Origin of the sequence: Bacteroides sp. AM32-11AC (genome assembly GCF_003603515.1) — a bacterium.
Taxonomy (GTDB): domain Bacteria; phylum Bacteroidota; class Bacteroidia; order Bacteroidales; family Bacteroidaceae; genus Bacteroides; species Bacteroides uniformis.
This window is the reverse complement of the sequence record NZ_QTNH01000001.1, coordinates 56,924-110,124: the sequence shown is the minus strand read 5'-3', so window position 1 is coordinate 110,124 and position 53,201 is coordinate 56,924. Positions and strand designations below refer to the sequence as shown.

Sequence of the window (53,201 nt, the reverse complement as noted above, 5' to 3'; positions counted from 1 at the left end):
AAAATCTACGATTACAGTATTTTTCCTCACATTTTTATATGTGTTTTTTCCGTTACTTCGCAGGTAACGGAGGAATTTTCCGTGCAAACATAATTGTTTTTCTATAAATGAGCAAATAATAATGCTGTTTTTTTATAATTAATCGAAAAATCTGCATTTAAGCGCACTTTTTTGTTAATGGGATTGTTGTTCGCCCCAATTATTAGTGTATTTGCACGTATGTTCTGCATTATAAAGGGATTGTACTTATACATATTATTAATAAGAGAATGTATAATTTAAATTGAAGATGAAAGAGATTACCTTACAAGAAATGCTGTCAACTATTATTGGAGAGCTTCGAGAAAATGGAAGATGGGGAACAGCCCATATTTACCAATCCACATTGAATGTGTTTTCCGCATTCAATAACTATCGGGATTTGCATCTGCGCAAATTGAATCCAGTGGTTTTGAAACGTTTTGAAATGCACCTGCGTCAACGAGATTGCAGTTGGAACACCGTTTCTACCTATATGAAAGTCATTCGCTCGGCTTACAATCGAGCTGTAGATTTACGATGTGTCCGTTATACTCCTAGATTATTCGAACATGTATATACAGGAACTAAAGCAGACAAGAAAAGAGCTTTGGAAGCTTCGGATATAGGAACTTTAGTTCGCGGGACAGAAATGGATTTGTCCAAAAGGATTCCTTCCTCAAGCCTTCAAAAAGCCAAAATGCTATTTGTTTTTATGTTTATGATGCGTGGTCTCCCATTTGTCGATTTAGCTTTCTTGCACAAGAAAGACCTGCAAGGGAATGTATTGTCCTATCGTAGAAGAAAGACTGGTCGCACCTTACGGGTACTTCTATCCCCTGAAGCCTTACAGCTGGTACACATGGTATCCAATAAGGACGAGAACTCACCTTATTTATTCCCAATATTACGTAGCAAGGATGGTACAGAAGCGGCTTATAAAGAGTATCAATCAGCTTTGAGGCGTTTTAACTATCAGCTGTCAGCTTTAAAAACACATTTGAATATGAGTTCACATCTTAGTTCGTATTCGGCAAGACACACGTGGGCCACAATGGCATATTATTGTGAGATTCACCCTGGCATTATTTCCGAAGCGATGGGACATTCATCGATAAATGTTACTGAAACCTATCTCAAACCTTTCAACGACAAGAAGATTGATGAAGCAAATGAGAAGGTAATTTCTTTTGTAAAAAGCAATGGAATCTCGGCATAGATTTTTTTATTTTTATTGATAAAGCGGCCTAGATGTGTCCATATTTATTCCTCCCGCAAGAAGCATCTCTTGAAGGGAAGAGTCCTCTCGCTCATTTCTCAACAACTTCCCCTTAAGCCAAAACTCTACAAAATAACACTTTAAGTCTTTCTTTCCCTATAAATATTTTGATTTCCCTTTATCGTAACTTTACCTCTCGGTCATATTATCAGAATTCCACCTATAAGTCACTTTTCATCTTTCATCACTTAAAATGTTATAAACAATTATAGGGACATTACAACTATATTAAACTTCTTTTCACATAATTGATTCAAGATGGTTCCCGTTACCTGCGAAGTAACGGAAAAAATCATATAATCAACAACTATGTGAAAGGGAATGAAAATGAGAGATTATTCACTTTTTTATTTTTTAAATTTATAAATTTAAAGTTTTCAATTATGAACAAGAAGTTTCTAAGTGTAATCCTGTTTAGTGCCTTAATGGTTGGTACTGCAGGAACTTTCACGTCTTGTAAGGACTATGATGATGACATTGATCAGATCAACAATGAGTTGACTGGTATCAAGGCTTCAATCAGCGACTTGCAGGCAAAAGTGGGCGATGGTAAGTTTGTTACCAACGTTGTGAAAAATGGTGATGGTATTACAATCACTTGGAGTGATAATACTACTAGCACCATTGGAACCATTAAAGGTGATAAAGGGGATAAGGGTGATGCTGCTACAATCACCATCGATCCAGTTACTAAAAATTTCATCATCAACAACGAAGATACCGGTATTTGCTCTGAAGGTAAGAATGGAGTAAATGGCATCAATGCTAAAGCTCCTTCTATCAGTAAGGAAACCGGTAATTGGGTGACTTACGAATGGGATGCTGAAAAGAATGACTATGTCGGCACTGATACTGGCATTTCTGCCATGGGAGCAAGTACTTATGTCGTAGATAAGACCAGCTACTGGGAACTGCACGTTGCAACGAGTGAAAATGGTGAAGGCGAACCTGCTGTCATCAAATTACCCAAAGCCGCATCTATTACAAGCTTGAAAGCGGTTTCTATTGATGACGGTCAGATTAAAGCTGCTAATGTTACAATGAGCTATGGTAAGGCATTGGGTGCTGATGTGAAATTTAATAATGTAACATATAAGAAAGACGCTATTTTGCTTTCACAGACTAGTACATTAAGTGCCATTGTAAATCCTCAGGATGCCGATGCCACTAAATATGCTTATGTTTTGTCCGATTCAAAAGGTAATATGCCTTTCAAGGTGACTAATCCGGTAGCTAACATGACTGAAGATGCATTGACTCGTGCAGCTTCAGTGAACAAGGGTGTATTCGATATGACTGTAGAGTATCTTTCTACAGCAAATTGTGGTAAATCTGCAGGAACTTATGCTTTAACGACTGAAACTGCCGACGGTTTGGTCGCTTCCGCATATGATGTAAAAGTGACAGAAAAGGCTGTTAATACAATTGCTGTAACTAACCTGAAAGCTCTTTCTGTTGACATCAATAAGGAACTTGATTTAATCGGATGTTTCAAAAATGCTAATGTTGCTACTGTTAATGGTGTTGCTGTTGCCGATTTGACTCCTTATATCGTTGATTACTATTTTGAAATTGCCGATAAGACTGCTGCAGCAAATCTTGGTGCAACTATATCAGGAAATACGATTAAGGCTGAAAAGGCTGGTCTTCTTGATATTAAAGTAAATTATCTGTTAGTGAATGGAACTGTCGCAGAAGCTACAACTGCCAAGACTATTGCAGTAACCTTTAAATATGTTGCTCCTTCAACAACTTTAGGTGATGTAGAATGGACAGTAAATAAAACTAATGCTGATTTCTTCTTGCCATTGGGTGATATTCAAGCAGCTTTGGCTGGTTCAACTGACACTGACCTGCCTTCTGTTGTAAAGGTTGGAAGCATTACTTGGGCAGACGGCAAGGCTCTTACTGAAAAGACAATCACAGTAAACGGTGTGAAATATGGTAAGGATGGAACTGCATTCGATGAAAGCTGGATTACAACAATTGATGCAAGCACTCTTTATGTTAAAAACAGTGCAGGTCAATATGTTTCAGCGGCTGGCTCTAAGATTCAGACCCCGTTGTACATCAAGTTCAGTTTCGATTACACTAAAGCATTCCCAGCAGAAGAAAGCTATCAAATTGTATTGGGCTTGAAGAAGAAGGGAGCCACAGTAAACGCCTTTGAAATTCCTGTTAAGGTTACTATCAAGTCTCCGGCTGAGTCAGCTGTAACTCCGTTCAGCAGACTGTCTGCTTACTTCGTTGGTGACAACGCTGTAGCTTACGGTTCAGCAGATGGTACAGATGTTACTTATAACTTGTTCAAGCTGTACAAAGACATGGGTGCTGAAAAGACCAATGTAGCGTTTACTGAAACGCTTCACGAAATTGATGGACACACTTGTACACCATGGATTACAACAACCGGTGTTGCGGGTGATATCAGCGTTAAGGTATACGACAATGCTCAGAATGCAGACAACAGAGACAATGTTTACTCAACTCGTGAAATCCAGGCTGCTTACACTGTATTCGGCAACGTTCACATCGCTAAGATTGTAGATAAATTCAACTTGACAGTTAAGTCTGAAATCAAGGAAGGTGCCTTGGAAGCTACTGCAGCTGCAAATGCTTCTGGCAATGGTGTTAGTCCTATCAAGGTTAGCTTGAAGAACATCACTGCTAAGGATGTTTACGGAGAGGCTTATAACTTGACTCAGATGTATAAGAAATCAGGTGCTAATTATGTAGCGGATACAACTGAGCCTATGGATAGTAGAATCCAAAGCGTGAGAGTTGTTTTGGCTGATGACAATGCCAAAGAATATCTGGCTATTGAAGACCATAGTGGAAGTCAGTTTGCTCCGACTGAGACTGATGCTTACTCTTACTTCTCAGTAGTGAAGAAGAGCGCAGAAACTGCATTGCAGAACGATGTTCCATGTAAGGTTTCTCTCGTTGTACTTGATAAGTGGGGTGCTACCACAACCACTACTGTAACAATTACTTTGAAGAAGTAAGATATATAGTACATAGATAGACTTGAGGGTATTCCGATAAAACGGAATGCCCTCTTTTTTTCTCCAGAAATTTATTTTCCATCACTTTGCTTCCACACTTCCACCCACCTCCTGCATCCCCCTATCCATCGGCATTTGAGCTGCTGTGGAAGCAACAAAAAAAGGTGGAAGCAAATTTTGCTTCCACCTACTCAAAACGCTATAGTTTTACCGTAACCTACTCGTCTCTACCATAATACCCCGTGCAAGGTACATAAATCGGTTGGTTGAGTTTTCCTGCATTCTCGAGTTTGCCTTCGCTGCGAAGCAGGCGAATATGAAGCTGTGCAGTAGAGCGCATCATTCCGCAGAGGCTCTGAAAATCACTGCGTGTAAGGAACTGATGCGTAGAGAAGTAGCTCGTCAGCCGCCTGTCAATCTCCTTGTCACTCAGCTTTTGGGAATGCTCATTCAGCCCCAGCGGTTTAGCTTTGATAGCGCCTATCTCATTCTTCAGCACCTGGTCGGCACGAAACTTGATGCCCTTCAGCTTAATCTTGGTGGTTTTACGTTTGGTCGCGGCAGTCACCGGCTCCGTGCTCGTCAGTACGGGATAAAAATAGCCGATACCGTCCAGATGTACCTGCCGCCCCTCGGCGAGGTCTTCCCCCATGACGTGCGACAAGGCATCCAGTACCGCCGAGACATCAGTCTCCGTCAACGAGCTGCGTTCCTGAATTCTGCGACGCAGTTCGTCGGTAGTGGTAGAGCCGTTCAAGCGGATGCGCGGATGAAGTATCTTTTCTTCCCGCTGTTTGTCTTTAGGTTCTGGGAGCTCATACCAATCGAATAAAATTGCCATAGTTCAATGTCTTTTAAGTTGTTGTACAATACGTTCGCGCCCTATGCGGAATAGGTGCGGGTTACGTACTTCATCCGTAAAAGCTTTGGGAAGAGAAACGCCTAACGGCCATGAACAGCTCTGCTTACAGTCGTCAAGCGATTGCTTCATGACCGTAAGCAGAGCTGTTCATGGTCGTTAGGCGTCATCTATTCCCTATACAAAAGTAGACAAACAAAGGGAGAAAAGCAAAGGAATGCCTATGTTTTAAAAAAGAAATCCAAAGGTTTCCGACACCACGCTGTATAGTTTGTGGAAGCAGGCATTTATTTAATAATTATTCTGCTGAATACTTGTTTTCCGCCTTCTGATGTCGTATCTTTACGAGAATTATATTTACCCAAACAAGCTGACAAACAGAATGAAAATTACCTTGATTAGAGCAGAAAAAGAGAGCGGAAAGGAAGCCCTCAGCACCCTGGAAGCGGACGCACTGATTAAAAAACTGAAAACCGAAACCAAAGCCGGACATGTATCGACCCTCCGGGCCATCCTTCCTCAACTGGAGGGTACTTGCGCCCAATACGAACATATAGACAAACTGCCACGCATCTACCCTGCCGTGGAATATAGCCGTACACAAGAGGGAGAACGGCGGATGAAGAACTATAACGGACTCGTACAACTGGAAGTAAACCGTCTGTCGGGCATTGCCGAAGCGGAATATGTAAAGCAACAAGCCGCCCTGCTGCCACAGACCTTTGCCGCTTTCTGCGGTTCCAGCGGACGGAGTGCCAAGATATGGGTATTGTTTGCCCTGCCCGACGGCACAACGCCGAAGCGGGAGAGCGATGCCACCTTGTTTCATGCCCACGCCTACCGTATGGCGGTGAAGTGCTACCAGCCCTTACTGCCGTTTGCCATTACATTGAAAGAACCTTCCCTTACCCAGAGTTGCCGCATGACTCTGGACGGATATCCATACTACAATCCTGCCGCTGTACCTTTCTGCCTGGAACAGCCCCTCGGCATGCCCGAGGAAGAGAACTTCCGGCAACGAAAACTCGCAGAAAAGAATCCGCTGTTGCGGCTGCATCCGGACAGTAAAGCCTCGGACACCTTCGCCATACTCTTCGAATCAGCCCTTGACCGTGCATTCCGCGAATTGGACGGCTGGAAACGGGAGGGGGATTTACGGATACTGCTGGTGCCTCTGGCCGAACATTGTTTCAAGGCAGGCATCCCCGAAGAGGAAGTAGTCCGCCAGACATTGATGCACTATTACCGGGAAGCGGATGAATTCATTGTTCGTCAAACGATTCATAACCTATATCAAGAGCTTAAAGGCTTCGGGAAAAAGAGCAGTCTGACGCAAGAGCAGGAGAGCGTTTTCCGGCTGGAAGAGTTTATGGGCCGCCGGTATGAGTTCCGCTACAACACCGTTCTGGATGATTTGGAATACCGTCAGCGCGACTCCGTCCATTTCTATTTCAAGCCTGCTGACCAGCGTGCCCGCAGTACGGTCTCCATGAATGCCCTGAAGGAGGGTATCCGCGTATGGGACCGCGACATCAACCGTTTCCTTACTTCAGACTACGTGCCACTCTATAATCCCGTCGAAGAGTACCTTTACGACACCGGCCGCTGGGACGGGAAAGACCGCATCCGGGCGTTGGCCGACCTCGTTCCGTGCCACAATCCTCATTGGCAGGAGCTGTTCTACCGCTGGTTCCTGGGCATGGTGGCACACTGGCGTGGAATGGACCGGCAACACGGAAACAATACTTCTCCTCTGCTTGTCGGTTCTCAAGGGTTCCGGAAATCCACCTTTTGCCGCATTTTGCTGCCACCGGAGCTGCGTTTCGGCTATACGGACAGCATCGACTTCAAGAGCAGGCAGGAAGCGGAGCGCAGCCTGGGACGCTTTCTGCTCGTCAACATCGACGAGTTCGACCAAATCAGCATCAACCAGCAGGGTTTCTTGAAGCATCTGCTGCAGAAACCGGTTGCCAACCTGCGCAAACCCTACGGCAGCACCATCCGTGAGATGCGGCGGTATGCCTCCTTCATCGGTACCAGCAATCAGAAGGACTTGCTGTCCGATCCCAGTGGCAGCCGCCGTTTCATCTGCATTGAGGTCACCGGTCCCATCGATACGAATGTCACCATCAACTACCGCCAGCTCTATGCGCAGGCTCTGAATGCCGTAGCCAAAGGTGAGCGTTACTGGCTGGATGATGCCGATGAAGCCATCTTGAAGCGGACGAACCGGGAATTTGAACAGCTCACCCCACTGGAACAACTCTTCCACAGCCATTTCCGCGCGGCAGAAGAGGATGAAGAGGGGCAATGGGTGATGCCCATGCAGATTCTTTCCGCTTTACAGACAAAGACGCGTGACCGTCTGGCAATCAACAAGGTTGCCGTATTCGGGCGGACGCTCAAGAAGCTTGAAATACCGAACAAGAAGTCAAGGCAGGGGACACTGTATCATGTAATGCCGCTGGATTAAATGCTATGCAGTAACCCCGCACAAGCATCTTCCAGAATGTCTAGCACATACTCAAAACCTTCGGAACCGCCGTAATAGGGGTCCGGTACATGGTCGGCATGGGTAAACTTTGTACAGTATTCCGTCATGCGGTGTATCTTGCTCCATTCGGCGGTTGAAGGGGCACGATCTTTCAGGTCGTCGATGTTGCGGTCGTCCATACCGATAATCAGGTCAAAGTTGTAAAAATCCTCGGTACGTACGGGTCGCGAAAGATGCGTCAGATTGTATCCACGGCGGGCAGCATGGGCACGCATCCGGCTGTCCGGCAGTTCGCCCTGGTGATAGGACAGAATGCCTGCAGAATCGATTAAAAACTCATCCGCACGTCCGGCTTCTTCTATCAGATGTTTCATGACTCCCTCTGCCGAGGAGGAACGGCAAATGTTGCCGAGGCAAACGAAAAGTATCTTCTTCATATTTCTTTAGTTACGAGTTATTTACATCGGGTCTACATCATAATACACTATCAGCGACTTGAAGCGGTCTTCCGCCACCATCTCCTTTTGCACCTGGACGAGCAGCTCGCGGGCACGTGCCATTGGGGCATTGGTTTCTATCTTCAAGATAATCTTTCGGATGAACAGGGTCTGTACGCGTGCTACGGGCGGCTTGTCCGGTCCCAGCACACGGTTGCCAAAGACGGTGCGGAGCTTGGCGGCCATAGTCTGTGCCATGAGGTCGAGCAGGGTCTCGTTCCGGTTCTTCAGGTAGACATACACCAGGCGGTAGTAGGGCGGGTAGTGGAACATCTGGCGTTCGGCAAGCTGCCCGCCTACCATGGCTTCGTAGTCGTTGGCAATGACTTGCGGGATGATGGGATGGTCGATGCTTTTGGTTTGTAGCACCACCCTGCCGCGCTTGTTCTTCCGTCCGGCGCGTCCGGCAACCTGCGCCATCAGCTGGAAGGCGCGCTCGTAGGCGCGGAAGTCGGGATAGTTCAGCATGGTGTCGGCATTGAGTATGCCCACAATGCTGACGTGGTCGAAGTCCAGACCCTTGGACACCATTTGCGTGCCTATCAGGATGTCCGTCTTGCCTTGCTGGAAATCGGAGATGATGCGCTCGTAGGCGGTACGGGTGCGGGTGGTGTCCAAGTCCATACGGGCTACGCGGGCGTCGGGGAAGAGGGCTTTGATGTCATCTTCTATTTTTTCCGTGCCGAAGCCGCGGTTGCGCAGGTCAGTGCCCTCGCAGGCGGGGCAGATGCGGGGCAGTTGGTAGGTGTAGCCACAGTAGTGGCAGGTCAGTTGGTTCAGCCCCTTGTGGTAGGTGAGGCTGACGTCGCAGTTCTTGCACTTGGGTACCCAGCCGCAGGTGTTGCATTCTATCATGGGGGCGAAGCCGCGGCGGTTCTGGAAGAGGATGACTTGTTCTTTCTGTTCCAGCGCTTCGCGGATGTATTGCAGGAGCAGTGGAGAGAACGGACCGTTCATCATCTTCTTGCGGTGCAGCTCCTTGATGTCTACGGGGATAATCTCCGGCAGTTGTATCTCTTTATAGCGTTCTTTCAGTTCCACGAGGCCATACTTACCGGATGTGGCATTGTGCCAAGTCTCTACAGAAGGGGTTGCCGTACCCAACAGAGTTTTGGCGCCGTACATGGAGGCGAGTACAATGGCTGCATTGCGAGCATGATAGCGAGGGGCAGGGTCTTGCTGCTTGTAGGTGTTTTCGTGCTCCTCGTCCACAATCACAAGACCGAGGTTGCGGAAAGGAAGAAAGACGGAGGAGCGGACACCGAGGATAATGTCATAGTCTGCTTCCGACAGCTGCTTCTGCCAGATTTCTACCCGTTCCGCATCGGGGAATTTGGAGTGGTAGATGCCCAGACGGGAACCGAAAACACGTTGCAGGCGCTCTGTGATTTGCGCAGTGAGGGCTATTTCGGGCAGGAGATAGAGCACTTGCTTTCCTTCCCGGATGGTTTCTTCTATCAGATGAATATAGACTTCTGTCTTGCCGCTTGCCGTGATGCCGTGCAGCAGGCAGACGTTCTTGCTTTGGAAATTCTCCAAGATGGCGTGATAGGCGCGTTGCTGGTGTTCGTTCAGCGGATTGACGGGGACGACTTCTTTGAGAAGCGCTTTATCTATGCGGCCTATTTCCTGCTGATAAACTTCGAATACACCACGGTCTATAAGACCGTTGAATACGGCAGGGGTGGTGGAGGTGCGTTGCAGCAGTTCGGCTTTGGAGACTTCTTTTATATCTCGTCCGCTGAGGTAGCCGGAGAGTTCCAGGTACTTCATCAGCAGGTCCAATTGCTTGGGGGCACGGCGCTGCAATTCGTCGAAGAAGATATGCAGGCGGTGTTCGTTGCGCGCAACGGCGGTGAGGCGTACGCGGGTTTCGGTCTTGGGCTTATAGGTACGGCGCAGTTCTTCCTTTACGAAGATGGCCTCTTTGTCGAGCAGTGACTTGATGACAGAAAGTATGTTCTTGATGCCGGTCTCCTTCTCCAGTTTGGTCACGCATTGCTCCGGGTCGGTAGAGAGCGCGTCCAGTATCTTCTGTTCCTTCTCCGGCAGGCGGACATCGGATTCGAAATCGGGGTTGTACTCTACGATTGTTTCGCTTTCCAGCTTCAAGCCAGAGGGTAAGGCGGCTTTGTAGACGTCTCCTTGCGTGCAGAGATAGTAATCGGAGAGCCATTCCCAGAACTTGAACTGCCGCGGAAGCAGTATCGGGCAGGCATCCAGCAAAGCAGACACTTCCTTTACTTCGTATCCGGTGGGGGCACAATAGTGCACGTTACGCACGATGGCCGTATAGTATTTCTTCCGCCCGAATGGTACTACCACCCGGCAACCGGTTTGCACTTCATCCGCCCACTCGTCGGGCAGGGAGTAGGTGAAGCAGCTGTGCAAGGGCAAAGGCAATATGACGTCGGCGAACTTTTTCATCGTGGGGACAAAGATAGTGGAAAGTGGAGGGAGAATGAAATGAACGGGGCATTTTTTATGCTGAGGAGAGGAGGAGGCTGTTGTGGATTTGGATGAAGATAAGGGAGAGGTATTGCAGATTTTATGGGTAGGATGGGTGTAGAAGTATGGGGAAACTGGCGTCAGTGTTTTATAAAATTTGTTCGATGTATTAAAATAAAAATGAGTGAGTTGCAGTAAAACCATGGCGTTTTGAGTAGGTGGAAGCAAAATTTGCTTCCACCTTTGGAGGGTGCTTCCACAGAGGGGCAAATGCCGATGGATAGAGAGATGCAGGAAGTGGGTGGAAGTGTGGAAGCAAAGTAATAGGAAAGAATATTCTGGAGAAGATTTGAAATAAAAAAGTAGGGAAAGAAATAACTTCTTTCCCTACTTGAGGATTATCCGTACTAAGGAGAGAGTTTAGAATGCTCTTTGTCTCTCCTTAGGTTAGCTTTGGATATTAGATAGCTTTTACTGTTACAAGAACATTAGCTTCGGTCTCTCCTGTTTTACCACTATCATAAGTAAATTTAATTTTAGCCTTGAATGCAGTATCTTTAGCAATTTGTATATCCTTAGGAGTAATTATAATAGATTCGCCATCTGTTGTTCCTGCTGATACATAGTTGTTTGCTGCAGTCTCAAGATCCACTGCTGTAACCACAATGTCCTTCATCGGGTTACCTGCAGCATCCGCAATAGTCAAGTCAGTACCAACCTTGAGAGTAACTGCGCTACCACCACGAACAACGCTAACAGCCTTCTTCAATGAGAATGTGTAAGTTGCTTCTGTTGCAGCCTTCTTGAAGATTACATTGAATGCAGGAACTGCAAACTTATGGTTGGCATATTTTACATAAACACCAGTTACAGAGTAGGCTGTACCATACTTATCGATATTACTCAATGTTACCTTACCATTTGCTACCTTGTAATCTTCTGTTGTTACACCTGCAGGTTTTGCTGCCTCGTTAGTGGCTATGCTTACACCGTTTTCAAAGCCTTTGGCACTTACTTTAATCAAATCACTCAAAGTTGCCTCTGTTCCAAATACAGTAAATGCGTTAGTTGCTGCATCGTAAGCAATGGCATCGAATGCATATTGTTTAGCAATTTCAGCAGCGGCAGGTTGCTCTACGGTGAACGGTACATTTACATAATCAACGGCACCAGTTGCAGTGTTCTGTACTAGAACTTGCAATGTATATGTAACATCGTAGTTCAGCAAATCAATGCCATTTCCATCGAATGCTTTAGTATAATCCAAAGAAATTTTCAAATTCTTGAACTTAGCTAAACCTTCTTCAGTATTAAGTGTTGCGCCTTCTTCATTTGCTTCAACAGCAGCAACAAAGCCAAACAGTTGACCTTCGTGAGTGCTATAATCCTCTGGATCTGTATATACATAGTTCACTACATATTGCTGTTGAGGATAATACTTAGGAACAAAGATTTCATGTTCAGAGTTCCAAACAATACGGTCATCTCCCTGAATATCCTTGAAGTATTCATCGAAGTTTGCAATAAGAGATGGGGATTCAGCGCTCTTAACAAATGCAATTGTATGTTCAGACGCTGTCAAGTCAATGGTCTCAGGCTCTACATATTCACCTTGGAATGTAACAGTAATTTCTTGTTTGTATACTTTTCCAATAACATCTACGTAATGAGCTATCAATACAATACTTTGACCTTGTGCATTTTCAGCACTCTTTACAGTCATTCCATCAACAGAAATACCATATTTAATGGCTTTGGCGTTATTTGTCTGGTCATCCTTGATGGTTAAATAAGAGTCATAAATCTTGGCAGCAACATCATCTTTAGGAGTCACTAAAAGATCCTCGGCAGCAACTGTAGTATACTTAGACATCCATTCTTCTTGTTGTGTAATGGGATTCCACTGCCATACCTGATAAGCTACATTTCCAACCGGTTGATTACTTTTTACCATTTGCAGTGTAGAAGTATAAGTAGAACGTACACTTTCATTTGCTACCAGCGAAATCTGTTTCTTCCCTTGATAGAAGTTAACTAACTCTTCGTTTTCCTTAATTGGATTTACGGTAACTGGAATCTCATAAACACCTGTTATTGAAGATTGTCTTGTAATGGTTGTCGGAGTAGCTTTACCTACAGTAACAGGAACTTCTTCTCCCTTGCCATTAACAAATTTCAAATCTAAAGTAGCCAAATCATAGTTGGCAGGAGTTACCTGAACAAGGATGGACTGTGTATTAGTTGCTACCATGTATTCACCAACAGCAGGCAGTTCTCTCTCACCATCCCATTCTGTACTAACTTTTCTCAAAGCATAATTTACCACGATATTAGCAGCACCTTGAGAGAAGTTTGCATCCAACACTGTCAATTGAGCCAAACCTTCATTCATCGGCAAACGGATCTCCTTCTTAGTCTGTCCATCTTGGCTATAAACTACCAAAATCGTGTAGTTGTTGTCATTCGGATCAGTGTAATAGTAAGGAATATTTCCAGAAGTTGTTGCACCCTTGAATTCTACAAATTCAGTGCCGTTCCACAAGAACCACTTACCGTTCTCAAACTTCACTTCTTGCTGGCCAGCCTCGCCTTTTTCTCCATCTTGACCAACAGCCTTAACGTCTGTTTTTTCGCCATTGCATACCCAGTAACCATCTTCAGAGATAGTCCATTCTGTTCCGGCAGCACCCGGAGTACCAGCAGCACCGTCCTTACCATTAGTAACGTCGTAAGTAGTACCGTCAGACAACGTGATTGTCAAACCGTTGGCAGTCTGAGCCACACTTGTGATCCACTTGCCATCTTTAATTTTGCCTTCCAAGGCTTCGATTTGAGATTTGATGCCAGACAACTCGTTGTTGATCTGTTCAATGTCATCATCGTAGTCCTTACAAGACGTAAACGTTCCTGCAGTACCTACCATTAAAGTACTGAACAGGATTACACTTAGAAACTTCTTGTTCATAATTGAAAACTTTAAATTTATAAATTTAAAAAATAAAAAAGTGAATAATCTCTCATTTTATATTCCTTTCCCATATCTGTTTTGTTATATGATTTTCCGTTACTTCGCAGGTAATGAAATCTTGTTAATTTCGTTAATAATCAGTGGATAAGTAGGAAACAGGCCGGTTTTGTACAGAATAGTAAAAAACAGCCCGTCAGGATATTGGAAAGCGGACAGTGACTCGTGAAAGATGACAGGGTGAAAGTGGCGAAATGAAGGTTTCAAGGAATAAAAATGCATGTTTTTCGGTTCAAAAGATTGTATGACAGCGTATTGGCATCACCGCTGTGAACTCCGTAAAGGCAACACCGCCCCGCCCCTCAAAACTCCCTTTGAAGATTCCGGAAAATGTGTGACAAACCTATTCTATCCCACCCGAAGAAGTAACGTCTTTTATATCGTGCACCCTCCGCTCCTTACAAAAGAAATTACCCTTTGGTTGGCCTCGTCAATCTTCCTGTTGCTGAAAGGCTTCAGGTAGGTTTCCGTCACCGTGATTGATGAGTGGCCCATGGCCTCCGATATGATTCCGGGGTGTATCTCGCAATGGTAAGCCATTGTGGCCCAGGTATGTCGTGCCGCATAGGTGCTGAGTGCCGACTGCATCCCCAGGCATTGCCTGAGTATACTCAGCCGCCGGTTGAATGCCCTGAGTGCCGACTGGTATTCCCGGTATGCCGCTTCCGTGCCCTCCTCGCTTTGCAAAATGGGAAACAGATAGGGCGAGTCGGGGTTCCTGTTCGCCACCATCCTTACCATCTGCATGGCCTCTGGTGTGAGCGACACGGTCAGCGCCCGCCCCGTCTTCCTGCGCCTGTAGGACAGGGTGTTCCCCTGCAAATCCCTCTTATGCAGATAGGCCAGGTCCACAAAAGGAATCCCCCTGAGCATGAACATCAGTACAAAGAAGATTCTTGTTTTCTGTTGCGTATTGGGCCGTGAACTCCCTTGCAGGCTCTTTTCCGTCTCCCTCACCAGGCTGCTGATATCCGCTGTTTCCAGCGCCTTCTTCCTGTCTGCCCGCGTCCCGGTGTACACATGCTCGAACAGCCTGGGCACGTACCTTGTATACTTCCTGTCCACCGCCCGGTGATAGACCGAGCGTATCGTCTTGACGTAGGTCGACACGGTGTTCCAGCTGCAATTCCTCTGCCTGAGGAAGTTCTCGAACCTTTTCAATACTGTCGGACTTAGCCTGCGCATCGGCATGGGTTGCCCCTTGTTGAATGCCGAGAATGCATTCACCGCCGACTGGTAGATGTGCGCCGTCCCCCACCTGCCGCTTTCCCGGAGTTCACCGATGGACTGGGAGAACATCTCCTGTAAGGTAATTTCATTTCTGTTCATTTCCATTTTTATTTATAAAGTGGTTACCTTACAAGTATATACAATAAAATGAAGAAAAACAGAAACTTATAATGTATTTCTTCATTTTGACCAGTCTTTCAGAATGAACTCAAATATATTTCTTATATTTGCGAAAAAAGTCGCATCGAAAAAAATCGCAATATGAATAATCCATTTAAATTCGGTACCATTGTAGACGGTGAATACTTTACGGATAGAGTAGCGGAACAGGAAAAAGTAAGAGAGATACTTGCAAGTGAGAATCACTTGATACTTATCAGCCCACGGCGTTTCGGCAAGACCAGCCTCGTCCAAAAAGTAACGAAAGGATTGTCACGTCCTGCTTTTCAGTTGAACCTGCAACTGGTAACAGATACTGCCGACTTTGCTGCACGATTATTGCGGATTGTGCTTCAGCAATGCCCTATGGAACGTTTGAAGCATCTCATTACCCACTTTCGTTTTATTCCCACCATTTCAACCAATCCTATGACAGACGGCATAGAAGTTTCATTTCAGCCGTCAATGGACGGGTTCATTCTGTTAGAGGATGTATTCACACTGATTGATAAATTGGGAATGAAGAATCCACACAAGAAACCGATTGTAGTACTGGATGAATTCCAAGAAATACGCACATTGGACAAGAATCTGGATAAGAAATTGCGGTCTATTCTACAGGCTTACAACCATGCCAACTACATTTTTTTAGGTAGCCAGGAATCAATGATGCAGGAAATCTTCGAAAAAAAGAAATCTCCTTTCTATCATTTTGGATATTTGATGAAGCTGGGTAAGATTCCTCAAGATGACTTCTATGAGTTTCTTAAGAATGGCTTTCTTCTCTTGGGTCAAGACATGGATGCTGAAACGATAAGCCGCAGTGTTCTGTCGTTCACTAATTGCCATCCCTATTACACCCAGCAACTGGCTTACCAGACATGGAATAACTGGAAACAAAACGGTTACAGTGATACCTTGGTGGAAACTGCCATTACAGAGTTGACCCATGTACACGATATGGATTATGAACGGTTATGGAGCACTTTCAATAAAACAGATAAAAAAGTTTTGATAGGCTTAACTATGCAGATGGGGACTCCGTCCAGTCTTCCTTTTCTACAGGGGGTCGGTATTGATTCTCCAAGTACCGCTTTCAGCAGTTTGAAGCGACTTGGGCAACAAGGATATGTGATACGTAACGAGGGATATGAACTGGATGATCCTTTCTTCAGAAGGTGGATTGAGGTAAAGAGAGAAGGATAATAAAAAGAGGAAATCCTTTTGGGGTTTCGTATCATTTTATCAACAGAAATATTTCGGTGACACATAACCGTTTGTAACGAATGGATTTTTCAGATGATTATTGAGTTTACACGCAAATATGAGGAAAATATCACGATAATCATAAAACGATTATTATTGGAAATGTGTGGTTGAGTGTCATATGAAGTGGCTATTCTTTTCCCCATCCAACAGAATAGAGGAATAGTAATAGCCATTTTCTGTTTTAATCTTGATATTTAATTTCTTCACCAAGAACTTGACGTTTCATGTTATGCTCATTGCGATAGAGTTTACCATTGCGCAGATAATAATAATTAAAGTAACCGGCAAACTCAATAGTGGCATACTTTAGTGTATCTCCTTGATTATAGACCTTCCATGTACCCTCGTAAGAACTGGAATCATCATATTGAATCAGGGTGGTGGAGTCTGCACGAAGGTCGAATCGTATACCGGTTTCCGTGACGAATTTTCCATGAAATGGATGTGCTGCTTTCGGATTTTTGCAGGAAGACAGGTAAGCAGTCCCAAGGGAGATGATTGAAATATATAGTATTCTTTTCATATCAAAACATATTATAGAATTGAAAAAAGGACGTCCGTCAAGGACGTCCTTTTAATTTAGGGTTATATCAAGAATTTCTTCTTAATCATTTAGTGCTTGGAGTACCTTCAGCCTTCTTGACGAGTACTTTCAGGTTTTCTTTATCCAAAGAGCCCCACTTGTAGTCAACGTTTACAGTTACAAACAAGTTGTAATCGACATTAACCGGGGTTCCGTGGTTGTTGAAGTATGCCAAGTGAGTCGGGTTAGACTCAGCAGGAGTTGCTGTAGATTTTGCTTGATTTTCATTCCAAGTCATCATCTTCAACGAAGCGTTAGTCGGCATCTTGCCATCGGTTGTACCTTCCTTGTGCTCATATGTCTGAGTTTCCTCATTCCAAGTCAAGCTGGTCTTGGTATCCTCAGTCAAGAATCTAACCTTGTCTACGCCATAGTAGTCATACAACGGATGTGCGTAAACGTCATTGCCTGTAGTACCGGAAATTGCAGCTACTTTATAGCCATTCCAGTCGGTGAATGTGAAGTTCTTGCCTACATTCAAGAAGCTACCGTCAATTTCTGCATCAACGAAGTTGTCGCTGATAGTACCGTCAATCTTCAACGGTTCAATGAAGAATACATCAAAGTCAAGAACTTGAATTTTGTTGTAGTCATTGTATTCAACAACCAAACTTACAGGAACTTCCGTATCTATCAACTCTTGAGCAGCTGCAGTACCATGGAACTTGTCTGTTTCGTGCAAACGGATGATACTTGAGCATTGGTCTTGAGTATTACCCAAGGTTTCATCGTAATTCCAAAGCAGGTTCGTTTTGTTTTCATTTGCACTAGCTCCCATCAAGTTGTTGATAGTAGCAGCCAAGTTGTTATCAGTTTGTATGTAATCATAGATACCCTTGTCTGACATACCAATGTTATGATTTACCTCAGTCGTAGTGGCATCCTTCTCAGCATCAGTCAACGCACCACCTACAGTTGTCTTCCACAATTGCTCACCATCATTGCTAACTTTAAATTTAGCCAAGTGCGGATATTTTTCTGCATTTTTCATACGTTCTGCATCGAAGATAAACTTAACTTCTGCACAACTACGGATGTATTTGATGAATTGAGCCAGGTTCTTCGGTTTTTCTTTAGTGCCAGCATAAACGAAACCGTTAACCAAGTCAGCTTCGATGTGGCTATAGTCTTTCAGTGAACAGCCGTTAGCAGTACCCGGATATACATGCGGGGCTTTCTGTGTTCCACCGTCATCTGTTGTGTTGTAAACAATCGGGTTCACATTGAAGACACCTGCACCGGTACCACCCTTCCAGAATGTACCTTGGTATGCAAATTTCTGTTCCGGAACCACAATCTTCTGCTTGAATGTCTGTTTAACATCACCATTCAAACCGGCTTCATCAAGATATCTAACTGTAATTTCGAATTCAGAAGCATAAGTTTTGGTAGCCGCATCGTAAGCCAAAGTACCTACAGTCTTCGGGTTCATCGCCCAAACCAGGTTGTAAGAAGTGTTGTCAAGAGCATCCGACAAGAATCCGAATACAAGGTCAGGTGTTATGTCTTTGTTCTCCACCTTAACTGTCTCAATCGCTTCTTTTCCATCCTTAACTTGAGGAGTGGTTCCTTCATTCCAATATGTTCCTGCATCAGTAGCAATTGTCAATTTAGTGAGGTCTACCACTTTTTTGTCTTTCTTCAGTTCTACGATTTCTATCTTTTTGTAGATAGCATGGAATTGAGTTTTGCTGATACTCTGTCCACCGTCAAACTTAACCATATGGTAAATCTTCTCGTTCATCTCCTTAGAGAACAATTGTTGGAACATATCCTTGCAAGTTACAGTATCGTTCGGGAATGTGATAGCAGCAATCGTTTGGTCCTTTTCACCGGTCCAACGCACCTTGATGTAACGAACCGCAATCATGTTACCCTTATTCTTATCCCACAACTCTGCACGAATGATAGGCTCACGACCGATAGAAGTCTTGGAGAATTCATCATCTTTCAAATCAACATCGTAGACTTCTGATTTCAGGGTATAACCGTCAGCCAAGATGCGACCGAACTCCTGTTCGTCAGTCTTGCGGTCACCTTGCAGATACTTGGCTTTTGCCAAAGCAAAACGGAATTCCAAACCGTAATCCGGATATTCTTCCAATTTCTTGTGAGAGGAATGATCCTTTTCATCGTAACTGTAGCATACGGTAACCAAGGTTCTCAAGTCAAGCGGCTTATCAAATGGCTGCTTAACGTCTACCAGTTCTTCATTACCTGATCTGTACAAGCACAGAGAGTCATGATAGTGAACGTAAAGATCGCCTTGCTTTTCTTCTGCAAAATCTGTGCTGATAGTTGTTCCATCAAACTTAACCTTCGCATTAGCCAGGTAAGGATATACATTGGATTCTTCAATACGACTGTATTCGGAACTTACATATACATCTTTGCCTGCTTCTTTTTCCGCATCTGTAAAATTTTTCTCAGCAATAGGGGTCTTCAAAGAAGCCATCCAGAAAGTTTCAGATTTGCTTGACCCGTGAGCGCTACCGGTTGTACCGATATTCTCATTTACATTTTTCTTGTATTTCACGGTCAGAATGCCTCCGTCTACTTCATAATCCACAACCTGAATAGGTTTATTCAGCGAAAGTTCAGGAGCAGCTTTTGTGATGTTCTGAGATTTGAAACATTCAAACATAGGAAGTTCGATATCCTCCTTCATCACACCGATACTCGGACTCATCTTGAAGCTTACTTCATTCTTTTCTGTAGAAATGCTGAGGTATTCAGCATTAGCCGCTGCCACGTGGTCCAAAACAGGATGTGTCTTGTGCTTTCCATCAGTTGTTGTTTCATGTACATTTGCCTTGAAAACCTGAGGCTTATACTTCAGTGTTAACAACTCGATAGAAGGAATACCATTGATATGTGTAGTCGGAATCAGCGTAAGGCTCGTCAAACGATGTCCGATAATTGCCATAACCTTAGTACTCAATGTTTCGACTTCCTTAGCAAGCTCTTTCAATTCTTTGTCAGAAATGAACTGGCTTTCCAAAGACTTTTTCAGATCAGCGATTTTTGTCTCTACCGCCTCCAAAGAAGCCAGCTTGTCGATTTGGTCTTGCAGTTCTTTCTTCAGAGCTTTCAAGTCGTCATCAGAAACACCACCTTCTGCCGAACCGGCCTTGTCCAAAGCTTCCTGAGCCTTGCCCTTAGCTTCGTTGGCAGCTGTTTTAGCATCGTTGATAGCCGTCTCCAAAGTCGAAACTTTTGCAGTCAGCTCTTCAAGTGAAGCTTTCTTGTCCAGTTGTTCCTGCAAGTTCTTGATGTCGTCATCATAGTCCTTACAAGACGTGAACGTTCCTGTCGCACCTATCATCAAGGCACTGAACAGGGTCACACTTAGAAACTTTTTGTTCATAATTGAAAAACTTTAAATTTATAAATTTAAAAAAATAAAAAGTGAATAATTTCTCATTTTGAATCCCTTTCGCATACTTCTTTTGTTACTAAGTATTCCGTTACTTCGCAGGTAATGAAATCTTGTTAATTTCGTTAATAATCAGGGAATAAGGAGAAAATAGACCGGTTTTGTTTGGAATAGTAAAAATCAGTCCGTTGGGATATTGGAAAGAGGATTGGAAGTCCAGAAAGATGACAGTGGGAAAGGGATGAAATGAGGCTTTTAAAGGATGAAAGTGTATATTTTTCGGTTCAAAGGCTTGAATGACAGTATATTGATAGCACCGATTAGAGCTCCGTAAAGACAACACCATTCCGTTCTTCAAAACTCATTTTGAAGATTCCGGAAAATGTGCGACAAATCTATTCTATCCTATCAAAAGAAGTAACGTCTTTTATACTGTACACGCTCCGCTTCTTACAAAAGAAATTACCCTTTGATTGGCCTCGTCAATCTTTCTGTTGCTAAAAGGCTTCAGATAGGTTTCCGTCACCGTGATGGAGGAGTGCCCCATGGCTTCCGATATGATTCCGGGGTGTATCTCGCAATGGTAGGCCATTGTGGCCCAGGTGTGTCTGGCTGCATAGGTACTGAGTGCCGACTGCATTCCCAGGCACTGCCTGAGTACTGCCAGCCGCTGGTTGAATCCCCTGAGTGCCGACTGGTATTCCCGGTATGCGGCTTCCGTGCCTTCCTCGCTCTGCAGGATGGGAAACAGATAGGGGGAGTCGGGGTTCCTGTTCGCCACCATCCTGACCATCTGCATGGCTTCGGGTGTGAGTGACACGGTCAGCGCCCGTCCCGTCTTCCGCCTTCTGTAAGACAGCACATTCCCCTGCAGGTCCCTTTTGTGCAGGTACGCCAGGTCCACGAAGGGTATGCCCCTGAGCATGAACATGAGTACGAAGAAAATCCTTGTTCTCTGCTGTGTGTTTGGGAGCGTCCCTCTTTGCAGGCTCCTTTCCGTCTCCCTTACCAGGCTGCTGATGTCGGATGCCTCGAGCGCCTTCTTCCTGTCCGCCCGTGTGCCGGTATATACATGCTCGAACAGTCTGGGTACATACCGTATGTACTTTCTGTCCACCGCCCGATGATACACCGAGCGTACCGTCTTGATGTAGGTGGATACGGTGTTCCAACTGCAGTTCCTCTGCCTGAGGTAGTTTTCGAATCTCTTCAGTACGGTCGGGCTCAGCCTGCGCATGGGCATCGGCTGCCATTTGGTGAATGCCGAGAATGCATTCACCGCTGACTGGTAGATGTGTGCCGTCCCCCACCTGCCGCCTTCCCGGAGTTCCCCGATGACTGAGGAGAACATCTCTTGTAAGGTAATTTCATTTCTATTCATTTCCAATTTATTTATAAAAGGTTTATTCTGCAATATAAATAAATTAGATGAATATAAGGGAGACGAATATATTTCTTATATTTGCGAGAAACTTCGCATTGAAAATTGCAATACGAATACACCATACTGACTATACTCATTGGTGGAATTAAATAATTGAACACTATATGTCACTGCCAATAAACATAGAAGACCTGCTGCATCGTAATAAAGTGGAAAGTAATCGGGATTTCTTGAAAGAATTGGACTTGACAGAAGGTCGCTGCACCGGAATTCCTACAATCCAAGATGGGCTGGCTAAAAACGGTTCACCACGTGCTTCTATCGAAACCGATGAGGAACGCAGTTACTTCCTCATGTTCATACCCGTACATGAAGGATGCGGTAATGTAGTCAGAATGAAGGACAATACCGGAACATCACTGAGTAATATGGGGCAGGATGAAACTAATGTTGCCCAAAGATTGCCCAAAGATTGCCCAAAGTACATTGGAAGCAATTATACAAGATCCATATATAACCATTGGACAGTTGAGTGAAGTGCTAAAACTTTCTGAGAGAACAATAAAAAATAGAATAGTGCTGCTTAAACGGGAGGGACTGATAACTCGGATTGGCAGTAGAACATCGGGGTACTGGGAAGTGTTTAACAACGTGTAATAGTCAAGACTTGTTCTGACAGTTGGTTTATTATTGGAGGCACTATAAAAGAAGAGTGGATATAATCTTTTGTAAGACTATATCCACTCTTTTATTTATTATCTTCTAATAACTTGTTTACTTTTAGTTATTAGTGATAGTAGAGCTTACAGGAACTGTAATGAAATCAGTCTTGATGGTACCCCAACCATATTCTACGGTAACTTTAACGTAGATATTGAATGCTGAAACTTTAGTACCATTGTTCTTGTAAGTGATGAAACCATACTGAGAAGTCTTAGCATCATCACCGCTACCCATTGTGGTATTTGTGTTAGCTTTCAACTCTACCGTTACAGGAACAGCCTGACGAACACCGTTCAAGTCACATTCTGCATTATCCACATCGGCAGTAATTGTGAATGGTCCGTAGAAGCCCCAGTAATTAGCATAGTCACTGAAGTAGCGATCACGCCAGTCGTAAGGAGCAATCAAGTCTTCCAAGCGGATGAATGAACCCTTTTCACCAAAGTCAACAGCGTCGATGAAGTTATCAGCAGCTTGTTCAGCAATGTTGACCGGACGGATGAAATTAGCCTGGAAGTGATCTTCATTATCAAATGTAATAGTAACTACCTTAGTCTCATCATCGCATACACGACCAGTAGCACCAATATAAGTGTACATAGCGCCAGTATTCAACAATTGCTTGGCAATAGCACTATTCTTGTTATAGGTTACAGTGTTAGGAGCGGTAGAACCAGCATTGTTAATAACAGCTATCTCTTCTTTTACGCCGCCTACTGTAGCGTATAATGTCGTACCATCTGCATCTGTTGTGAAGACTACATTAATATCACCAATCTTAGTGATATTCTTGATGTCATCAGCGCAGAAGAAGTATTCTATACCAGTCACTGCTTTGTCAAGTTTCAGTACGCCCGGAGTTCCTTCCGTACTATTCTTTGCCCAAGTTGTGAACGGAGAATTCAAATCATTAACAAATGTACAGTGAGTTGGGTCAGCATCTGTCGTGCTACTTGGTACGGCAACATTAAACTTGGTATAAGTTTTGTCTGCATCCCAATAGTTGGAGATGAAGTCGGCTTTTGCTACATTGTAAGACTTCTGGATATCTTCTACCGTAGCTTTCAGTACCAATTCAACATAAGCACCTGTTTGATTTTCACCTGCATAATATCTTACACGGTGAGTCAGCTGCTTGCTGGCATTTTCCCACAAAGCGTCTTTAGAGATAGTCCATTTGATTACGTGAGTAGCTTGAGTTTCTGCATCTGTTGTTTCTTCACAAGTACCCAAATCTGCCGGAGTCTGGTTAGCACCATAGTCGTAGAAATACGGATAAGTTGCGTGGAATTGTTCTTTACTCAGACCGATTTCATTGTATACCTGAACGTTCATATCCTTAACTGTTGACAGTTTTGAAGCTGCAGCATCATCGCAATCATACTTGAAGTTTTCGATAGTCAGTTCATATTGGTTAGTAACAGGAGCGCTTGTCTCATCTGCAATGAATACCTTGATGTAAGCTACCTTTACAAGGTTCTCGCCATCCATCAAACGAACACGTACGATAGGAGTACGGCCAATAGCTGCACGGCCTTCGGTTTCATACACTTTCGGGGTCAAAACGCCATCAGCCAAAGTCACGAAGTCTGCCTGATCGGTTACAGGATTACCTACCTTATAGTTCTTTACCACATCAAAAGCAAAGCTCAGGCCAAGTTTCTCCAAATCAGCAACCTTGATTTTGTCACCACCTTCACATGCCAATTCATGAGCTTCTACGCATTTCGTCAAGTCTAAGCTCTGGTTGTAAACAACAATGGTATCACAGTATGTTTTAGATTCTGCCTCAGTATTTCCTTCTGCCCAAACAACCTTTTGATTGTATGCGTCAGCATCTACAGCAGCAATTTTAGTTCTATAGTGCTCGTCTTTATCAGCGATACCTTTCTTTGCAGCTTCGGCAGCCGGGTCAGCGATAGCCAAGTCACTCAAATCTTTCTTGAATACTGTAGCATAATCAGAAGTAACATCTTCACCATTTTCTTTCTCTACATTCAATGCAAACACAGAAATCTTTTCTTCTGTAGCGGCTATTCCCTTGATATTGACTTTGACCTTCAAAATACCGTCCGTAAAGGAAACGAATTCGGGAGTCATTGCAAAATCATTGGAAGCAGCAGCACGTGAACTGATATAATCCACGTTCGGTTTCACCATGAATGAAAGTTTGTCTTTCAGTTCATTAACGTTGGCATTGGCCGGATTTACATGATATTCGGCATAGACAACCGGATTGATAGTGGTGCTGGTAGCTGCAGCTGTCGTTTTTTCCGATTTAGAATCCTTTTCAGATAAAGTCAGTGCTTTATAAGCATAGGAATCATAAGTCAACCCCTGCACACCATCAACATACACTTGCGGGATGAAAACCAAGCTACGCAAATTGTTGGTCTTTGAAATTGTAACACTGCCTGTCGTTCCATCAGCCTTTGTCACATTGTATAGAATCACATCATTGCCATCCTCTACAGCAGTAATGCCCGTACCTTTCCAAGAGATATTGGTAGATTCCTTTAAGGTACCATCAGCATTGTAGATGTCAAAGTTCCCAGTTGTTTCATTAGGCTTATAGTAGCAACCATCACCACCTTTTTCGCCAACGGCTTTATAAGCCTGTTTTACGTCATCTTTATACCAATAGCCATCCTCTCCGATGCTCCATACTGCAGCATTTGTGCCATTTGAGCCATTGGTAATTTCATAAGAATTACCATTGCTAAGAGTAATAGTGATGCCATTTGCTCCCTTGACTACCCCTGTTATTACGCTACCGTCTGAAATCAGCTTATTAATCTGATCTATAGCCTTAGCGTTTTCATCAATTTGCTTCTGTAAGTTTTCGATGTCATCATCATAATCCTTACAAGAAACAAATGTACCTGCAGTACCAACCATTAAGGCACTGAACAGGATCACACTTAGAAACTTTTTGTTCATAATTGAAAACTTTAAATTTATAAATTTAAAAAAATAAAAAGTGAATAATTTCTCATTTCTGGCATTCCTTTTCCCATAATGCTTTTGTTAAAAAATTCCGTTACTTCGCAGGTAATGAAATCCTGTTAATTCCATTAATAATCAAGGAATAAGGATAAAATAGGTGGGGTTTGTTCAAAATAGTAAAAATCAGCCCGTTAGGATATTGGAAAGAGGATTGGAAGTCCAGAAAGATGACAGTGGGAAAGGGATGAAATGAGGCTTTCAAAGAATGAAAGTATGTATCTTTCAGTTCAAAAGGTTGAATGACAGTCCATTGATAGCACCGATGGGAGCTCCGTAAAGACAACGCCATTCCGTTCCTCAAAACTCATTTTGAAGATTCCGGAAAATGTGCGACAAATCTATTCTATCCTATCAAAAGAAGTAACGTCTTTTATACTGTACACGCTCCGCTTCTTACAAAAGAAATTACCCTCTGGTTGGCCTCGTCAATCTTTCTGCTGCTGAAAGGCTTCAGATAGGTTTCTGTCACCGTGATGGAGGAGTGCCCCATGGCTTCCGAAATGATACCCGGATGAATTTCACAATGATAAGCCATTGTGGCCCAGGTATGTCTTGCCGCATAGGTACTCAGTGCCGACTTCATGCCCAGACACTGCCGCAGTACAGCCAGCCGCTGGTTGAATCCCCTGAGTGCCGACTGGTATTCCCGGTATGCCGCTTCGGTGCCTTCCTCGCTGTGCAGTATGGGAAATAGATAAGGCGAATCCTGATTCCTGCTGGCCATCAGACGTATCATCTGCATGGCTTCGGGGGTAAGCGCCACTGTCAAGGCGCGTCCCGTTTTTCGGCGGCGGTACGATAGTGTATTGCCTTGCAAATCCCTCTTGTGCAGATAGGCCAAATCGACGAACGGAATGCCTCGCAGCATGAACATGAGTACAAAGAATATCCTGGTTTTCTGCAGGTTATTGGGAAATGCCTTTTCCTGCATCCCCATTTCCGTTTCGCGTACCAGATAGCTGATATCCGATGTTTCCAAAGCCTTCTTCCTATCGGCCCGTGTACCCGTATATACATGTTCGAAGAGCCGGGGAGTATAGCGTACGCACTTCATATCCACAGCCCTGTTGTAGGTGGAGCGGATTGTCTTAATGTAAGTAGATACCGTATTCCAGCTGCAGTTCCTGTGTCGCAGGTGGTTTTCGAAGCGTTTGAGTACCGTAGGGCTTAACTTCCGCAGAGGCAGCGCCTGGTAGTTGGTGAATGCGGAGAACGCATTTGAGGAGGCCTGGTAGATGTGTGCCGTTCCCCATCTCCCGCTTTCCCGAAGTTCTTCAACGATTGTCGAGAACATCTCCTGTAAGGTAATTTCATTCTTTCTCATTTCGAAATAATTTATAAAAGATTTATCTTGCAATTATATACAATTGAGAGGAGAAATAAAAAAAAGAATGCTCTCCCATTGAATACTTTTGTTATATCGGACTAAATATTTTATAATAACAGTTGGATATGATAAAGTAAATTATGAGTGTAGCAAATTAGAATAAAATCAACCTATTACTTTTATTGGAACTTGTACTTGAAACTAATGAGATTTAATTTGTTTGGCATGATTCTAAATTTTGTCCCGAAATAGTGCAAAGATAATCGTTTTTTGATTACTTTTGCACCAAAAAGGACGGATATGTCAATTCGAGAATGGATAAGAGAATTAGAAATTGGGGGAACACCTACATTTTCCTTTAGTACTGTAAGACGATTTTTCCCCAATATAACAGAACAATCTATCAAAAATGATTTGTTCCGCCTTTCTACGCAAAAAATCATAGTACCTGTATATCGAGGGTTCTATGTAATTATGCCCCCCCAATATGCGGCAAAAGGTATTATTCCTCCTATATACTACATTGACCAACTGATGTCTTATTTGGATAAGCCCTATTATATAAGTCTTCTCAATGCAGCAGAGCTTCTCGGTTCAGCTCATCAACGTCCACAGAGGTTTTCTGTCACAACAATTTTGCCTAAGTCCTCAGTATCTCCTACAAAGAATAATCTGTTGGTGTGGAATTATAGAAACAAAATGCCTTCTGAGTTTCTTCTAACAAGAAATTCAGAAACGGGTACCATATACTATTCGAATGCAGAGCTGACGGCTGTAGATCTTGTACAATATGAACAACATATTGGTGGCTTGTCACGTGCGGCAACCATACTGGAAGAATTGTCGGAATTGATAGACTTTTCGAAGATTTCAGAATCTTTGTTTGCATACACCTCTTTAGCGGCAATTCAGCGGCTTGGATTCATTTTAGATGTAGTGTTGCAAGAAGAACAACGAGCCAATGATTTATATGATTTGTTATGCAAATACACCAGAACGTTCAAATACGTATTCCTCAGCACGCGCCATAGTGCTGATGTCCAGGAGAAGAATACGCGCTGGAAGATAAAAATAAATACAAATATAGAAGTTGATGACATATGATTAACAGAGCCTCTATCATACAATGGAGTAAGCAGGTGCCGTGGAATGATAATGCGCAAATCGAGCAGGATTTAATCATCTCACGTGCATTGGTTGCCATTTTTAGTGATGAATTCCTTTCTTCACAGTTAGCCTTTCGTGGAGGAACGGCATTACACAAACTTTATCTTTCTCCACAGCCACGCTATAGTGAAGACATTGATTTAGTACAAATAAATCCGGGACCAATCAAGCCCATTATGTTCAGATTAGGAGAAGTATTGGACTTTTTACCGAATCGTGTTACTAAACAGAAACGCTATAATAATACAATGCTGTTCAGAATGGAATCAGAGTTTCCGCCAACAATCCAGATAAGATTGAAGATTGAAATTAATTGCTTTGAGCACTTCAATGAGCTGGGATTGGTAAAGATTCCTTTTATAGTTGAGAATAGTTGGTTCACGGGAGAATGTGAGATTACAACCTATCGGCTTAATGAACTTCTGGGCACGAAACTGAGAGCATTATACCAACGTAAAAAAGGGCGTGACTTATTTGACTTATATGTAGCATTGACAAAAGCAGAAGTTGATGTAAACGAACTCATGCGCTGCTATCATCGCTACATGAGTTTTGCAGTTCAGCAACCTCCCACATACAAACAATTCGTTGCTAATATGGAAGAAAAGATGGTTGATCCGGATTTTCTGGGTGATACTCAATTGCTTCTTCGTCCAGATGAGCCTTTTGACCCTATTGAAGGCTATAAAGCTGTTAAAGAACGGCTGATAGAAAACATGCAATAGTAATTCTATGGAAAGGAGGATGTTTATTCAGAAACATCCTCCAACCTATTAATTGCTACCTCGTTTATTCGGATTCGATGGTCAGATACCAGTCTGCGTTATACTTCACCGGACAGAATCTGAGGCTGGTATAAGCAGCAGGCTTATTGTCCGCTGCATCTTCTTCAGCAAATTTCACCCTGAATTTCACTTCATTTCCGGTGTACTGAGAAAAACCGAAGCTTTCCAGAGTATAATCCAATACAGGGAAAAGCTTGAATCGTCTTGCCATGTTCACTTTCTGTTCGTTACTGATTGGCATCAGAGTATCATTCCGTGTAACATACATCATTTCCAATGCGGCTTCTGTTCTGCCTTCTTGCAGAGCGTCCATACACGAAGAAGCTAATTTCAAGACAACAGCCGTATCTTGGGAGCTAATATTATAAACGTCTTCTGTTACACTCGCTTTTCTATTGGTACATGAATTCATACCGATAAGAACAGTCGCAATAAATAGCGTGAGATTTATTACTCTTTTTTTCATTGCATTTCTATTTATAAAGAGAGGAGTATGCCCTCATGAACATACCCCTCTTTCATTAGTGTAGTATAATGTAACTATTTACATCATTAATTGTTGCCGATGGTGTTTTTAACCACACAATCTACCCACACTTTCTGGATAACGCCCCAATCGTAAGTGAACTCAACCGGAATACGTACCTTGAAAGTACCTACGTTGTTACCGTTGTTCTCATACTTGATTTGTCCCATAGCTGCCTTGATAGCATCGTAAGTTGCTTTCGTACCAGCAGATTGCTTGTTGTAAGCAGCGAAACTAACAGTTACACCAGTACCAGTCACATCTGCGCCAGATGGATTCAATTGAGAGAACTTAACTTTTGTTGACACCTGAGACAACAACTTGTTGTTGATATCGTGACCGTTCATATCAGTAGTGATCTTATCAATCAGCACCTTAACTTGTTTTACATTATAATATGCAAACAACCAAGCGTTTGAGTAGTCCACCGGATCAGCATCAAAGTCAACAAACTTCTTATCACGCCAGTCGGAGAAGTGGAACAAGTCTGCGATATTCAATTTAGAACCATTTGCCTCGGCATCAGTAAACTCACCGTCTTCTACCGGGTTGGCATCAATAGGACGCAAGAACTTGGCAGGATATACACTGTTCTGCGTAGCCATTGCTATAGCACACGGAGTATAAGGCACAACACCGATTTGTGCAACCAACTGTGCATTGGAGTGACCATAATAGTTCAACAAGAATTCAGATGTAGAATTCTGCTTGTATGTAATCTTACCTGTTGCTTGATTAATTTCTGCAATTTCTACTTTGGCTGCACGGGTCTTTCCTGCATACAGTTTTGTATTCGTATAGACACCCTGATCTGATTTTAATGCATATTCCAATGTATTGTCATAGCTTGCATCATATTGTTTTGCGAAGATATCTGTCGCCTTTGTATTATCAACATACAAGAAATAACCAGGTTTAGCTAATGTTCCAGTTGCAGGTAATTCGTACTCGTCGTTAGTAGCTGCAAAGAAGTACTTGTAACCACCGGCTGCACTATTGACAGCTTGTTTAGCAAATATAGCATCTGTATAAGAAGCAAAACCTGCAGTCGGACCAAATTGAGGTTTGTTGGCATCACCTACTACTTCCCATACCTGATCAAGTTCAACTACATACTGCAATGTGTTACCGCCATCCTTCGGATAAGCCACATTCAAACGAGTAGTTGTACCATTTTCGTACCAGTATTCAGCAATCTTGGTCTTAACAGCACCTACCGGCTTCAGAACAGTGGCCTTCAATGGCATGTAAATCGGAGCATTTGCTGTTTCGCCCTGCTTACTTTCATATCTTACGTAGATAGTCTTTGAGTGAGAATCGCTTTCTTGATAAATACGTTGCATATCACTTATTGACAGAGTCCAACGCAAAATTGTATTGGTAGTTCCGTGAGGATCTGCAACTTCCTCAACTTCTCCGTAAATCTTCTTGGCATCTGTGATAGCCTTCCATTCGTTACTGCTTGTCAATTCAAATTGTGTACCAACAGAATTATTCTGAGTAAATTTGTAGAGAGCATCAAATTCGTCTTTGGATTGAGTAGCGGTATTCTCAAGCAACTGATAAGAGATTTCAGCCCAAGTCAAATCCAGCTTAACTCCGTCGCATCCGAATTTAGCGTCTTTCGGGAATTCGTCCGTAATCTTATAACCGGCTTCTTTGATGATTTGCAATTTGATGTAACCAACCAAAACAACACGGTCTTGATTATCAAGTACGCGAACACGGATCAACGGGCGTTTTCCTACAGAAGAGATTCCTTGTTGATTCAATGTTTCACCCTTTTCATTTACGATAGAAGGAGTGATGACACCACTTGTAATGTCTTGTTGTACATATTTGCTGTCAGAAGTCACATTATTACCGGTCTTATACTGAATTAAAGCAAAGTCATACTTCAAACCGAATTTGGCTTCTGCACCGTAAGGCCAAATTTTATGTGTACCTTTATTCTTTGTTTCAGTGTTCCAATCATAATGGGTGGCCAATACCTTTTTTAAGTCAATGGACTCATCGTATGCCACTTGCAAAGTTGGAGCATGTGTGATTGCATCTTTTACGCTAGTCCATAATTCATCAGGGTTATTAGCTGTAGAACATTCAACGGCAGTATTGACACGACCATCAACAAGGTCATTGCTCTTGTAAGCAATAGCCATAGGAGTTACCTCAGAAATGTACGCCATTGCGTAATCAGAAGTAATGGTAGTGTCTTTGTCAGCCTTCTTTACATTGGCGGACAGAGCAAAAATAGAAGCTTCTCCCTTTTCAGCGTTATCGTATTTCTTGTCATAGATAACAGTCTTATCAAGAGAATATCCTACACTGATAAATCCGTCTTTCTTTTGCTCCATGTTTTCAACCTTAAATTTCAACTTGGAGTCATTTGCACGTGTAATGTATTCTGTTTCTCTTGAGACAAAGCTAAGATCAGCCAACTTATCAATCAATGCACTTGAAGGATTCATGTGATACTTAACTGTATCAATCGGAGCAAATACATCTTTTTTGTCATCTACATAGTTCCAATTTGCCACAGGTTCTGTAATTACACATTTTACGGCCGGCGAGTGCTCGTCATTAAACTCTATTTCAGTAGTAGTAGAAGTTTTCTTATACGTATAGCGCATCGCTTCATATTCAGTAGCCTCAATACCGCCTACATACAGCTCGGGATAGAATACTAAACTTCTTAATTCTTTAGTAAGCAGAGTTACTAAACCATCATTGATACTGCTAATTTGGGCAGCAATAGCGGTAACTTTGTCATCTATGGCTTTTACATCAGCTGTAGTTGCCACGTCTTCCATTGCTTTGTTGATAGCTGTAATTGCAACATTGATTTTGTCAATTTCTTCAGCATTAGCATCGATTAGCTCTTTGTACTTTTCAACAGCAACCATTTGAATCTTTAACTGAGCAATGGCAGCTGCATTAGCATCTACTGTACCTGAAATTGTAGCCAAATTTGTTTCGATGGCAGAAATTTGAGTCTTTAATGCATCTAATGCCTCTTGGCTTGGAGCATCTTTCAACATCTCATTAACCTTGTCAACCGCAGCCTGTATAGCTTCTGCTTTTGCAGTGGCAGCAGCTTCTTTGGCAGCATCAGCAGCAGACTTGGCAGCAGCGATATCAGACTTAGCGGCATCCAAAGCAGATTGCAAAGTCGTAAGCTGTGTGTTCAAGTCACTGGTCTTCTTGTCCAGGTTTTCGATGTCATCATCATAGTCCTTACAAGAAGTGAACGTTCCTGCAGTGCCAACCATTAAGGCGCTGAACAGGATTACACTTAGAAACTTTTTGTTCATAATTGAAAACTTTAAATTTATAAATTTAAAAAAATAAAAAGTGAATAATCTCTCATTTTGAATCCCTTTCGCATACTTCTTTTGTTACTAAGTATTCCGTTACTTCGCAGGTAATGAAATCTTGTTAATTTCGTTAATAATCAGGAGATAAGGAGAAAATAGACCGGTTTTGTTTGGAATAGTAGAAATCAGTCCGTTGGGATATTGGAAAGATGATATATAGTCTTAATCTCCAACATTATAGAAAAGCTGCAATAGAAATTATGAAGTGAAAAAGTCTCTAATTTTCAATATAAGATTCTATCTTTCAGTTTATTGCTTACGTTGGGAAACTTTTTGTAAAGCCAATATCAATCCGCTCCTCAAAACTTTGTTTGAAGACTATAAAAAAGAAACAACAAGTTTGCTCTACTTCCTCAAAAGAAGTAATCTCTTTTATACTGGATATCCTTCGTTTTTTACAAAAGAAATTACCCTTTGATTGGCTTCGTCAATCTTTCTGTTGCTGAAAGGCTTCAGATAAGTTTCCGTCACTGTGATGGAAGAGTGCCCCATGGCTTCTGATATGATTCCAGGATGTATCTCGCAGTGGTAAGCCATGGTCGCCCAAGTATGGCGTGCCGCATAACTACTGAGTGCCGACTGCATTCCCAAGCATTGTCTGAGTACTGCCAAACGTTGGTTGAATGCCCTGAGTGCCGACTGGTATTCCCGGTATGCCGCTTCCGTGCCTTCCTCACTTTGTAATATGGGGAATAAATAAGGAGAGTCCTTGTCCTTGTTTGCTATCATTCTCACCATTTGCATAGCCTCCGGCGTCAGTGAGACGGTCAGTGCCCGTCCCGTCTTCCTGCGCCTATAGGACAAGGTATTTCCTTGTAAATCCCTCTTATGCAAATAGGCCAGGTCCACAAAAGGAATCCCTCTTAGCATAAACATCAATACAAAGAAAATTTTTGTTTTCTGTCGGGTGTTGGAAGAATTACCGGCCTGCAGGCTCATCTCTGTCTCCCGTACCAAGCAGCCTATGTCGGAAGCTTCGAGCGCCTTTTTCCTATCCGCCCGTGTGCCGGTATACACATGCTCAAACAGCCTGGGTACATATCGCACCAGCTTTTTGTCCACCGCCCGGTTGTAAACCGAACGTATCGCTTTGATATAGGTGGATACCGTATTCCAACTACAATTCCTCTGCCTGAGGAAGTTTTCGAATCTCTTCAGCACGGTCGGGCTCAGCTTGCGCATGGGCATCGGTTGCCATTTGGTGAATGCCGAGAATGCATTCACCGCTGACTGGTAGATGTGTGCCGTCCCCCACCTGCCGCTTTCCCGGAGTTCCCCGATGATTGAGGAGAACATCTCTTGTAAGGTAATTTCATTTCTGCTCATTTCCAAATTATTTATAAAAAGGTTTATCCTGCAATTATAAATAAATTGAGAGCAAGTGCAAAGGCATCATTCTGAAATCTGCGAAACGGGAATGATGCCGTATCCGGTAGCTTATTTGTTGGCTAACGTCTGTTTAGTGGCTGATATACGTATCCTGGAAGAACCGCTTGTTGTCATTCAGACTGCAAGTGGCATCCACTCCGGCTTGTTGCAGGCGTTCGGCAATCTCATTCAGCTTCTTCCTCGAAACCCTTCCGATATAGAACAGACGGTAGCGGTAATCGTTGTCCAGCAATTCCATGACGTGTGTGAAATTCTGTTCGCGGGCAAAGTCGAAGTTTACTTTTCTCAGGTTCTGGTACGGATAGCGGATGGTCCTGCCTACGCTGTGTATGATGAGGCCGTTATTGTCCAACGTCAGGTAGCAGAAGCGGGTCATCAGCATGCTGATGAAAAAAAGACTTAATGCAAACGAAATGATAGCCGGGATGAAGCCCCACCATACGTTGCTACTGATGGAATAATATCCCAATATAAGGAACATCAGGAATAAGACAAAGAACCAGAACATATAGAGTGACGGACGCTGGTATGTTTCTGTGGGAATCTCTGCGACTGTCCGTTCCCTCGGTGCGTGGTTGTCGAAGGGGATTTCTTGGGAGACCAGGTAGCGGATGACCGAGGAAGGGTGACGGAAAGGAGGCAGATAGATTACTTTTTCTTTCCCTTCCTTTAGATGTAAAGTCAGTATGCCCGGACCATATTTGTCTTTCGCAGCCAAGTTGCTTTTGCGGGGAACCTGGTGGTAACGCTTCATGAAACTGAAACTCTTGATTTGGTGCAGTCCGATGTGCTGGCTTTGCAGCAGTTGTTCGGCTCTTTTCTGTTCTTTACTGGTCACTTCCATAGTTCTTATTTTTTAAGTTCGGGATAACTGATGCGGGTATGGTATATAGTCTTCAGCTTCTCCTTGAATACGTTCTTCACGGTGGCAATATCCTTGAAGGTGATGGGGCATTCCTTGAAATAGCCTTCTGCCACTTGCGAATCGATAATCTTGTCTACCAAGTTGCTGATACTCTCTTCCGTATATTCGGGCAGACTGCGTGAAGCGGCTTCCACCGAATCGGCCATCATCAGGATAGCCTGCTCTTTGGTGAACGGGTTGGGACCGGGGTAGGTGAATGCCTCCTCGTTAGGGTCTTCACCGGGGTGCTCGTTTTTCCAGGAGATATAGAAATACTTCGTTTTCCCACGGCCATGGTGAGTGGTGATGAAATCCTTGATTACTTTGGGGAGATTGTTCTTCTCGGCCAGCTTCAGCCCGTCCGTCACATGGCTGATGACGACTTGGGCACTTTGCTCATAGCCCAGATTCTTGTGCGGATTGACTCCACCCGACTGGTTCTCGGTGAAGAACACCGGATTCTCCATCTTGCCGATGTCATGATACAGCGCTCCGGTACGTACCAGCTGGCTTTTGGCTCCGATACGGTTGGCCGCTTCCGCCGCAAGGTTGGCAACCTGCATGGAATGCTGGAAGGTGCCGGGAACTGTCTCGGACATGCGGCGCAGCAGGCTGTTGTTGATGTTGGACAATTCGACCAAAGTGACATTGGAGGTAAAGCCGAACGTCTTTTCCACCAGGAAGAGCAGGGGATAGGTGAACAGCAGCAACACTCCGTTGATGACGAAATAGGTGTACATGCTTCCGTTGATTTTTGTCAAGTCGTTTTCTGTAATCAGCTCGAAAGCAAAGTAGACGGCAGCGTAGGTCAATATGACGAGGAAGGCTGTCCGGAACAGTTGCGACCGTTGTGAAAGTTCCCTCAGACTGAAGATGGCAACCAGCCCCGCCGAGAGTTGCAGAAGAATGAATTCATGCGGATAGCGCAGGCAGATGGAGCATATCAGTATGGTGGTGACTTGTGCGATGAAGGCCGTGCGTGAGTCGAGGAACACCCGGATGATGACCGGCAGCATGGCATACGGGATGATATAGACATTGAATATGTTGTTGGCAACCATGATGGCCGTCACCACGCAATAGAACATGATGAGGGCGAAGAGCAGGGAGAGGCTGCCCTTGCGCTTGTAGTAATCTTTACGGAACAAGTCGAGGTAGAGCATGAAACACAGCATGAAGATACTGACAAACAATACCTGCCCCGCCAGCATCAACCGTTTTTGCCCGATGGACTCACTGCGTTTGATGGATTCTTTCCGTAGACTCTCAAGGATGTTGTATGTCTCCTGGCTGACAATCTCGCCGCGGTCGATGATTTTCTGTCCACTCAGTACGATGCCGTTGGCCCATGAATAGTTGTCGAGCATCTCCTTCTTAGCGGTTTCGGTCCGCTGCTCGTCATAGGTCAGATTAGGGAACAGATATTCGTTCAGCGAGCATTGCCGTAGAATGTCCGGGCGGTAGTGGGCGGTATCGGCCGTGAGTATATAGTTATAGGCATCCTTCACCGAATATACCTTGTTGATGTCCTGCTGGTTGGCCAGTTTGTCGTTAATGACCATGATGGCGGTTGTGCTGTCCTTATGCAGTTGGTTCAGCTCTTCGGTAGAAACGATGCCGGCGCGATATACTTCAGAGAGTTTTCTTTCCAGAAAGCGGACGTAGTCGGTGGAGGGAAGCAGGCCGCGCAGGTGGGTCTGATAGTCTGCCTTCAACTTGGCGAGCACACTTTTCTCAATGCTTTTGTCCAGCTGGAAATACGGCTGGAAGGCGGCGAGGATACTGTCTTGCTCGCGTTTCACCACTTCATCGGCCTTATAGATGGGGAAGTCGAAGGTGGCCATGAGCTGTCCGTACTTCCAGGGCTTGTCAATGTCGAACTGGTAGTTGAATTTACCGTCACGTGGCAGAAAATAGACAATAATCCCCACAGTGCCGATGAATATCAGTGCTCTGTATAGCAAATCTCTGAGCGAGAACTCTTTTTTGGTATTGAAATAACTCATATCGGCTGAAATTTTTGCGAAAAGTACAAAAAAAAACATTAGTGTGGAAAAAAAGGTTTAATTTTGCCGTCTAAAATATTCATAAGTAAGGTAGATTATGACAGAAAGAAAGGTCAGAGTCCGTTTTGCCCCGAGTCCTACGGGGGCGTTGCACATCGGCGGTGTGCGTACAGCTTTATACAATTATCTCTTTGCGCGTCAGCATGGAGGAGATTTGATATTTCGTATTGAAGATACTGATTCCAACCGGTTTGTGCCGGGTGCGGAAGAATATATCCTGGAATCTTTCAAGTGGTTGGGCATCCCGTTTGACGAGGGCGTGAGTTTCGGTGGAGACCATGGCCCGTACCGTCAGTCGGAACGTCGGGAAATATACAAGAAGTATGTTCAGATTCTGCTGGAGGCCGGAAAAGCCTACATCGCTTTCGATACTCCTGAGGAGCTGGAAGCAAAGCGTGCGGAGATTGCGAATTTCCAGTACGATGCTTCTACCCGCTTGCAGATGCGCAATTCACTGACCCTTCCTAAAGAAGAGGTAGACGCGCTGATTGCTGCCGGTAAGCAGTACGTGGTGCGTTTCAAGATAGAGCCGAACGAAGATGTGCATGTGAACGACCTGATTCGTGGGGAAGTAGTGATAAACTCTTCCATTCTTGATGACAAGGTTCTTTATAAATCGGCAGATGAACTTCCTACTTACCATCTGGCCAATATTGTGGACGACCATTTGATGGAAGTGTCCCATGTGATACGCGGTGAGGAATGGTTGCCTTCCGCGCCGTTGCATGTATTGCTCTACCGTGCCTTTGGGTGGGAGGATACCATGCCTGCCTTTGCGCATTTGCCCTTGTTGCTGAAGCCCGAGGGTAACGGCAAATTGAGTAAGCGTGACGGCGACCGTCTGGGCTTCCCGGTTTTCCCGTTGGAGTGGCATGACCCCAAGTCGGGAGATGTTTCTTCAGGCTACCGGGAATCTGGTTATCTGCCCGAAGCGGTCATTAATTTCCTGGCTCTGCTGGGCTGGAATCCGGGCAATGACCAGGAACTGATGTCTATGGATGAATTGGTGAAATTGTTTGATTTGAGCCATTGCAGCAAGTCGGGTGCCAAATTCGACTATAAGAAAGGTATCTGGTTCAACCATGAGTACATCATGATGAAACCGGATGCGGAGATAGCTTGTCTTTTCAGACCGGTGCTGGAGTCCAACGGCATAGACGCCTCCAACTATAGCGACGAGTTCCTTACGAAAGTGGTTTCACTGGTGAAGGGACGCGTCAACTTCGTAAAGGAACTGTGGGACCAGACCCGTTTTTTCTTCGTAGCCCCCACGGAATATGCGGCAAAGGATGTGAAGAAGCGTTGGTCGGAAGATACTCCCCGCATCATGACCGAATTGATGGATGTGTTGCGCGGCATCGGGGATTTCTCCTCCAAGCCTTCCGAAGATATTGTGATTGGTTGGATTACTGAGCGTGGCTATCACATGGGAAATGTGATGAATGCCTTCCGCTTGTCAGTGGTGGGCGAGTGTAAAGGCCCGCACATGTTCGACATTACCGAGCTGATTGGCAAGGAAGAGACGTTGGCCCGTATACAGCGTGCTGTTGATGCTTTAAAGTGAATAAATCTTCTTCATCCTTAATCCATATAGTATGCTATATGACTTGGCAATAGCCATCTACGATATTCTGGTGCATTTGGCTGCTCCATTTAGCCGTAAGCCCCGAAAAATGATGAAGGGACACTGGGTGGTCTATGAACTTCTCCGGCAGCAGTTGGAGAAGGACGTGCGCTATATATGGTTCCATGCCGCTTCTTTGGGGGAGTTCGAGCAGGGACGGCCGTTGATTGAGAAAATTCGTGCCAAATATCCGGATTACGGTATTCTGCTGACTTTCTTCTCGCCGTCGGGCTATGAGGTCCGCAAGAATTATAGGGGGGCAGACGTTGTCTGTTACTTGCCTTTCGACAAGTCCCGCAATGTGAAGAAGTTCCTGGATATCGTGAATCCCTGCATGGCATTCTTTATCAAGTACGAGTTCTGGAAGAACTATCTGGACGAACTGCACAAGCGCCGTATTCCGGTGTACAGCATTTCTTCCATTTTCCGCCGCGGACAAGTATTCTTCAAGTGGTATGGCGGTACGTACAGACATGTGCTGCGCGACTTCGACCATTTGTTTGTGCAGAATGAACGCTCCAAACGCTATCTGGCGAAGATAGGTATCAGCCGTGTCACGGTGGTGGGGGATACCCGTTTTGACCGTGTGCTGCAGATTCGTGAGGAGGCCAAACATCTGCCTTTGGTGGAGCTTTTCAAGAACAACACGATGACTTTCGTGGCAGGAAGCTCCTGGCAGCCGGACGAGGATTTGTTTATTGAATACTTTAACCAGCATCCGGAGGTGAAGTTGGTTATCGCTCCGCACGTTATCGACGAAAACCATCTGGTAGAGATTATCCGTAAACTGAAACGCCCCTACGTGCGCTATACCCGTGCCGACGAGAAGAATGTCCGTAAGGCCGACTGCCTGATTATCGACTGCTTCGGGTTGCTCTCTTCCATCTACCGCTATGGCGAGATTGCCTATATCGGAGGTGGTTTCGGGGTGGGAATCCACAATACCCTTGAGGCTGCAGTTTATGGCATTCCGGTGATTTTCGGACCGAAGTATCAGAAATTCCAGGAGGCTATCCAGTTGCTGGAGGCAAAAGGCGCTTTCTCGGTGAAGGATTATGAGGAACTGAAAACTTTGCTCGACCGTATGCTGACAGATGAAGTCTTTTTGCGAGAATCAGGCATGAATGCAAGCAATTATGTGACCGGCAACGCCGGTGCGACGGATAAGATAATGAGTATGATAAACTTTTAGAAAAGTAAAGAGTGATAAAAGCGATAGGGCGGTAAAGGTGATGGAATGGCATCCCTTTATCGCCCTGCCTTTTTGGGGCGCCTTGTCTCCCTTTATTTGTACCAGTCGGAATACATCAGATAGTTGTGTGCAATCTTCTGGTTCAGCTCCTTGGCCTGCTCCGGATCTACTTTCTTGATGAACTTGGCGGGGACTCCTCCCCAGATGCTTCCCGGCTCGATGACCGTATTGCTCAATACCAGGGAACCAGCGGCGACAATAGCCCCTTCGCCCACTACTGCGTGGTCAAGGATGGTGGAACCCATCCCTACCAAAGCATAGTCCTTGATAGTGGCTCCGTGGATGGTCACGTTGTGCCCCACGGATACGTGGTCTCCTATCTCTATGGTCGATTTCTCGTACAAGGTGTGGAGCACGCTTCCATCCTGGATGTTTACTCCGTTCCCTATGCGGATTGAGTTTACGTCACCCCGCAGCACGGTGCTGAACCAGATGCTGCAATCCCGTCCCATCTTGACGTCGCCAATGACAACCGCATTGTCCGCCAAAAAACAATTCTCCCCGATTTCGGGAGTGAATCCTCTTACTGATTTTATTAATGCCATTTTTTTAGTGATTAGTGGTTAGGTTACTGCATGCTTCCTTCAGCCATTCCCGTTCTCCTTCGTTCAGGCTTGGCGAAAGTGTCTCGTATACATGCTGGTGATAGTTGTCCAGCCATGCCGTTTCCTCTGCCGTCAGCATCTCTTTGATGATACCTTTCTTGCAGATGGGGCAGAGGGTAATGGTTTCGAACTTCAGGTAATTTCCGAACATGCCTTCACCGTCCTTCACGGTCAGCACCAGGTTTTCCGTGCGTATTCCATGGCTTCCGGCTTTATAAACGCCCGGTTCGTTGGAAGTGACCATTCCCGGCCGTAGGGTTACCGGATTCTCATTCATGCGGATGCTTTGCGGACCTTCGTGCACATTGAGGAAATGGCCTACGCCGTGCCCGGTACCATGCAGGAAGTTCATGTGGTGTTGCCATATCGGCATGCGGGCCAGTACATCCAGTTGCGCTCCTCGCGTACCTTCCGGGAAGACAGCCATGGCGAGGTCGATATGTCCTTTCAGTATCAGGGTGTAGTCCGTCTTCTCTTCTTCGGTCAGTTTCCCCAGTGCGATGGTGCGGGTGATGTCGGTAGTGCCGTCCAGGTATTGCGCACCCGAGTCCAGCAGCAGGAATCCCTCGGGTTTCAGTGGCACGTCCGTTGCCGGAGTGGCTTCGTAGTGTACGATGGCTCCATGTTCCTTGTACCCGGCAATGGTGTCGAAGCTTTCTCCCATGTAGAGTGGCTGTGCGGCACGGAATTCGTGCAGTTTCTTGTCTACGCTGATTTCTGTCTCGTTGCCTGCGGAAACGGCCTCCTCCAGCCATTTCAGGAACTTCACCAGTGCCACTCCGTCGCGTTGCATGGCTGCGTGGATGCCGGCTATTTCCCGGTCATTGCGGACCGCTTTCAGCAAGGCTATCGGTGAGCGCTCGTCAAGTACCCGGCAGGAAGGGGGGAGGGCGGAATAAACGGCATAATTCGTCTTTCCCATGTCGAGCATGATGCTGCCGTCCGGTATTCTTGTCACAAAGGATTCGGTGTCCCCATAAGCATGGATGGTGACGCCGGCTTCTTCCAGATGGGCTGAAAGCTCTTCCGTTACTTTCTCGGGCTGGATGAAAAAGTGTGTTTCTTGTTCGTTGATTATCAGGTAGCTTACTACTACGGGGTTGCAATGCACATCGTTGCCGCGTATATTGAGTGTCCATGCTATCTCGTCCAATGCCGACACCAATAATACGTCCGCTTCACTCTTCTTCATCTCCCGGCGGATAGCAGCCAGTTTGTCCGGACAGCTTTTCCCGGCGTATTTCATCTCGTGGATAAAGGCGGGTGCTTCGGGCATGGGAGGGCGGTCTGTCCATATCTCATTCATCGGGTCGGCAATGCTCTTTACGGTGATGCCGTTTTTTGCCAGATCCTCTTGCAGGGCTATGGCTTGTGTGGTGGAAAATACCTTTCCGTCTATACCTACAACTGAATTCGCTGTAAGGTTCTCCCGCAGGAAATCGAGGATGCTGGGCGTTTCGGGCAGCATTTCCTTGTATAAGTCGATGCCGCTGCCTTCCAGCTGCTGCTCGGCTTGGAGAAAATAGCGGGAATCTGTCCACAGTCCCGCCTTGTCGGTGGTAATCACCGCCGTGCCTGCCGAACCGGTGAAGCCTGATATCCATTCTCTTGATTTCCAGTACGGTGCTACGTACTCGCTTAGGTGCGGGTCGGTACTGGGGATAATGAAAGCGTCTATGCCTTCTCTTTTTAACAATGCCCGTAGAGCATCTATACGTTGATTGATTGTCTGAGCCATATTTTTATAAATGTAATTAAGTAGGCGTGTAAATGAGTTTATAATCTCTTCATTCTCTGCTTTCAAAGTTACACATTCTCTTTTAAAAATTTGCTATGCTTCACGGATTTTAGCGGATTGGCTCAATAAAAACATCTTTCCCTTTGCTCATTCGTTTGATAATTAGGAATCATGGGTAATTTTTTTGCAGAAAGTTTTGTGAATAAAGAAAGTATGTGTAATTTTGCCGCTCAATTTAATCGTGAGATTTTTAAACCATTAACATTTAATTAAAAGAAAATGATTGTAGTACCTGTAAAAGAAGGCGAAAACATTGAAAAAGCGCTGAAGAAATTCAAAAGAAAGTTTGAAAAAACTGGCACAGTTAAGGAATTGAGACGCAGACAACAGTTTGATAAACCGTCTGTGACTAAAAGACTTAAGAAAGAACGTGCTGTTTACGTTCAACAACTTCAGCAAGTAGAAGATTAATAATTCGTAAATTCCTTTGAATTATTGAATTCTTTTTCATACATTCGTTGCATGATTTTAGATATGTAGCGATATGTTGTTGACAGATTCTTTTCTTGACTATCTTCTGCACGAGCGGAACTATTCCAAAGGTACGGTTGAGTACTATCGGGCAGATATTCTTGAACTGCAGAGGTTTGGAGAAGAAATGTTGGGAGACTTGACTCCATCGGATGTAGATGCGGAACTTGTTCGTGAATGGATTGCTTCCTTGATGGACAAAGGACTTGCTTCTAATACGATAAACCGAAAGCTGAGTTCTATCCGGACATACTATAAATTCCTTTTGAGGAGAGGCGAGGTCGCGGTAGATCCGTTGCGGAAAGTGACGGGGCCCAAGAAGAAAAAGCCGCTTCCGGTATTTCTGAGAGAGGGTGAGATGAATAGGTTACTGGATGATATGGACTTTGGTGAAGGTTTTGAAGGGTGTCGCGACCATATGATTATTGAAATGTTTTATGCTACCGGCATGCGACTTTCAGAATTGATAGGGTTGGATGATAAGGATGTCGATTTTTCGGCTTCTCTCGTTAAAGTGACGGGAAAACGGAATAAACAACGTCTTATACCTTTCGATGAGGAGCTGGGACGCTCGATGCGAGAATATGTCAATGTGCGGAATGAAGCTGTCCCGGTTCGCTCGGATGCTTTTTTTGTCCGGAAGAATGGAAAGAGGCTTTACCGCAGTATCGTAGCATGCCTTGTGAAACGAAACCTTTCGAAGGTAGTGACTGTAAAAAAAAGAAGTCCCCACGTGCTGAGGCACACCTTTGCAACGGCTATGCTGAACAATGGTGCTGATTTAGGCTCGATAAAAGAACTCCTCGGACACGAGAGTCTGGCGACAACGGAAGTTTATACGCATACTACTTTTGAAGAGCTTAAAAAAGTGTATAATCAGGCTCATCCCCGAGCCTAAAGTAAAAAGGAGGTAAGTATGGAAGTAAGAATTCAATCGATTCACTTTGATGCGTCAGAGCAATTGCAGTCTTTCGTTCAAAAGAAAGTTGCTAAGTTGGAGAAATTTTACGACGATATAAAGAAAGTAGAGGTGTCATTAAAGGTAGTAAAACCAGAAACAGCCGAAAATAAAGAAGCCGGAGTGAAAGTATTGGTTCCCAATGGCGAGTTTTATGCAAACAAGGTTTGTGATACGTTTGAAGAAGCAGTGGATTTATGCCTGGAAGCTTTGGAAAAACAGCTGGTTAAGTACAAGGAAAAGCAACGGAGCAAATAATTTTCCGCTAAAATTTTGCGGGTAAAAAATAAATGCCTAAATTTGCAGCCGTTTCGCTCACACTATGAACGTTACGGTTGCATTTTTTAGCTTGCCTCTTTAGCTCAGTTGGCCAGAGCACGTGATTTGTAATCTCGGGGTCGTTGGTTCGAATCCGACAAGAGGCTCGCTCAAGGATGAGTGGAATGAGTCTTTCTTCACGAGGTGGAGATGATATGAGAACGGAAATCGTCCGGGTAAAGTTCACTCTGCGATGATTTAGTAAGGAAAAGAGTTCTTTTTGTAATGTAGGGGCAAATACCAGAGTGGCCAAATGGGGCAGACTGTAAATCTGCTGGCTTACGCCTTCGGTGGTTCGAATCCATCTTTGCCCACAACTCTTATTCTCCTTGCTGTTATAGCTCAGCGGTAGAGCACTTCCTTGGTAAGGAAGAGGTCCCGGGTTCAAGTCCCGGTAACAGCTCACAAAGATGTAAAAGCTGATTATTAATCAAATAAATAACAAGTAAAGCTATGGCTAAAGAGAAATTCGAACGTACCAAACCGCATGTAAACATTGGTACAATTGGTCACGTTGACCACGGTAAAACCACGTTGACAGCTGCTATCACTACAGTGTTGGCAAAGAAAGGTCTTTCTGAATTGCGTTCTTTCGATTCTATCGATAACGCTCCTGAAGAAAAGGAAAGAGGTATCACTATCAACACTTCTCACGTAGAGTATGAAACAGCTAACCGTCACTACGCTCACGTAGACTGCCCGGGTCACGCCGACTACGTAAAGAACATGGTAACTGGTGCTGCTCAGATGGACGGTGCTATCATCGTAGTTGCTGCTACTGATGGTCCGATGCCTCAGACTCGTGAGCATATCTTGCTGGCTCGTCAGGTAAACGTACCGAGACTGGTTGTATTCATGAACAAGTGTGACATGGTAGACGACGCTGAAATGTTGGAACTCGTTGAAATGGAAATGCGTGAACTGCTTTCAGCTTACGAATTCGACGGCGACAACACTCCGTTCATCCAGGGTTCTGCTCTTGGTGCGTTGAATGGCGTTGAAAAGTGGGAAGAGAAGGTTATGGAGCTGATGGATGCTTGCGACACTTGGATTCCTCTGCCTCCACGTGATATTGACAAACCGTTCTTGATGCCGGTTGAAGACGTATTCTCAATCACTGGTCGTGGTACTGTAGCTACTGGTCGTATCGAAGCTGGTGTTATCCATGTAGGTGACGAAGTTGAAATCCTCGGTTTGGGTGAAGACAAGAAGTCTGTTGTAACTGGTGTTGAAATGTTCCGCAAGTTGCTGGATCAAGGTGAAGCTGGTGACAACGTAGGTCTGTTGCTCCGTGGTATTGACAAGAACGAAATCAAACGTGGTATGGTTCTTTGTAAGCCCGGTCAGATTAAACCTCACTCTAAGTTCAAAGCTTCTATCTACGTTTTGAAGAAAGAAGAAGGTGGTCGTCACACTCCGTTCCACAACAAATACCGTCCTCAGTTCTATCTGCGTACTATGGACTGTACAGGTGAAATCACTCTTCCGGAAGGAACTGAAATGGTAATGCCTGGTGATAACGTAGAAATCACTGTAGAACTGATCTACCCGGTAGCATTGAACGTAGGTTTGCGTTTCGCTATCCGTGAAGGTGGTCGTACAGTAGGTTCTGGTCAGATTACTGAAATTCTTGACTAATAACCAATATAATCTTAATCAGTTCCCGGTATACATCGGGAACTGATTATGTACAAACGGGAGTAGCTCAGTTGGTAGAGCACCGGTCTCCAAAACCGGGTGTCGGGAGTTCGAGCCTCTCCTCCCGTGCTAATATTTTTGAAATGAAGAAGATTGTAGCTTATTTTAAAGAAACTTACGACGAACTTGTTCATAAAGTGTCGTGGCCTACGTATTCTGAACTTACTAACAGTGCAGTAGTTGTTTTATATGCTTCCCTACTAATTGCAGTGGTAGTATTTGCGATGGACTTCTGTTTCCAGCATCTGATGGAATTTGTTTATCCACATTAAAAGTAAGGAGAAATGTCTGAGATTGAAAAGAAATGGTACGTTTTGCGTGCTATTAGCGGAAAAGAAGCTAAGGTAAAGGAATACCTTGAAGCTGATATTAAAAACAGCGACCTTGGTGATTACGTATCTCAGGTATTGATTCCTACCGAAAAGGTATATCAGGTTCGCAATGGTAAGAAAATTGTGAAAGAGAGAAGTTATCTCCCTGGTTACGTTTTGGTGGAGGCTGCTCTGGTGGGTGAGGTTGCTCATCATCTGAGAAATACTCCTAATGTGATAGGGTTCTTGGGTGGTTCGGAAAAACCCGTACCTCTGAGACAGTCGGAAGTGAATCGCATACTTGGTACGGTCGACGAATTGCAGGAATCAGGTGAAGACTTGAGTATCCCGTATGTAGTCGGCGAGACTGTAAAGGTGAATTACGGTCCGTTCAGTGGATTCAGTGGAATCATTGAAGAAGTGAACACCGAGAAGAAGAAACTGAAGGTCATGGTCAAGATATTCGGACGGAAGACTCCGCTCGAATTGGGCTTTATGCAAGTTGAAAAAGAATAGTGCAGGTGTTACGCTGTAGTATTCTTCATTAATGTTTATATATATAAATCAATTAGAAAATGGCTAAAGAAGTTGCTGGACTAATCAAATTACAGATTAAAGGAGGCGCGGCAAATCCATCACCCCCAGTAGGACCTGCATTGGGTTCCAAGGGTATCAATATCATGGAGTTTTGCAAGCAATTCAACGCCAGAACCCAAGACAAAGCAGGAAAGATTCTTCCTGTGATTATCACTTACTACGCAGACAAGTCTTTCGATTTTGTAATCAAGACTCCTCCCGTGGCTATCCAGTTGTTGGAAGTGACGAAGCAAAAGAGTGGTTCTGCTGAGCCTAACCGTAAGAAAGTTGCCGAGATTACTTGGGAACAGGTTCGTACGATTGCTCAGGACAAAATGGTTGACTTGAACTGTTTCACTGTAGAAGCTGCCATGAAAATGGTTGCCGGTACAGCTAGAAGTATGGGTATCGCTGTAAAAGGGGAGTTCCCGGTTAATAATTAATAAACTTCAATTAGAATGGGTAAACTGACAAAAAATCAAAAGTTGGCTGCAGAAAAAATTGAAGCAGGGAAAGCATACTCTCTCAAGGAAGCTGCTCAGTTGGTAAAGGAAATCACTTATACCAAGTTTGACGCTTCTCTGGATATCGACGTACGTTTGGGCGTTGACCCGCGTAAGGCCAACCAGATGGTGAGAGGTGTTGTATCACTTCCTCACGGTACTGGTAAGGTAGTACGCGTTTTGGTGCTTTGTACACCAGATGCTGAAGCTGCTGCAAAAGAAGCCGGAGCTGACTATGTTGGTCTTGACGAATATATTGAAAAGATCAAAGGTGGATGGACTGATATTGATGTGATTATCACTATGCCGTCCATCATGGGTAAGATTGGTGCACTCGGTCGTGTGCTCGGTCCTCGTGGATTGATGCCTAACCCCAAGAGTGGCACTGTAACTATGGATGTTGCTAAAGCTGTAAGAGAAGTAAAACAAGGCAAAATCGACTTTAAGGTTGACAAGAGCGGTATTGTTCATACTTCTATCGGTAAAGTTTCATTTAGCGCTGAGCAAATTCGCGACAATGCGAAAGAATTCATCTCTACTTTGAATAAATTGAAACCGACTGCAGCCAAGGGTACATATATTAAGAGTATTTATCTTTCTAGCACGATGAGTGCGGGCATCAAGATTGACCCGAAAACAGTAGAAGAAATCTAATAAAACGGAGTAATAATGAGAAAGGAAGATAAAAGTACGATTATTGAGCAGATTGCTGCTACAGTGAAGGAATACGGTCACTTCTATTTGGTGGATACCACTGCCATGAATGCTGCTACAACCAGCATGTTGAGAAGAGAATGTTTCAAGGCTGACATCAAATTGATGGTAGTTAAGAATACATTGCTTCACAAGGCATTGGAGAGCCTGGAAGAAGACTTTTCTCCGCTTTATGGTTCTCTGAAAGGTACAACTGCCGTAATGTTCAGCAACGTTGCTAACGCTCCGGCCAAGTTGATTAAAGATAAGGCTAAGAACGGTATTCCCGGACTGAAGGCTGCATATGCAGAAGAAAGCTTCTATGTTGGTGCTGACCAGTTGGATGCTCTCGTAAGTATCAAGAGTAAGAATGAAGTTATTGCCGATATCGTTGCATTGCTGCAGTCACCGGCCAAGAATGTTATTTCTGCTCTGCAATCAGGTGGTAACACCCTCCACGGAGTTCTCAAGACTCTTGGTGAACGTCCCGAAGCGTAAATTTCGGAAAAAGAATTATATCAATTTATTTAGTATTTAAACAATTAAAAATCATACAAAAATGGCAGATTTGAAAGCTTTTGCAGAACAATTAGTTAACTTGACAGTAAAAGAAGTTAATGAACTTGCAACAATCTTGAAAGAAGAATATGGTATTGAACCTGCTGCTGCAGCTGTAGCTGTTGCTGCTGGTCCTGCAGCCGGTGGTGCTGCTGCCGCAGAAGAAAAGACTTCTTTCGACGTAGTATTGAAGAGCGCTGGCTCAGCTAAACTTCAGGTAGTTAAAGCCGTTAAGGAAGCTTGCGGTCTTGGCTTGAAGGAAGCTAAGGACATGGTAGACGGTGCTCCTAGCGTAGTAAAAGAAGGTTTGGCTAAGGACGAAGCAGAATCATTGAAGAAAACATTGGAAGAAGCTGGAGCTGAAGTTGAACTTAAATAACATTAGCCTGTAAATCAGGTAATTCGGTTAGGAACCCTTCGTGAAAAGGGTTCTTAACCTTTTTGTGTATATATTTAAAATTAAGTTCTACAAATCCATTAACAGATGTCTTCAAATACTGTAAATCAAAGAGTTAATTTTGCTTCGACTAAGAATCCGCTTGAATATCCGGATTTTCTGGAAGTACAATTGAAGTCATTCAAAGACTTTCTACAACTGGACACCCCACCCGAGAAACGTAAGAACGAGGGACTGTATAAAGTATTTGCTGAAAACTTCCCCATTGCCGATACAAGAAATAATTTTGTTCTTGAGTTTTTGGACTACTATATTGATCCGCCGCGCTATACCATTGATGAATGTATAGAGCGAGGGCTTACATATAGCGTGCCTTTGAAGGCAAAATTGAAATTATATTGTACCGACCCCGACCACGAAGATTTTGACACGGTCATTCAGGACGTGTTCCTCGGTCCTATTCCTTACATGACGGATAAGGCAACATTCGTCATCAACGGTGCGGAACGTGTGGTTGTATCCCAGCTTCACCGTTCACCGGGCGTATTCTTCGGACAGAGCGTACATGCCAACGGTACCAAGTTGTACTCAGCCCGTATCATCCCGTTCAAGGGTTCGTGGATTGAGTTTGCCACCGACATCAACAACGTCATGTATGCGTACATTGACCGTAAGAAGAAATTGCCGGTTACCACTTTGCTGAGAGCCATCGGATTTGAGAATGACAAGGACATTCTCGAGATTTTTAATTTGGCGGAAGACGTGAAGGTGAACAAGACGAACCTCAAGAAGATGGTGGGACGTAAGTTGGCCGCACGTGTGTTGAAAACATGGATTGAGGATTTTGTAGACGAAGATACCGGTGAAGTTGTTTCCATCGAGCGTAACGAAGTCGTTATTGACCGTGAAACTGTAATCGAGCCGGAACATGTTGACATTATATTAGAGTCGGGCGTTCAGAATATCCTCGTACACAAGGAAGAACCGAACCAGTCTGACTATTCTATCATATATAATACTCTGCAGAAGGATCCGAGTAACTCGGAAAAAGAAGCTGTACTCTACATCTACCGCCAGTTGCGTAATGCAGACCCTGCCGATGATGCCAGTGCACGCGAGGTTATCAATAACCTGTTCTTCTCAGAGAAGAGATATGACCTGGGTGATGTAGGCCGTTATCGTATCAACAGAAAGTTGAACTTGACGACCGATATGGACGTGCGTGTCCTTACCAAGGAAGATATTATCGAAATTATCAAATATCTCATCGAGTTGATTAACTCGAAAGCGGATGTGGACGATATCGACCACTTGAGCAACCGTCGTGTGCGTACAGTGGGCGAACAGTTGTCCAATCAGTTTGCCATCGGTCTGGCACGTATGTCGCGTACTATCCGCGAGCGTATGAACGTCCGTGACAATGAAGTCTTTACTCCGATTGACCTGATTAACGCCAAGACAATCTCTTCCGTTATCAATTCATTCTTTGGAACGAATGCTTTGTCACAGTTCATGGACCAGACCAACCCGCTGGCCGAGATTACTCACAAGCGCCGTATGTCTGCCCTGGGTCCCGGCGGTCTGTCACGCGAGCGTGCAGGCTTCGAGGTTCGTGACGTACACTATACTCACTACGGACGTCTTTGTCCTATCGAGACTCCTGAAGGTCCGAACATCGGTTTGATTTCTTCACTCTGTGTGTTCGCGAAAATCAACGAGCTTGGCTTCATTGAAACTCCGTACCGCAAGGTGGCAGAGGGTAAGGTTGATCTTTCTGACGAAGGTTTGGTTTACCTCACCGCAGAAGAAGAGGAAGCCAAGATTATTGCTCAGGGTAATGCTCCTTTGAACGATGACGGTACTTTTGTACGTGATAAAGTAAAATCCCGTCAGGATGCCGACTATCCGGTGGTTCCTCCTTCCGAGGTGGAATTGATGGACGTATCTCCCCAGCAGATTGCTTCTATTGCGGCTTCTTTGATTCCGTTCTTGGAGCATGATGACGCCAACCGTGCATTGATGGGATCAAACATGATGCGCCAGGCTGTTCCTTTATTGAAGAGCGAAGCTCCGATTGTAGGTACCGGTATCGAACGCCAGCTGGCACGCGATTCCCGTACGCAGATTACTGCCGAGGGTGACGGTGTGGTTGAATTCGTGGATGCAACGACTATCCGTATTCTGTACGACCGTACGGAGGAGGAAGAGTTCGTAAGCTTCGAGCCTGCATTGAAAGAATATAATATCCCGAAGTGGCGCCGTACCAACCAGAACATGACGATTGACCTCCGTCCGATTTGCGAGAAGGGTCAGCGCGTGACTGCAGGTCAAATCCTGACGGAAGGTTATTCAACCGAAGACGGAGAGCTTGCACTGGGTAAGAACCTGCTGGTTGCTTACATGCCGTGGAAGGGCTATAACTATGAGGATGCTATCGTACTGAACGAACGTGTGGTTCGTGAGGATCTTTTGACCTCTGTACACGTAGAAGAATATTCTTTGGAAGTTCGTGAAACGAAGCGTGGTATGGAAGAGTTGACCTCTGACATTCCTAACGTAAGTGAGGAAGCGACTAAAGACCTTGACGAAAACGGTATTGTTCGTGTGGGTGCCCGCATCGAACCGGGTGATATCCTTATCGGTAAGATTACTCCGAAGGGTGAATCGGATCCTTCTCCGGAAGAGAAACTGCTCCGTGCCATCTTCGGTGACAAGGCCGGTGATGTGAAGGATGCTTCTTTGAAAGCCTCTCCTTCTTTGAAGGGTGTTGTTATCGGTAAGCGTCTGTTCTCCCGTGTTGTCAAGACCCGCAGCTCCAAGCTGGCCGACAAGGCTCTGTTACCGAAGATTGACGATGAGTTCGACGCTAAGATTGGTGACCTCAAGAAAGTGTTGATAAACAAGCTGTTGAAGCTTACAGAAAATTATACATCGGAAGGTGTGAAGGATTACATGGGTGCCGACATTATTTCCAAAGGCGCCAGATTCTCTGCTTCCGACTTCAGCGATTTGGACTTCACCGCTGTTCAGTTGAGCAACTGGACGAAGGATGAACATACCAACGGACTGATTCGTGCATTGGTGATGAACTTCATCAAGAAGTACAAGGAACTCGATGCCGAGCTGAAACGCAAGAAGTTCGCCATCACTATCGGTGACGAGTTGCCCGCAGGTATCATTCAGATGGCCAAGGTATACATTGCCAAGAAACGTAAGATTGGTGTCGGTGACAAGATGGCCGGTCGTCACGGTAACAAGGGTATTGTTTCCCGTGTGGTACGCCAGGAAGACATGCCGTTCCTTGCTGACGGTACTCCGGTAGACATCGTGCTGAATCCGTTGGGTGTGCCTTCACGTATGAACATCGGTCAGATATTCGAGGCCGTTCTCGGGCGTGCCGGAAAAAACCTGGGCGTGAAGTTTGCCACTCCTATCTTTGACGGTGCATCTTTGGACGATTTGAACGAATGGACCGATAAGGCCGGCTTGCCTCGCTACGGCAAGACAACGCTGTATGATGGTGGTACCGGTGAAGCATTCGAGCAGCAGGCTACGGTAGGTGTGACTTACATGCTGAAGCTCGGTCACATGGTTGAAGACAAGATGCACGCACGTTCCATCGGTCCGTACTCACTCATTACGCAACAGCCGTTGGGTGGTAAGGCACAGTTCGGTGGTCAGCGTTTTGGAGAAATGGAAGTTTGGGCACTCGAAGCGTTCGGTGCCGCACACATTCTGCAGGAAATCCTGACTATCAAGTCTGATGACGTTGTAGGACGTTCCAAGGCTTATGAAGCAATCGTGAAGGGTGAACCGATGCCTGCTCCGGGTATCCCCGAGTCACTGAACGTATTGCTGCACGAGTTGAGAGGTTTGGGCTTGAGCATCAACTTAGAATAATGGATAATTGATAATTGAGAGTGGATAATGCAAGTTACCATTCTCAATTATCGGTTTTCAGTTTTTCAATTTCAATTTTCCATTGTCAATTATCAATTAAATAAATTTATGGCTTTTAGAAAAGATAACAAGATAAAGAGTAATTTCTCGAAAATCTCTATCGGTTTGGCTTCTCCTGAGGAAATCCTTGAGAATTCGAGTGGTGAAGTTTTAAAGCCTGAAACCATCAACTATCGTACGTATAAGCCCGAACGCGACGGATTGTTCTGCGAGCGCATCTTTGGTCCTATCAAGGATTACGAGTGCCATTGCGGTAAGTACAAGCGTATCCGTTACAAAGGCATCGTCTGCGACCGTTGTGGTGTGGAAGTGACTGAAAAGAAAGTGCGCCGTGAGCGTATGGGACACATCCAGCTCGTTGTGCCCGTGGCTCACATCTGGTACTTCCGTTCACTTCCCAACAAAATCGGTTACTTGTTGGGCTTGCCCACCAAGAAGCTGGATGCCATTATCTATTACGAGCGTTATGTTGTCATTCAGCCGGGTGTACTGTCCGATGAAGTGGCACAGTATGACTTGCTTGAAGAAGGAGAATACCTGGACTTGCTGGAAAAGTTGCCGAAAGACAACCAGTTCCTCGAAGATT

39 protein-coding genes and 4 tRNA genes (1 of these 43 cut by a window edge) are annotated in these 53,201 nt (G+C 44.5%); 26 read left to right on the top strand and 17 right to left on the bottom strand.

The features are described from left to right. Nucleotides 1–289: 289 nt before the first annotated feature. Entirely contained in the window at nt 290–1,237 is a 948-nt protein-coding gene (locus DW800_RS00555; protein WP_005824483.1) for a tyrosine-type recombinase/integrase, read from the top strand. Between the two features lie 371 nt (nt 1,238–1,608). Next, complete coding sequence (locus tag DW800_RS00550) at nt 1,609–4,302, top strand: hypothetical protein (protein ID WP_227980277.1); 2,694 nt, start codon at nt 1,609–1,611, stop codon at nt 4,300–4,302. A gap of 217 nt (nt 4,303–4,519) precedes the next feature. Here the strand turns inward: DW800_RS00550 and DW800_RS00545 are convergent, their stop codons facing one another. Then, nucleotides 4,520–5,143, bottom strand: a complete 624-nt coding sequence (locus DW800_RS00545) for an HU family DNA-binding protein (RefSeq protein ID WP_005825839.1) — start codon at nt 5,141–5,143, stop codon at nt 4,520–4,522. A gap of 400 nt (nt 5,144–5,543) precedes the next feature. Here DW800_RS00545 and DW800_RS00540 point away from each other — a divergent pair, with 400 nt between their 5' ends. After that, complete coding sequence (locus DW800_RS00540; RefSeq protein WP_119957732.1) at nt 5,544–7,634, top strand: BT4734/BF3469 family protein; 2,091 nt, start codon at nt 5,544–5,546, stop codon at nt 7,632–7,634. Here DW800_RS00540 and DW800_RS00535 read toward each other — a convergent pair. The 4 genes from DW800_RS00535 to DW800_RS00515 all read right to left on the bottom strand — a co-directional run bounded on the left by DW800_RS00535 (nt 7,631) and on the right by DW800_RS00515 (nt 14,954). Continuing rightward, on the bottom strand, nt 7,631–8,092 hold the full coding sequence (locus DW800_RS00535; RefSeq protein ID WP_061411691.1) for a low molecular weight protein-tyrosine-phosphatase: 462 nt from the start codon (nt 8,090–8,092) through the stop codon (nt 7,631–7,633). The two genes, DW800_RS00540 and DW800_RS00535, sit on opposite strands and share 4 nt — an antisense overlap. A 21-nt stretch (nt 8,093–8,113) precedes the next feature. Then, the gene (gene priA, locus DW800_RS00530; protein WP_119957675.1) at nt 8,114–10,579 is read right to left on the bottom strand and encodes a primosomal protein N'; all 2,466 of its coding nucleotides are present in this window, start codon (nt 10,577–10,579) and stop codon (nt 8,114–8,116) included. 481 nt (nt 10,580–11,060) lie between these two features. Next, on the bottom strand, nt 11,061–13,565 hold the full coding sequence (locus DW800_RS00525) for a PL29 family lyase N-terminal domain-containing protein (RefSeq protein ID WP_117704064.1): 2,505 nt from the start codon (nt 13,563–13,565) through the stop codon (nt 11,061–11,063). A 435-nt stretch (nt 13,566–14,000) separates the two neighbouring features. Continuing rightward, complete coding sequence (locus DW800_RS00515; protein WP_044469077.1) at nt 14,001–14,954, bottom strand: tyrosine-type recombinase/integrase; 954 nt, start codon at nt 14,952–14,954, stop codon at nt 14,001–14,003. A gap of 162 nt (nt 14,955–15,116) precedes the next feature. Here DW800_RS00515 and DW800_RS00510 point away from each other — a divergent pair, with 162 nt between their 5' ends. After that, nucleotides 15,117–16,220 (top strand): AAA family ATPase, encoded by a 1,104-nt coding sequence (locus DW800_RS00510; RefSeq protein ID WP_044469078.1) that lies wholly within the window; start codon nt 15,117–15,119, stop codon nt 16,218–16,220. 244 nt (nt 16,221–16,464) lie between these two features. Here DW800_RS00510 and DW800_RS00505 read toward each other — a convergent pair whose 3' ends face one another. The 3 genes from DW800_RS00505 to DW800_RS00490 all read right to left on the bottom strand — a co-directional run bounded on the left by DW800_RS00505 (nt 16,465) and on the right by DW800_RS00490 (nt 21,623). Next, nucleotides 16,465–16,806, bottom strand: a complete 342-nt coding sequence (locus tag DW800_RS00505; RefSeq protein WP_117704066.1) for a hypothetical protein — start codon at nt 16,804–16,806, stop codon at nt 16,465–16,467. Nucleotides 16,807–16,891: 85 nt separating this feature from the next. Beyond that, nucleotides 16,892–20,233: a hypothetical protein gene (locus DW800_RS00500; RefSeq protein ID WP_117704067.1), complete on the bottom strand. Its 3,342-nt coding sequence runs from the start codon at nt 20,231–20,233 to the stop codon at nt 16,892–16,894. Between the two features lie 436 nt (nt 20,234–20,669). After that, nucleotides 20,670–21,623, bottom strand: coding sequence for a tyrosine-type recombinase/integrase (locus DW800_RS00490; RefSeq protein WP_117703771.1), 954 nt, complete (start codon nt 21,621–21,623; stop codon nt 20,670–20,672). 167 nt (nt 21,624–21,790) lie between these two features. Between DW800_RS00490 and DW800_RS00485 the strand changes: the two genes are divergently transcribed. Together DW800_RS00485 and DW800_RS20095 are read left to right on the top strand one after the other, a co-directional pair. Next, nucleotides 21,791–22,162, top strand: a complete 372-nt coding sequence (locus tag DW800_RS00485; protein WP_005833603.1) for a hypothetical protein — start codon at nt 21,791–21,793, stop codon at nt 22,160–22,162. Next, nucleotides 22,065–22,283 (top strand): winged helix-turn-helix transcriptional regulator, encoded by a 219-nt coding sequence (locus tag DW800_RS20095; protein WP_080597300.1) that lies wholly within the window; start codon nt 22,065–22,067, stop codon nt 22,281–22,283. The genes DW800_RS00485 and DW800_RS20095 overlap by 98 nt, the downstream gene beginning before the upstream one ends. Nucleotides 22,284–22,406: 123 nt before the next feature. Here the strand turns inward: DW800_RS20095 and DW800_RS00475 are convergent, their stop codons facing one another. Continuing rightward, nucleotides 22,407–25,247, bottom strand: a complete 2,841-nt coding sequence (locus tag DW800_RS00475) for a DUF4988 domain-containing protein (protein ID WP_234146059.1) — start codon at nt 25,245–25,247, stop codon at nt 22,407–22,409. Nucleotides 25,248–25,725: 478 nt separating this feature from the next. Further along, complete coding sequence (locus tag DW800_RS00465; RefSeq protein ID WP_117704069.1) at nt 25,726–26,679, bottom strand: tyrosine-type recombinase/integrase; 954 nt, start codon at nt 26,677–26,679, stop codon at nt 25,726–25,728. Between the two features lie 303 nt (nt 26,680–26,982). Here DW800_RS00465 and DW800_RS00460 point away from each other — a divergent pair, with 303 nt between their 5' ends. Both DW800_RS00460 and DW800_RS00455 read left to right on the top strand, forming a co-directional pair. Next, nucleotides 26,983–27,786: a type IV toxin-antitoxin system AbiEi family antitoxin gene (locus DW800_RS00460; protein WP_061412092.1), complete on the top strand. Its 804-nt coding sequence runs from the start codon at nt 26,983–26,985 to the stop codon at nt 27,784–27,786. Beyond that, complete coding sequence (locus tag DW800_RS00455) at nt 27,783–28,574, top strand: nucleotidyl transferase AbiEii/AbiGii toxin family protein (protein WP_005833587.1); 792 nt, start codon at nt 27,783–27,785, stop codon at nt 28,572–28,574. The genes DW800_RS00460 and DW800_RS00455 overlap by 4 nt, the downstream gene beginning before the upstream one ends. A gap of 64 nt (nt 28,575–28,638) precedes the next feature. Here the strand turns inward: DW800_RS00455 and DW800_RS00450 are convergent, their stop codons facing one another. The 5 genes from DW800_RS00450 to DW800_RS00430 form a co-directional block, all read right to left on the bottom strand. Next, a complete protein-coding gene (locus tag DW800_RS00450) occupies nt 28,639–28,947 on the bottom strand; it encodes a hypothetical protein (protein WP_225982686.1) in 309 nt (102 codons plus the stop codon). Between the two features lie 239 nt (nt 28,948–29,186). Continuing rightward, nucleotides 29,187–32,471: a hypothetical protein gene (locus DW800_RS00445; protein ID WP_117704070.1), complete on the bottom strand. Its 3,285-nt coding sequence runs from the start codon at nt 32,469–32,471 to the stop codon at nt 29,187–29,189. A 435-nt stretch (nt 32,472–32,906) separates the two neighbouring features. Beyond that, nucleotides 32,907–33,860 carry a tyrosine-type recombinase/integrase gene (locus DW800_RS00440; RefSeq protein WP_117704071.1) on the bottom strand — a complete coding sequence of 318 codons (954 nt, stop codon included), beginning with the start codon at nt 33,858–33,860 and terminating at the stop codon, nt 32,907–32,909. Between the two features lie 133 nt (nt 33,861–33,993). Next, nucleotides 33,994–34,767: a hypothetical protein gene (locus tag DW800_RS00435; RefSeq protein ID WP_117689231.1), complete on the bottom strand. Its 774-nt coding sequence runs from the start codon at nt 34,765–34,767 to the stop codon at nt 33,994–33,996. Nucleotides 34,768–34,772: 5 nt separating this feature from the next. Further along, on the bottom strand, nt 34,773–36,833 hold the full coding sequence (locus tag DW800_RS00430) for an HD family phosphohydrolase (RefSeq protein ID WP_009037308.1): 2,061 nt from the start codon (nt 36,831–36,833) through the stop codon (nt 34,773–34,775). A gap of 97 nt (nt 36,834–36,930) precedes the next feature. Between DW800_RS00430 and gltX the strand changes: the two genes are divergently transcribed. Beyond that, a complete protein-coding gene (gene gltX, locus DW800_RS00425) occupies nt 36,931–38,457 on the top strand; it encodes a glutamate--tRNA ligase (protein ID WP_016271998.1) in 1,527 nt (508 codons plus the stop codon). 31 nt (nt 38,458–38,488) lie between these two features. Next, nucleotides 38,489–39,709, top strand: coding sequence for a 3-deoxy-D-manno-octulosonic acid transferase (locus DW800_RS00420; RefSeq protein WP_005825739.1), 1,221 nt, complete (start codon nt 38,489–38,491; stop codon nt 39,707–39,709). 92 nt (nt 39,710–39,801) lie between these two features. Here DW800_RS00420 and DW800_RS00415 read toward each other — a convergent pair whose 3' ends face one another. Then, nucleotides 39,802–40,314: a gamma carbonic anhydrase family protein gene (locus DW800_RS00415; protein ID WP_009037306.1), complete on the bottom strand. Its 513-nt coding sequence runs from the start codon at nt 40,312–40,314 to the stop codon at nt 39,802–39,804. 4 nt (nt 40,315–40,318) lie between these two features. Further along, nucleotides 40,319–42,112, bottom strand: coding sequence for an aminopeptidase P family protein (locus tag DW800_RS00410; RefSeq protein WP_117704072.1), 1,794 nt, complete (start codon nt 42,110–42,112; stop codon nt 40,319–40,321). A 279-nt stretch (nt 42,113–42,391) separates the two neighbouring features. Here DW800_RS00410 and rpsU point away from each other — a divergent pair, with 279 nt between their 5' ends. The 16 genes from rpsU to rpoC form a co-directional block, all read left to right on the top strand. Further along, nucleotides 42,392–42,583, top strand: a complete 192-nt coding sequence (gene rpsU / locus DW800_RS00405) for a 30S ribosomal protein S21 (RefSeq protein ID WP_005825735.1) — start codon at nt 42,392–42,394, stop codon at nt 42,581–42,583. 73 nt (nt 42,584–42,656) lie between these two features. Next, nucleotides 42,657–43,541 (top strand): tyrosine recombinase XerC, encoded by an 885-nt coding sequence (locus tag DW800_RS00400; protein ID WP_016271996.1) that lies wholly within the window; start codon nt 42,657–42,659, stop codon nt 43,539–43,541. A gap of 18 nt (nt 43,542–43,559) precedes the next feature. Further along, the gene (gene hpf / locus DW800_RS00395) at nt 43,560–43,859 is read left to right on the top strand and encodes a ribosome hibernation-promoting factor, HPF/YfiA family (RefSeq protein ID WP_005825731.1); all 300 of its coding nucleotides are present in this window, start codon (nt 43,560–43,562) and stop codon (nt 43,857–43,859) included. Nucleotides 43,860–43,952: 93 nt separating this feature from the next. Then, nucleotides 43,953–44,026 (top strand) — tRNA-Thr (locus DW800_RS00390). Nucleotides 44,027–44,150: 124 nt separating this feature from the next. Then, nucleotides 44,151–44,233: transfer RNA gene (locus DW800_RS00385), tRNA-Tyr, on the top strand. 17 nt (nt 44,234–44,250) lie between these two features. Beyond that, nucleotides 44,251–44,322, top strand: a tRNA-Thr gene (locus DW800_RS00380). Nucleotides 44,323–44,372: 50 nt separating this feature from the next. Continuing rightward, entirely contained in the window at nt 44,373–45,557 is a 1,185-nt protein-coding gene (gene tuf, locus DW800_RS00375) for an elongation factor Tu (protein WP_005825727.1), read from the top strand. Nucleotides 45,558–45,613: 56 nt separating this feature from the next. Then, a tRNA-Trp gene (locus DW800_RS00370) sits at nt 45,614–45,686 on the top strand. 14 nt (nt 45,687–45,700) lie between these two features. Further along, nucleotides 45,701–45,889: a preprotein translocase subunit SecE gene (gene secE, locus DW800_RS20090; protein WP_005825726.1), complete on the top strand. Its 189-nt coding sequence runs from the start codon at nt 45,701–45,703 to the stop codon at nt 45,887–45,889. 12 nt (nt 45,890–45,901) lie between these two features. Beyond that, a complete protein-coding gene (nusG, locus tag DW800_RS00360; RefSeq protein WP_005825724.1) occupies nt 45,902–46,444 on the top strand; it encodes a transcription termination/antitermination protein NusG in 543 nt (180 codons plus the stop codon). Nucleotides 46,445–46,503: 59 nt separating this feature from the next. Continuing rightward, complete coding sequence (rplK, locus tag DW800_RS00355) at nt 46,504–46,947, top strand: 50S ribosomal protein L11 (protein WP_005825722.1); 444 nt, start codon at nt 46,504–46,506, stop codon at nt 46,945–46,947. 15 nt (nt 46,948–46,962) lie between these two features. Next, entirely contained in the window at nt 46,963–47,661 is a 699-nt protein-coding gene (gene rplA / locus DW800_RS00350) for a 50S ribosomal protein L1 (protein WP_005825721.1), read from the top strand. 15 nt (nt 47,662–47,676) lie between these two features. Next, nucleotides 47,677–48,198 carry a 50S ribosomal protein L10 gene (gene rplJ / locus DW800_RS00345; RefSeq protein WP_005825719.1) on the top strand — a complete coding sequence of 174 codons (522 nt, stop codon included), beginning with the start codon at nt 47,677–47,679 and terminating at the stop codon, nt 48,196–48,198. A gap of 61 nt (nt 48,199–48,259) precedes the next feature. Next, a complete protein-coding gene (gene rplL / locus DW800_RS00340) occupies nt 48,260–48,637 on the top strand; it encodes a 50S ribosomal protein L7/L12 (protein WP_004291279.1) in 378 nt (125 codons plus the stop codon). A gap of 105 nt (nt 48,638–48,742) precedes the next feature. Further along, nucleotides 48,743–52,555: a DNA-directed RNA polymerase subunit beta gene (gene rpoB / locus DW800_RS00335; protein WP_005825717.1), complete on the top strand. Its 3,813-nt coding sequence runs from the start codon at nt 48,743–48,745 to the stop codon at nt 52,553–52,555. A gap of 108 nt (nt 52,556–52,663) precedes the next feature. Beyond that, nucleotides 52,664–53,201, top strand: partial view of a DNA-directed RNA polymerase subunit beta' gene (gene rpoC / locus DW800_RS00330; protein WP_008661873.1) — the 5' end (the start) only. 3,758 nt of this gene lie beyond the right edge of the window; only the first 538 of its 4,296 coding nucleotides appear in the window; the start codon lies at nt 52,664–52,666; the stop codon falls past the right edge of the window.

Coding starts and splice junctions, on each gene's coding strand:
- DW800_RS00465 (WP_117704069.1), bottom strand. CDS start 26,679: ATGAGAAAGAATGAAATTACCTTACAGGAGATGTTCTCGACAATCGTT.
- rplL (WP_004291279.1), top strand. CDS start 48,260: ATGGCAGATTTGAAAGCTTTTGCAGAACAATTAGTTAACTTGACAGTA.
- DW800_RS00490 (WP_117703771.1), bottom strand. CDS start 21,623: ATGAATAGAAATGAAATTACCTTACAAGAGATGTTCTCCTCAGTCATC.
- rplK (WP_005825722.1), top strand. CDS start 46,504: ATGGCTAAAGAAGTTGCTGGACTAATCAAATTACAGATTAAAGGAGGC.
- DW800_RS00500 (WP_117704067.1), bottom strand. CDS start 20,233: ATGAACAAAAAGTTTCTAAGTGTGACCCTGTTCAGTGCCTTGATGATA.
- DW800_RS00430 (WP_009037308.1), bottom strand. CDS start 36,833: ATGAGTTATTTCAATACCAAAAAAGAGTTCTCGCTCAGAGATTTGCTA.
- DW800_RS00510 (WP_044469078.1), top strand. CDS start 15,117: ATGAATAATCCATTTAAATTCGGTACCATTGTAGACGGTGAATACTTT.
- DW800_RS00545 (WP_005825839.1), bottom strand. CDS start 5,143: ATGGCAATTTTATTCGATTGGTATGAGCTCCCAGAACCTAAAGACAAA.
- DW800_RS00460 (WP_061412092.1), top strand. CDS start 26,983: ATGTCAATTCGAGAATGGATAAGAGAATTAGAAATTGGGGGAACACCT.
- DW800_RS00485 (WP_005833603.1), top strand. CDS start 21,791: ATGTCACTGCCAATAAACATAGAAGACCTGCTGCATCGTAATAAAGTG.
- tuf (WP_005825727.1), top strand. CDS start 44,373: ATGGCTAAAGAGAAATTCGAACGTACCAAACCGCATGTAAACATTGGT.
- DW800_RS00410 (WP_117704072.1), bottom strand. CDS start 42,112: ATGGCTCAGACAATCAATCAACGTATAGATGCTCTACGGGCATTGTTA.
- DW800_RS00535 (WP_061411691.1), bottom strand. CDS start 8,092: ATGAAGAAGATACTTTTCGTTTGCCTCGGCAACATTTGCCGTTCCTCC.
- DW800_RS00555 (WP_005824483.1), top strand. CDS start 290: ATGAAAGAGATTACCTTACAAGAAATGCTGTCAACTATTATTGGAGAG.
- DW800_RS00415 (WP_009037306.1), bottom strand. CDS start 40,314: ATGGCATTAATAAAATCAGTAAGAGGATTCACTCCCGAAATCGGGGAG.
- DW800_RS00450 (WP_225982686.1), bottom strand. CDS start 28,947: ATGGACGCTCTGCAAGAAGGCAGAACAGAAGCCGCATTGGAAATGATG.
- rpoB (WP_005825717.1), top strand. CDS start 48,743: ATGTCTTCAAATACTGTAAATCAAAGAGTTAATTTTGCTTCGACTAAG.
- DW800_RS00525 (WP_117704064.1), bottom strand. CDS start 13,565: ATGAACAAGAAGTTTCTAAGTGTAATCCTGTTCAGTACTTTAATGGTA.
- rpsU (WP_005825735.1), top strand. CDS start 42,392: ATGATTGTAGTACCTGTAAAAGAAGGCGAAAACATTGAAAAAGCGCTG.
- DW800_RS00505 (WP_117704066.1), bottom strand. CDS start 16,806: ATGAAAAGAATACTATATATTTCAATCATCTCCCTTGGGACTGCTTAC.
- DW800_RS00515 (WP_044469077.1), bottom strand. CDS start 14,954: ATGAACAGAAATGAAATTACCTTACAGGAGATGTTCTCCCAGTCCATC.
- DW800_RS00540 (WP_119957732.1), top strand. CDS start 5,544: ATGAAAATTACCTTGATTAGAGCAGAAAAAGAGAGCGGAAAGGAAGCC.
- nusG (WP_005825724.1), top strand. CDS start 45,902: ATGTCTGAGATTGAAAAGAAATGGTACGTTTTGCGTGCTATTAGCGGA.
- DW800_RS00420 (WP_005825739.1), top strand. CDS start 38,489: ATGCTATATGACTTGGCAATAGCCATCTACGATATTCTGGTGCATTTG.
- gltX (WP_016271998.1), top strand. CDS start 36,931: ATGACAGAAAGAAAGGTCAGAGTCCGTTTTGCCCCGAGTCCTACGGGG.
- DW800_RS00435 (WP_117689231.1), bottom strand. CDS start 34,767: ATGGAAGTGACCAGTAAAGAACAGAAAAGAGCCGAACAACTGCTGCAA.
- rplJ (WP_005825719.1), top strand. CDS start 47,677: ATGAGAAAGGAAGATAAAAGTACGATTATTGAGCAGATTGCTGCTACA.
- DW800_RS00445 (WP_117704070.1), bottom strand. CDS start 32,471: ATGAACAAAAAGTTTCTAAGTGTAATCCTGTTCAGCGCCTTAATGGTT.
- DW800_RS00440 (WP_117704071.1), bottom strand. CDS start 33,860: ATGAGCAGAAATGAAATTACCTTACAAGAGATGTTCTCCTCAATCATC.
- DW800_RS20095 (WP_080597300.1), top strand. CDS start 22,065: ATGAAACTAATGTTGCCCAAAGATTGCCCAAAGATTGCCCAAAGTACA.
- DW800_RS00400 (WP_016271996.1), top strand. CDS start 42,657: ATGTTGTTGACAGATTCTTTTCTTGACTATCTTCTGCACGAGCGGAAC.
- DW800_RS00455 (WP_005833587.1), top strand. CDS start 27,783: ATGATTAACAGAGCCTCTATCATACAATGGAGTAAGCAGGTGCCGTGG.
- rplA (WP_005825721.1), top strand. CDS start 46,963: ATGGGTAAACTGACAAAAAATCAAAAGTTGGCTGCAGAAAAAATTGAA.
- secE (WP_005825726.1), top strand. CDS start 45,701: ATGAAGAAGATTGTAGCTTATTTTAAAGAAACTTACGACGAACTTGTT.
- priA (WP_119957675.1), bottom strand. CDS start 10,579: ATGAAAAAGTTCGCCGACGTCATATTGCCTTTGCCCTTGCACAGCTGC.
- DW800_RS00475 (WP_234146059.1), bottom strand. CDS start 25,247: ATGGTTGGTACTGCAGGTACATTTGTTTCTTGTAAGGATTATGATGAT.
- hpf (WP_005825731.1), top strand. CDS start 43,560: ATGGAAGTAAGAATTCAATCGATTCACTTTGATGCGTCAGAGCAATTG.